This window comes from Pseudonocardia sp. Ae505_Ps2, from assembly GCF_001932425.1.
Taxonomy (GTDB): domain Bacteria; phylum Actinomycetota; class Actinomycetes; order Mycobacteriales; family Pseudonocardiaceae; genus Pseudonocardia.
The window spans coordinates 1,379,200-1,436,210 of record NZ_MCIP01000001.1; the positions used below are offsets into that span (position 1 = coordinate 1,379,200).

The following is a 57,011-nucleotide window of genomic DNA, read 5'->3' on the forward strand; positions in this document are numbered from 1 at the left end:
CAACAGGAGAGATGTCTGCCTCGATCTTTAGAGAATCCATCAGCGGACGCCAGCTTTCTCGCCTGGAGTCCTGCCTTGCCGGGAGCGCTTCAAGTCTCACGACACTGTACTTCCGAAAAGCGCTATCAGATTCCAGGTCCCGAAAGTTGATTGGATACAATCGAACCCAGCCAGTTGCATCCGGATCGATGCGCAGGCCCGCAACACAGACCGTCTCCCCATACTTCTCAGAGGGATTCGGCGCGGCTTTAACAGTGAGGTGTTCTCAGTAGCGGGTTGATCATGTCGTGCGGTCGTACTCGGTGTGGAGTAGTACGAGCGCAGCTGCGGTGATCGCGCCGGTGCGCCAGGGACATAGCGTGACTCGCCGCAACGCGGCGAAGGTGGTCTTGAGCAGGGCGTTTCCGCGTTCGGCCAGAGCACGAAGGGCTGAGTGCAGGGTGTTGACGGTGCGCTGGTTGACCGTCTGCCCGCGGCCGGGGGCGAGTTTGATGGGCACGGTGAGCCGGTCGGCTTCGCCTTCGTAGCCCAGATCGCCCAGCGCGGCGTGGGTGTCGTCGGTGAACGCGGCCAGGCCCTCGAGCAGCCCGGGGTGGGTACGGGCGCAGCGGGTGTCGTGCTCGCGGCCCGGCCGCACGTCGCTGGTCCATAGCGGCCATCCATCAGGTGCGGTGAGGACCTGGATGTTCCCGCCGTGGCGGCGGTGCTTGCCCGACCACCACAGGTCGACCCCGGGGGTGAGGCCGAGCGCGCGGCACCGGTCGGTGGCGATCAGGGTGCCGTCGAGATTCACGTGGGTGTGCCCGGCTGTGCGGGCGGCGAGCAGGGCTCCGTGCAGGCCGGGTGCGGCCGCGGCGAGGACGTCGATGCCTTCGTGCAGGTAACGGCAGGCCGTTGCAGTGCTGATCGCGTTGTCACCGGCCGAACATCGGACCCGGGTAGCATCACAGAACCAGCGGATCACCAGCACTGCCTGGGCGAACGGGGTCAACGCCCGCCGCCGGGTGCCACGTCGACGGCGTTGAAGGACCAGGAGCCGCGCCAGATAGGCCACGGTGCGCTCCCCGATCGGGAGGACAGCGGTGTAGGTGACAGGATCAGACATGCAGGACCTCGGTGACGGTGTCGATCTGTGCTGGACCGAACCGATCTACCGGGGTCCTGCCCCGTTCCCGCTCATCTCACCACCCTCGGCGTGTCGCCACGACCTGCCACCCCGCTACTGAGAACACCTCAGTGACCAGAACCCGCATCTTTACAGGACGGTCGCCAGCTGGCTTAGAAGGTGGCTCCCGATCTTCCGGGGTGAACAAGTCCAGCTGATCGTTCAAATCACGGCCCCCGCGTTCGCTGGACGTCCGAGTCTGCTGCCTATAGCAATACCAGATCACTGCGCCGAGGCACAGAGCGCCGCCAACAAGCGGAGCGATTCAGCGAGCCGATCGGGGCCGACGAGGGGAACACCGAACCTGCGGATGGTGGCAGCGGGTGCGTCGGACCAGTCGTAGGTCAGACGCACCTGCGTCCCATCACCGGTCGGCGCGAGGTCGTATCGCCACGTCCAGCCGAGCGGCGAGCCACCGTGAACGGCCGTGGTCCACGCGATGGTTCGATTCAGGTCGAACATCGTCAGGATGTTGTCGGACAGATAGTGCTCAACGGTGTCGCCGTCGATGTAGGTCATGTTCATTGTGAAGACCTGACCGACGCCGGACAGGATCTCGGCGGTGGTCGGCTCTCCGACCATCGCCGACCCGTCGAAGTGCCGATGCATCGCCGGGTCGCGCAACAGCTCGAATGCTGCCGATGCCGGCGCGTCCATGACGGTGGCGGCGGCGTGGGCTGTGGACACCACCGTGATACTGCCGCATCTGCACCTTTCGGTGCCCTCCCTCCGCTCCCCCTGGACGGGGACGACGGGGTCAGAGCGCGGGCGGCACGTCGCGGCGGGCGACCCACCAGGTCACCATCCCGGCCCCGGTGAGCAGCGGGACGAGCACGAGCACCGCGGGACCCGCGAACACCGCGACCACACCCAGGGTGATCGCCGCGATCCCGGCGCCGAGGCCGCTGGCCACGGCCAGCACCGTGGCCCGCTCGCCGATCGGCTCCCCGGCCACCCAGGACAGGGTGCGGGCCACCCCTGCGACCACCACCGCCAGCACGATCCCCGCGACCACCGCGGCCAGTGGCAGCGCGGCACCCGCCGCGAGCGCGACCGGGATCGCGAGCGCAGTGAGAACGGCAAACAGCAGGGCGCGCAGGGACCGCCGCAGCGGCGGGACGGGGGGTGTCACGTCTCCCCATTGTGCAGGGGTTGACCTGGGGTTTCGATGTAACCTGCGCGACCCTCAGTAGAGTCGGGCCGCGTAGCCGGCGCCGTAGTACTCCTCGATCTTCTCCAGCGGCTCGTCGGGGCGGGCAAGCCGCTTGGCGAGCTGCGCGGTGGAGGGCAGCGCGTCCGGCGCGGGCCAGCTCTCCGTCGCCCACAGCTCGGAGCGCAGGAACGCCTTGGGGCAGTGGAAGTAGATCTGCTCGATCGCGACCTCGCAGGCGAGCAGCGGCCGTCGGCCCTTCACGGCGAGCTCGTCGAAGTAGGGCGCGTCGCGGACGAGGCGGGCCCGGCCGTTGATGCGCAACGTGTCGTTGCGCCCCGGCACCAGCAGGATGACGCCGACGTGCGGGTTCTCCAGGACGTTGCGCCAGCCGTCGACACGACCGTTGCCGGGACGCTCGGGGATCGCGACCGTGCGGTCGTCGACGACGTGCACGAACCCGGCCGGGTCGCCCTTCGGCGAGACGTCGCAGGTGCCGTCCCGGCCCGACGTCGCCAGCAGCAGGAACCGGGACGCCGCCAGCCAGGCGCGGTGCACGTCCACGAGGTGGTCGCGTTCCTTCGCCAGGGCGGGTGCGATCGGCTGCCCGGTGATCTGCTGCAGCTCGGCGAGGGTGCGGATCTCGGTTCCGTGCGCGTCGGACGTCATGGGTCGACGGTAGGCGCGGACGGGCGCGGGGCCGAGAGAATTCCCGGTCACGGGCGTGGGGACGACCGGCATCACCTGCTAGCCCAGGACGGGCGTCATGCCCGGCTCCCGCCCGGTGGCGGCCAGCGCGAGCGCCGGGTCGTCCTCCCACCCCGCGACGGCGGCGTCCCCGGCCAGGCGCAGCACCGTCTCCCGCACCACCGCGAGCCCGGACGCCGGCGGCGTGGGCGCGTCCGGCAGCACGACGGTCATGTCGAGGTGGTGCACCACGACCTCCACCACCCAGGTCGCGACGAAGTCGCCGACGTCGAGGACGACCCCCTGGAACTCCAGCCGGTAGGGCCGCTCGAGGTCGGCGACGAGCCGGCGCAGCCCGCGCACGGTCGTCGCGACGTGGGCGACCTGACCGGTCGGGCGGGCGTAGGCCGCGGCGACGGCGCGGGCGAAGCGCTCGTGCGCCCAGCCCGGCTGCTCGGACCCGGGCGGCGGTGCGGTCCAGTAGGTCGCGAGGTCGGCGTCGGCGGGACGGTCGGTGCGGGCGGGGAACCCGGCGAGCATCTCGACCAGGCCCAGGTGCAGGTGCGCGAGGACGTCGGCGGCGAGCCAGCCGTGACAGCGGCTGCGAGCGTGCAGGTCGGTGTCGTCGACGTGGTCGAGCAGCGCGGACAGCCCGTCGAGCGTGTCGAGGAACGCGGGCCGCGCCACGTCGAGCGGATAGGCCGTCACAGCAGATCGGCCCCGGACCGCGAGGCCGGCTGCTCCCCGGCCGCGGCCATCTCCTCGGCCACCCGCATCAGCTCGGTGTTGACCGGGGTCGCGATCCGGTGCGCCGCGCCCAGGGCCACGATCTCGCCGTTGAGGTACCGGGCCTCGATGGAACCGGAACCGCGCCGGAGGCTCTGCCACGACGACGAGCCCCGCCGCGTCGCACCCGCGACCGGCCGCTCGGTGATGATGCCCTCCCGGCGGACGCGGTCGTCGTCGCCGGTCCTGGCGGTGATCCCGGCCGCGGCGAGCACGGCGTGGCCCTCCGCGGTCGCGGCCTCGACGAGGCGGGGGGCGTCCGGGTCGTCGAGCCCGCAGATCGCGTCGACCGCGTTGGCCAGGTTCGTGAGCAGCTTGCCGTACTTCGCGGCCATCACGTCCGGGTCGGCGCGGGAGGAGAACCCGGCCGCGGTGAGGTCGGCGACGATCGCTTCGGTGGTGGCGTCGACCCCGGAGGGGAACCGGCCGACGTCGAGCACACCCGGGACTGGCGACGACGACGCGACGACGACACCCGGTTCGTAGTGCTCGGCGGGCAGGATCACCAGCATCGCCTGCACCCGGTCGGTGCGACGCGCGGCGAGGCGCTCGTTGGCGACGCCGTTCTGCGCGCACGCCACGGTGATCCCGGGGGCCGCCTTGAGCAGCGCGGCCAGCGGCGGCGGGGTGTCCTGCGACTTGACGGCGAGGATCGCGACGTCGTCGGGGGTGGGGCGGGCCTCGGCGACCGTGCTCACGGCCTCCACCGGATGGGTGGTCGACCCGTCCGGGGTGTCCAGGCGCAGCCCGTGCTCGCGGATCGCGTCGAGGTGCGCGCCCCGGGCGACGGCGACGACCTCCCGCCCCGCCGCGTGCAGCCGCGCCGCGATCGTCCCGCCGACCGCCCCTGCCCCGATCACCACGTAACGCACGACGACGATCCTGACTCAACCGTCGTGCCGGCGCACCACCGACGGCGGGGCAGTGGGTGCCCGCCGTCGTGGAGGAATCAGACCAGGTGGGTGGCGAGGAACCGGTCGACGGCGGCGCGGCCGTCGGCGACGTGCGGCTCGACCTTCCACTGCTCCACCAGCTCCGCGCCCGGTGCGAGCTCGGCGAGCCGGCGCGACACCGGCTCCGGGTGGAAGGCGTCGGTCCCCATGAGCACCAGCCACGGCGTCGTGACGTGGGCGAGCGCCTCGTCGGGAACGGAGTACAGCATCCCGCCGCCGCCCCACATGTTCGTGCGGAACGCGGCCCAGTCGTCGTCGGGGACCCCGGGGTGGTCGGCCTCGATCCCGGCGCGCCAGCTCTCGAAGCTCTTCTCGAACAGGTGCTGGTTGTCGGCACGGCCGATGGGCTGCAGCGCGACCGCGGCCCGGATCCGCTGCGGCTCGGTGACCAGCAGGTTCGCGATGTAGGCGCCGCCGATGCACATGCCGAGCACCGCGCACTCGGAGACGCCGAGGTGGTCCAGCAGGGCCAGCTGGTCGGCGGTGTAGGTGTCCCAGCCGTCGTCGCCGTGGATGTCGGCGACCGAGGACCCGGCGTTGCGCTGGTCCATCGCGATGACGCGGTACCGCTGGGCGAGGTGGGTGACCGGGTTCCAGGGAGCGTTGTCCCAGGCCGCGATCGTCGAGTTCATGCCGCCCGGGGCGAGCAGCAGGACCGGGAAGCCCGTGCCGTGCTCCTCGTAGTGCAGTGTCACGCCGGGGCGCTCGAAGGAGGGCATGAGCCGAAACTAGGCCACCCGCGGAGGAGTCCGCTTCTCCGGACGGCGTCGCGCCAGGATCGAGGTGCCGTAGACGACGAGCGCCAGCCCGAGCAGCAGCAGCCACCACAGACCGGGGCGGACGGTGTCGTCGAGCAGCGTGATGCCGACCAGACCGGGCACGACGACCTGGGTGACCATGTAGAGCGCGGTCACCGTGGAGACGTCGCCGAGCTGCAGCGCGCGGGCGTAGTTGTACAGGCCGGTCAGCGCCATGCCGACCAGGATGTAGACCAGCGGCTCGCGCAGCAGACCGGCCAGGTCGACCCCCTCGGACACGTGCATCGCGCGGATGCAGACCGAGCCGCCGCCCAGCCCGAGCCCGGCGAGCACCGCCGACGGCCACGGCTTGGTCGAGTTGGTGACCGCCAGCGTCGCCCCCATGAACACCACGAGCGCCGCGATCAGGACGGCCACGGTCGTGCCGTGGCCGGTCAGTGCCTGCTTGCGCTCGGTCCCCGCGCTGCCGGCGACGAACGCGAGCCCGAGGATGCTGGCGCCGATCGCCAGCCGGTGCACCGGCCGCAGCCACTCGCCGCGGAAGTAGCGGGCGTACAGGGCCGTCATCGCGATGGCCCCGGCGAGCGTGGCCTGCACCGCGAAGATGGGGATGTACTGCAGCGCCACGACCATGCAGAGCCAGGTCACGAGGTCCATCCCGATCCCGCCGACGAACCGGGGCCGGGCCAGGACCGCGCTGGTGCGCCCGCCCTGGTTGGCCGCGTCGGCCTGGAGGATGGCGGCGACGGTGCTGCAGAGCATCGCGAGCACCGCGAAGAACATCCCGATCAGCACGGGCGGGCCCGGGTCAGGTCACGGGCGGCACGCGGGAAGATCGGCACCGGCCGATTGTGACGTACTGCTACCGGGTGCCGGCCGGGCGGGCGTCCGACGGGGCGGGCCGCTGCTCGGGCAGCGCCGCGGGCATCTCGAAGAAGCCGCTCATCAGCCCGCGGCCGGGCTGCTCGTCACGCGTGTCGGCGGCGGCCTGCCAGGGAGACGTGCCTGCCTGGACGGCCCGGCGCTGCGCCAGCACGGCCCGCGGGCGCTCGGTGAGGACCAGGACGCCGACCATCAGGGCCACCCCCACCAGCAGCGGCCCGCCGACCACCAGGATCGGCCAGCCCACCACGACATAGGCGAGCACCAACGCACCCGCTGCCATGCCGATGACCGCCCCCGCCAACCGCGTCACCACGCGCCCCTCTCACCCGTGCCCCCGAACCGTGACGACCACGGTTTTACCACGTCGGAGGGGGTGGAGACGGGCGGCGCGACGCGGTCGCGCTCACACCTTCGGGCGCGGCCGTATCGCATTCCCGCATGGGGCCGAGCCGGCGTGGGGGCTCCCGTGTCCACGCCGGCCCGGCGGTCCGAATCATCCCGCCCCGGGGTCCGGGCGGGACGGGGTGGGGGTCACTCCGCGCTGTCGTCGCAGCGCACAGCGTGATCGGTGATCGATTTCCTTGTCCCCCAGGATGATCACGCGGCTGCCGGAGCGACGCTCGACGACGGCGCGGGAGCCGTCGTGGTCGGGCCCGGGGCCGGGGTGGTCGGGGCGGTGGCGGGCGGGGTGGTGACCGGCGGGGTGGCCGGATCGGACGTGCCCTCCGCCGGCGTGTTCGGGCTCGTGCTGGTCGCCGGCGGCGACGTGGCCGGCGGGGGCGACACCACTGGGGCGGACGGCACGGCCGGAGCCGGAGCAGCCGGGGCAGGCGCGGCCGGAGCCGGGGCGCCGGGCGCGGCCGGCGCAGCGGCACCCGCGGCGGGGCGGGCCGCGACGCCCCCGGTGGCCGCGCCACCCGAGGCGCCGGCGCGCGTCCCACCCACGGGGGCGCCCGCGACCGGGCCGGACGCGGCGCCGGGCGCCGGGGCGGCCCCCGGAGCGACCGGAGCCGGTGCGACGGCCGGTGAGCTCAGCACGGGGGCCGCGCTCAGCTCACCGATCCCCGGGCTCGTCGTGGGCCAGAACAGCAGCGCACCCGCGATGGCGGCGGCACCGGCGAGGCCACCGGCACCGACCATCAGGCGCTGCCGGGTGACCACGCCGCGGCGGGCCGCGCCGGCGGGGGCGTCCCGGGTGACCAGGGTGTCCGGCGCGGGACGCTCCGGGCGGGCGATGGCCGGGGCGGTCACCCGTCCGGCCCCGAGGACCGACGGCCGTGCGGGGGCGGGGGGCTGGGCCGTACGGGTGCGGGGGACCGCGGTCAGCGGGCCGGTCGGCGGCTCCGGGTCGAGCAGGGCGACGGCCGTGCGGTCCGCGGCGGGCGCCTCGGTCCGTGCGGTCCGCTCCCGCTCACCGCGGGTCGGCCACGCCGGGGTGGTCCGGTCGGTGCGGTCGGTGCTGCCGGCGCGATCGACGGTGTCCGGCCCGGGCCGGTCCCAGGGGCTGCGCCCGGCCGGGTCGACGGGCTCGCGGGGAGTGGGGACACCGGCCAGCGGCACCATCCGCACACCGGGCCAAGAGGTCCCGGCGCCCGGCGCGACGGCCAGCGCGGCGCCCCGGGCGGCGTCGGCCACCGGGTCCGCGACGACGGCGACCGGGCGGCCCAGTGCCGCCGAGACCGCCTGCACCACGACCGGCATCCGTGCGGCGCCGCCGGCGAGCAGCACCTCGGCGTCCGGGGCGGCGGCCACGACGTCCTGCACCAGGTCGGTGACCGGCTCGAGCAGCGGGCGGGTGAGCTCGTCGAGGTCGGAGCGGTGGATGCGGACCGCGGTTCGCAGGCCGGGCAGCTCCACCGGGACGGTCGCGACCGTGTCCCGGGACAGCAGCTGCTTGGCGGCGCGGCACTCGTCGCGCAGGGAGGTCAGAGCGGCCACGGTCCGCGGGTCGTCGGGGTCGAGCGCGTCGAACGCGGCGGCCGTGGCCGGGGAGGAGGACTGGACGAAGGCGAACACCGCGTCGTCGACGTCGGCGCCACCGGTCCGGCAGGTCAGCGTGCGGCCGACGGCGTCGGGCAGCACCCCGGGTGCGGCCGCGGCCAGCACGGTCGCGGTGGTCCCGTTGCCCCCCAGGTCGACGACGGCGAGCGGCCCCCCGGCCGGCACGACGGTGCGGTGGGCGAGCGCGACGGCCTGCGGCGCGGTCACCAGCGAGACGGTCAGCCCGCGGCGGCGCAGGGCGGCGGCCAGCAGGTCCCGCTTGTGCCGGCCCCAGCCCACCGGGCAGGTGACGCCGATCCGGGACGGCGGGCCACCGTGCCGGGTGGACACCTCGTCGACCAGGACGCGCACCAGCCGGGCGCACAGGTCCTCGGCCGCGTAGGCGAAGCCGCCCAGCGACAGCGGTGTCGGGTCCCCGACCCGGTCGAGGAAGCCGCGTGCGACACGGTCCGGCTCGGCCGGGGCCCGGCGACGGGCGGGCTCACCACAGAGCAGGTCGCCCCCGGGCGTCGCGACGAGCACCGCGGGGAGCACGTCGCTCCCGTCGCGGCCGCCCAGCCGGACGGACTCCGCGGCACCACCCGTGCGCAGCACGGCCGCGGTCACCGAGGTGGCCCCCAGACCGATCCCGAGCAGGTACGACACCACTGCTCCCCCCTCGTCGAACCGGCACGCCGGCGTGGTCCTCTCCCCGACCCATCGGCGGGGGCCGCTCCGGCGTTAGCCGGTGCCGCGCAGCGGAACGAAGTGGGGGACCGATCCCCTAACGGCCCCCCGACGGACCCGGAGCGATCCCCGATGGCCGGGCGGCCCGGCACCCCTAGCTTTCGTCGTCAACACCGGTCGTCGCCGACGGACCGGTCACCCCCCCCCCGAGCGACTCCGGAGGCCGACATGGCTGCACACGACATCTCGCTGATCGACTTCATCAAGCTCCTGCTCGGCAGCGGCTCCGAGAGCATCCAGGTCCGCGACTGGTTCAACGACAACCCGAACGCGGTCCTGCAGCACTACGGCCTCGCCGACCTGTCCCCGGAGGACGTCCGCGACGCGCTGGTCATCGCGCAGGACAACGACACCGTGTCCTTCGACCGCCACTACGACACCGGCTTCAACTGGGGCGGCGACAAGGGCGGCTGGAGCGAGGGCAAGGGCGACCACGGCCACAAGGCCGCCGCCTCCCACGAGAACGTGCACGTCAAGGACGTCTGGCACACCGAGAACATCGACGACCGCGACACCATCGTCGACAACTCCGTGAACCAGCACATCAACACCCACGGCGGCGACTTCGACCAGGACATCGACATCCGGTCGACCACCGCCTCCGGTGACGGCGCGGTGGCCGCCGGCGGTGACATCGACGGCTCCACCATCACGACCGGCAACGGCAACGTCGTGGGCGACGGCAACAACGTGGTCAAGGGCGACGGCAACACCTCCGCCTTCGGTTCCGGCTCGGCCACCAAGACCGGCGACATCTCCGCCGACAAGGGCGGCGCGGTCTCCATCGGCGGCAACGCGACCGGCTCGCACGACGCGACCGACTCGTTCAACAAGACCTGGACCGAGACCCACGAGAACACCGAGATCCACGACTCCGGGAACCTCGACGCCAGCACCGAGACCCACACGTCGATCGACGACCACAGCCACACCGACATCGCGTCGCACAACGGCATCGACCTCGCCGTCGGCTGACCCACCGCACCGCCCGGTGACCGGGCCGGGACGCCCCCGACCCCGGCCCGGTCACCACCTCCCTCACCACCCGAACCCTCCGCCGAGCGCGCGAGCCCGGCGGCACCCGCAGAGGAGATCGCCATGTCCGTCGAGAAGTCGCTGATCCAGTTCATCCTGGACCTGCTGAAGGACCCCAAGGCCCTGGCCGAGTTCAAGGAGGACCCGCACGGTGTCCTCGCCCAGTGCGGCCTCTCCGAGGTCTCCGCCGACGACGTCCGCGACGCGCTGGTCCTGGCCCAGGACAACGACGACGTGTCCTTCGACCGCGACTACAACACCGGCGGCGGCCACGGCGGCCACCACCACACCCCGCCCCCGCCGCCCGTGCACCACGGCGAGGACCCGGTCAAGTACATCGACAAGTACGTGACCAACAACCACTACACCTACAACGTCGACGACCGCGACACCATCGTCGACAACTCGGTGAACCAGAACATCGACACCGGCGGCGGCGACTTCAAGCAGTCGATCGACACCAAGTCGGTCGTCGCGTCCGGCGACGGCTCGGTGGCCGCCGGCGACGACATCCGCGACTCGACCGTCACCACCGGCCACGACAACATCGTGGGCGACGACAACAACGTGGTGAAGGGCGACGACAACACCTCCGCCTTCGGTTCCGGCTCGGCCACCAAGACCGGCGACATCTCCGCCGACCACGGTGGCGCCGCGGCCGTCGGTGGCACCGCCACGGGCTCGAACGACGCGACCGACTCGTTCAGCAAGACCCACACCGAGACGCACACCTCGACCGACATCGACGACTCGTTCAACACCGACGCGAGCCAGCACACCGACACCGATGTGGACAACCACAGCCACACCGACGTGCTGTCGCACAACGACGTCTCCACCGACGTCCACGTGGGCCTCTGACCCACCGCTGACCCACCGCACTGCTCCGGGCGGAGGAGCAGGTTCGACCGCCCGGACCGACGGCCCCGGCCACCCACCCCGTGGGTGACCGGGGCCGTCACCGTTCGTGTATCCATGACGAGGACGTGACGGATGCCGCCGGGCACCGTCCGCGACGTATCTGGGGGGAGCGGTCGTGGCAGTGCCGGAGGCGGTCGCGCTCGTCGACCTCGCCCTCAAGGCGGTCACTGCCTACGACCGCCCCGACCTGGCGCCGCGGCTGCGGCAGACGAAGGCGCGGCTGACCGACCCGGTCGTGCGGGTGCTGGTCGTCGGCGAGTTCAAGCAGGGCAAGAGCCAGCTGGTGAACGCGCTGGTCAACGCCACCGTGTGCCCCGTCGACGACGACATCGCCACCGCCGTGCCGACGCTCGTGCGCTTCGGCGAGGAGACGTCGGTGACCCTCGTGCGCGAGGCCCCCGGGCCCGACGGCGTGGCGACCGAGAAGGCCGAGCGGACCGTCGTCGGGCTCGACCAGCTCGCCGAGCACGTCTCCGAGGCCGGCAACCCCGGCAACCGGGCCCGGCTCACCCGCGCCGAGGTCACGCTGCCCCGCAAGCTCCTGCAGAGCGGGCTGGCCCTGGTCGACACCCCCGGCGTCGGCGGGCTCGGGTCCGCGCACGGCGCCGCGACGATGTCGGCGCGGCCCACCGCGGACGCGGTGCTGCTGGTCTCCGACGCCAGCCAGGAGTACACCGCCCCCGAGCTGGAGTTCCTGCAGGCCGCGCGCAAGCTGTGCCCGAACGTCGCCTGCATCGTCACCAAGACCGACCTGTACCCGCACTGGCGGCGGATCGTCGAGCTCGACGAGCGTCACCTGCGCACCGCCCGGATCGATGCCGAGCTGCTGCCGGTCTCCTCCGCGCTGCGGCTGCACGCGGCCCGCACCCAGGACCTCGACCTCATCGCCGAGTCCGGCTTCCAGGCGCTCACCAGCTTCCTGCTGCGCAAGGTCGTCGGTGCCGCGGACGACCTGGACCGCCGCTCCACCAGCCAGGACGTCCTCGTCACCTGCCAGGCCCTGGAAGCCACGATGCGGGCCGAGCTGATGTCGCAGAACGACCCGGAGAAGGCCGGTCAGCTCGCCCGCGAGCTGGAGGCCGCGCGGTCGCGCGTCGACGGGCTGCGCCAGCGCTCCGCGCGCTGGCAGACCACGCTGACCGACGGCGTCGCCGACCTCATCGCCGACATCGAGTACGACCTGCGCGACCGGCTGCGCGCGGTCTCCCGCGACGCCGAGCAGCTCCTGGAGGACGCCGACCCGGCCGACATCTGGGACCAGTTCGCCGAGTGGTTCCACAAGCAGGTGGCCCACGCCGTCGCACAGAACTTCGTGTGGACGACCGAGCGGGCACGCTGGCTGGCCGAGCAGGTGGCCGAGCACTTCGCCGAGGCCGTCGACGTGACCCTGCCCGAGCTGCGGGTCGCGGGCGGCTCGGTGGCCGGGCTCGTCGACCCGCTGGAGATGCCCGCGGACGAGAAGTTCGGCATCGGGCAGAAGCTGTTCGTCGGCGCCCGCGGCGGTTACGGCGGCATGCTGATGTTCGGTCTCGCCTCCACCTTCGCCGGGATCGCCCTGCTCAACCCGCTCTCGGTCGGTGCGGGTCTGCTGTTCGGCGCCAAGACCGTGCGCGACGAGAAGAAGCGCTTGAAGCAGCGCCGCCAGGCCGAGTCGAAGAACGCCGTGCGCCGGCACATCGACGAGGTCACCTTCCAGGTCGGCAAGGACTCCCGGGACAACCTGCGCCGCATCCAGCGCGACCTGCGCGACCACTTCACCACCGTCGCCGACGAGCTGTCCGAGGCGCTGAAGGAGTCGGTCGCGGCCGCGCAGACCGCCCTGAAGGACGACGCCGAGCGTCAGCAGCGCGTCGCGGACCTGGAGGCCGAGCTGGAGCGGGTGACCGGCCTCGCCGAGCGGGCCAGGGCGCTGGCCGCGGCCGTGGGCTCCGGTGGTCCGGCGTGAGCGCGCTGACCGAGCAGACCCGCGCGCTGCTGCGCCGGACCCTGGACGCCTACGGCGACTCCCCGCAGGCCGCGGGCTGGCTGCGCCACCACCTGGACCGGTTCGACGAGCCGCTGCGCGTCGCGATCGCCGGGAAGGTCAAGGCCGGCAAGTCCACCCTGCTCAACGCCCTGGTCGGCGAGCGGATCGCACCCACCGACGCGGGCGAGTGCACCCGCATCGTCACCTGGTACGCCGACGCCCCCGCCCCGGGCGTGCGGATGCACCTGCGCTCCGGCGCCGACCGTCCGCTCACCCTGGCCCGCCGCGACGGCGCACTGCAGATCGATCTGCAGGGCGCCCGGGTGGAGGACGTCGACCGGCTGCACGTCGACTGGCCGTCGCAGCACCTGCGCCGCACCAACCTGATCGACACCCCCGGCATCGGGTCGCTGACCGCCGACGCGGCCGGCCGGGCCGGGGAGTTCCTCACGCCGGAGGACACCCCGTCGCCCGCCGACGCCGTCGTCTACCTGATGCGTCACCTGCACGCCGGTGACGTGCGGTTCCTGGAGGCCTTCCACGACCGCGGCGTCGCCCGCGCGACCCCGGTGAACACCATCGCGGTGCTCTCGCGCGCCGACGAGATCGGCGTCGGCCGGCTCGACGCGCTGATCTCGGCGCGCCGGATCGCGCGGCGCTACCGCGGCGACGACAAGCTGCGGGGGCTGTGCCAGACCGTCGTCGCCGTCGCCGGGCTGCTCGCCGAGACCGCCCGCACCATGCGGCAGGACGAGTACGTCGCGCTCACCGAGCTCGCCGCGCTCCCGCGTGGCGACGTGGAGGCGCTGCTGCTGTCGGCCGACCGGTTCGGACGCACCGACCTCGACCGGCCCGACGCCGCCACTCGGATCGCGCTACTGGAGCGGTTCGGCCTGTTCGGCGTCCGGCTCGGGACCACGCTGATCCGCCAGGGCGTGAAGGACCCGACCGCGCTGGCCGACGACCTGGTACGCCGCTCCGGACTCGACGAGCTGCGCTCGGTGCTCGACACCCAGTTCTCCGAGCGCCGCGACCTGCTCAAGGCCCGCTCCGCGCTGCTCGCCGTCGACCTCGTGCTGACCCGTGAGCCCCGCCCGGCGACGGCCGCGCTGCGTGCCGAGGTGGAGCGGATCCTGGCCGGGGCGCACGAGTTCGTGGAGCTGCGGGCCCTGGCCGACCTGCGCGCCGGGAAGATCGTGTTCCCGCCGGAGGCGCTCGCCGACGCCGAACGGCTGCTCGGCGGCGAGGGCGGCTCGGCGTCGGCCCGGCTGGGGCTCGACGGCGCCGCGGGCCCGCGCGAGGTCCACGACGCCGCCTCCGAGGCGCTGCGCCGCTGGCGGCGACGGGCGGAGAGCCCGCTGACCGGGCGGGCCTCTGCGGAGGCCGCGCGGATCGTGGTGCGCTCCTGCGAGGGGCTGCTCGCCGAGGCGTCCCGCCCGCACGCACACCAGTAGGCAGCGGTCAGGGCGTCGCGTCCAGGGCGTGCAACGCCGCGACCAGCGGCGCCAGCTCGGGTCGCGTCGCCGCGTCGGCCAGTGCCCGTTCCAGCGCCCGGTCGTGGCCCGGGCGGGCGCTCTCCAGGAGCAGACGCCCCTGTTCGGTGAGCTCGGTGTAGATGCCGCGCCGGTCGGTGGGGCACAGGTACCGCTGCAGCAGCCCCCGGTCCTCCAGCCTGCCGACCAGCCGGGTCGTCGCCGACTGGCTCAGCGCCACCACCGACGACAGCTGGGCCATCCGCAGGTGGTACCCGTCCTGGCGGGCCAGCGCGTCGAGCACGGTGTACTCCACCACCGACAGCCCGTACGAGCGCTGCAGCGCCCGCTCCAGGTCGTCCTCCAGCCGGGCGTGCAGGGCGGCCAGGGTGCGCCACCCCCGCGCCCGCGTCTCGACCGCGTCGTCGTCGAGCGACATGGCGTGCCTCCCCTTCGGGTGTCGGTGCTACCTTGGCGGCGTCAGCAATAACCAGCGTGTGCAACTACCGGCGTACGCCGACTGTTGCACGTGCCGTCCCCACGATACGAGACGGCCGCCCCGACTCCTGGAGAGACAGCCATGCACCTCGACCTGACCGGCCGGACCGCCCTCGTGACGGGCTCCACCCAGGGCATCGGACTCGCCATCGCCGTCGGCCTGGCCCGCGCGGGCGCCCGGGTCGCGGTCAACGGCCGTACCGCGGACCGGGTCGACGCGGCCGTCGCCCGGGTCCGGGACGAGTCCGACGGAGAGGTCGTCGGTGTGGCGGCCGACGTCACCACCGACGACGGCACCGCGACCCTGGTGGCGGCGCTGCCCGACGTCGACGTCCTGGTCAACAACCTGGGCGTCTTCGGCGCCCAGGAGGCCCTCACCATCACCGACGACGACTGGCGTCGCTACTTCGAGGTCAACGTCCTGACCGCCGCCCGGCTGATCCGGACCTACCTGCCCGGCATGCGGGATCGCGGCTGGGGCCGCGTCCAGAACATCGCCAGCGACTCCGCGATCGTCATCCCGGCCGAGATGATCCACTACGGCGTGTCCAAGACGGCGCTGCTGGCGCTGTCCCGGGGGTTCGCCAAGGAGGCGGCCGGCAGTGGGGTCACCGTCAACTCGGTGATCGCCGGGCCGACGCACACCGCGGGCGTCGAGGACTTCGTGTACCAGCTGGTCGATCCGGCCCTGCCCTGGGACGAGGCCCAGCGCGAGTTCATGCGCACCCACCGGCCGCAGTCGCTGATCCAGCGGCTGATCGAGCCCGAGGAGATCGCCCACATGGTGACCTACCTGGCCTCCCCGCAGGCCTCGGCCACGACCGGGGCCGCGGTCCGGGTGGACGGCGGTTACGTCGACTCGATCCTGCCCTGACCGGGCGGGGTCAGCCGCGGTCGCCCAGGATCCGGCGGAGCTCGTCGAGCAGCTCGCTGCGGCTGCCCACCCCGAGGCGCTGGCGCATCCGGGCCACGTGGTGTTCGACGGTCTTCGCCGAGATGAACAGCGCCTCACCGATCTCACGCTGGGTGCGCCCTTGCACGACGAGCTCGGCGACCTCCAGCTCACGCTCGGACAGCAGTCCCGACGCGGCCGGCTCCGGGGCGGCCTCGACGGGCTCCGGAGCCGCGACGGTGGGCTCCTCGGCCACCGGGCGGGGCTCCTCCGCCGGCGGTGGGACGGTCCCCTGACGCAGGTCCGTGCCCGCGGCCTGCAGGGCCCGCGCGCAGGCCAGCAACGCCGACACCGCGCGCCGGTCCCCGGTCCGCAACGCCGCCTGCCCGGCGAGGCGGCCGCCGTCGAAGGACAGGCCGACGGCGTGCAGCCCGCGGGCGGCGGCCTCGACCTCGGCCGCGTCGACCCGGTCCTCCAGCACCCCCACCCAGTGCGGGGCCGCCGTCGCCATGGCGTGGGCGAAGCGGCTGCCGCAGGCCGCGCGCTGGAGCTCGTCGGAGCGGGCGCGGGCGGCCTCGACGTCGTCGGTGAGGACCGCGGCCTGCAGCCGTGCCCAGTGCAGCGGGGCGGCCCACAGCGCGGGCCGGCCGAGCCGGTCGAGCAGCGCGTCGGCCTCGGCGAGGTGCGGGGCCACCCAGCTCTCCTCCCGCAGCCGCGACGCCGCGGTCACCAGCTCCCCGAGCGGCTGCAGCACGTAGAGGTCGACCGGGTGGCGGACGATCGCCTGCCGGGCCCGCGTCCAGGACCGCATCAGGGCGCCGAGGTCGGACTGGCGGCGGGCGATCGCCACCTGTAGTGCCGCGGCGAGGAACTCGTCGCGCGGTTCGAGGGGGTCGTCGCCCTCGTCGACGGCGGCGAGCCGCTCCGACGCCGGGCCGGTCGCGCCGCGCAGCAGCGCGATCCAGCCGAGCAGCAGCCGGTGCCGGGCCCGGGCGGGTGCCCCGCCGAGCCCGGTCCGCAGGGCACGGTCCAGTACGGACGCGGCGACGTCGAACTCCCCGGTGTGCACGGCCACCAGCGCGGCCAGCGCGGCCGGGGTGTCGGGCAGCAGCGCGGCGCCGTGCGCGGCCTCCAGGAGCCCGGCGGCGCGGGCCAGGCCGGACAGTGCTGCCGTCGGGGAGCCCTCGACCGAGTCGAGCATGCCGCGGGCGGTCAGATCGTCGGCGCCGTCGACCAGGGTGGGCGCACGGCCGGCGACGAACCCGGAACCGCCGCCGTCGCCCCCGACGACGGCGCGGGCCTCCTCCAGTGCCCCGGTCCCGATCAGGACGGGCACGGCCGCAGCGGGCAGGTGCTCCCCGGACACCGCGGCGGTCCACCGGTACAGCTCGGCACTGCGCGCCAGCAGACCCCGCCGGGCGAGGACGGCGGCCGCGACCGACCCGGCCCGGACGGCGTCGGTGGCCTCGACGGCGTCGGTCGCCGACAGCACCGAGTCGGCGTGCCCGAGCGCACCGTCGAGGTCCCCCGCTACGAGGTGGGCCTGCGCGCGGTGCGCGGCGACGGTCAGCGGGGGTGTCCCCGCGGCGACGGCCTCGGCGTAGAACCGGACCGCGTCCGGGCTCTCCGCGCGGGCCGCCTCGGCCGCGGCGGCCCGGAACACCGTGGCGGCACGCTCCCCGGAGGCCCCGGACCCGCGCAGGGTGCGGGCGACGGCGAGCACGCTCCCGCCGCGGTCGAGCTCGATCTCGGCGAGGTGGCGGCGCAGCTCGGCCCGCCGGGCGGGCGCGACCCTGGCTCGGATCGACTCGGCGACCAGCGGGACGACCCGCCCGTCGGGGGTGCAGAGCCCCGCGGCGACGGCCCGTCCGGACAGCTCGTCGAGCTCGGCGATCTCGGCGCCGACGCCGATGCCGGCCGCGTCGGAGATCCCGAGCAGCGGGACGAGCACCTCGCCGTCGACGGGGGCACCGAGCGCGAGCGCGGTGACCAGCTCGACCACCCGTGGGTCCTCGGCGTCGACGGCGTAGCCGATCTGCTCGGCGAGCTGCGGCGGCACCGGCCCGCCGACCCGCCCGTGGGCGAGCAGCCGGTCGACCAGCATCGGGGCCCCGGCGGTGCGCTCGGCGACGACCCGGACGGCCTCGTCGGAGATCCGGACCCCGGCGACGCGGGCGGCCCGCGCGGCGATCCCGGCCGCGTCCAGGGAGCCCAGGACCAGCGGCGGCGCGGCGGCGGCCAGCGTCGCGCCGAGCCGGGCCAGCGCACGGCTGCGCGGCCACGGTCGGAACGCGACGACCAGGCGGGCGTCCGGGCGGCACGCGTACCCGCGCAGGTCGGCGAGCGCGTCGTCGCCGAGCTCGTGGGCGTCGTCGACGACCGTCACGTCCTGCTCGGCACCGGCCTCGGTCCACACCCGGACGAGCTCGCGCAGCAGGGTCGACTTGCCCGCACCGGCCGGACCGGTGACGGCCACCAGGCGCGGCGCGGCCGGGTCCTCGGCGACCTCCCGGACCAGCGCGATCGACGCGGGGGACCCGGCGAGCGGGCCGGTCGACGGCGCGGCAGGGGTGGGAGACGTCGTCGGTGCCGCCATCCTCGTCCGCCCTCCGGGTCACCCGATCGGGTCGCCCGATCGGGGACGACCGAGGCTATCGGGTGCGGTGTCCGGTTCCCCCGGCGGTCCCGGCAGGATCACCGGAGTGCGGGACCACGTGTGGGCGATCGTGCTGGCGGGCGGCCGGGGGCTGCGCTACGGCCGGTTGAAACAGCTCGACGAGCTGGCAGGGCACCGGCTGGTCGACCACACCGTCGCCGCCGCCCGGCGCACCTGCGACCGGGTCGCGCTGGTGCTGCCGTCCGGTGTGGACTGGGACGGCGAGCCGGTCGACGCGCTCGCCGTCGGCGGCGACCACCAGTCCGAGTCACTGCGTGCCGGGCTCGCGGTCGTGCCCGGCGACGCCGGGATCCTGGTGCTCGCCGACCCGGCACACCCGCTCGCCGCGGACCGGATCTTCACCGACGTCGTCGACGCCGTGCGTGCCGGAGCGGACGGGGCGGTGCCGGTCGTCCCGCTGCTGGAGGTGGTGCAGCGGGTGGTCGACGGCGTCGTCGTCGAGACCCTCCCGAAGCAGGACGCGGTGATCACCCAGTCACCGCAGGCGTTCCGGGCGGACGTGCTGCGGGCCGCGCACGCCGACGCGCCCCGGCCGGTGGAGAACTCCGGGATGCTCGCCGCGCTGGGCCACCGCGTGGTGACGGTGCCGGGGGACCCGGCGAACCTGCACGTGGCGAGCCCGGAGGACCTGGCCGTCGTCCGGCGGCTGGTCAGATGAGCGTGCCGACGTCCTGGGCGATCAGGTCGTCGGTGGCGCGCTCGACGACGGCCGCGATCGTCATCGACGGGTTGCAGGCCGCCGTGGTGCCCGGCATCAGCGACCCGTCGAGCACGTAGAGCCCGCGCTGGCCCTGCACCCGGCCCGCGACGTCGCAGACCGTGCCGATGCACGCACCGCCGAGCGGGTGCCAGGTCGTCGGCACGGCGTAGGTGGTGTCGACGAAGGTGCCGCGCACGCCGGTGATGCGGGCCATCCGCTCGTGGATGCGCGAGGTGAGGGGCGCGTCGCCGTCGAGCGGCCACTGCACGACGCCCTCCTGGCGCACCGGGTCCCAGGTGACGCGGCCGCGGCCGGCGCTGACGCCGTAGCCGACGATCATCGTGATGGTGCGGCCGAGCCCGAGCGGCAGCGGCGGCAGCGACGCCTGGATGACCGTGTTCGCCGATGCCGGGTCCGCCCAGTCCTTCGTCCCGAACACCACCGGCCCGCCCTGCACCGGGCCGAAGTCCTCGACGGGGGAGACCCAGGTGCAGATCCGGTCGCCGTTGGTGCCCCAGTTCTCGCCGAGGGCGTCGGGCAGGTCCGGGATCGTGTCGTGCGCGCGGGCGCGCAGCAGCAGCCGGTTGGTGTTCTGCGTCCCCGCGGCGAGCACCAGCGCCGGAGTCGTGATGATCTTCTTCTCCTGGATGGTGCCGGTCTCGTCGATCCGGTCGACGTGCACCTCCCAGCGCCCGTCGGCCGCCCGGATGACGTCGGTGACCTGGTGCAGCGTCGCGACGGTGACCCGGCCGGTCGCCTCGGCCTCGGCGAGGTAGGTGACGTCGACGGTGTGCTTGCCGCCGTTGTTGACGCCGAACGACGCGTCGCCGTTGGTGTAGGCGGGCTTCATCTCCCCGCGCAGCTCGGCAAGCGCGTAGTCCCAGTCGATCGGCATCGGGATCTTCTCGACCTCGTAGCCGGCGGCCTCGGCGCGGTCCCGGAACACCCGCGACGAGCGGTAGGTGGGGGAGTTGATCAGCTCATCGGGTGCGGTTTCCAGGCGCAGCATCCGGGCGACCCGCGGGTAGTGCTCGCGGGCGAGCACGTCGTAGTCGAGCTCACGCGGCATGGTCGCGGCGAACACCTCGGCGGTCGGCTGCAGCGTCATGCCCTGGTAGAGCAACGACCCGCCACCGACGCCCGCCGCGCAGAACACGTCCATGCCGTTGCCGCCGACCCGCTCCAGCAGACCGGTGTAGCGGCCGGGGGACAGCGGGACCGCGCCCGGGGTGCTCCGGGTCGGCCGCCCGAGCAGCACCGACAGCGGGTTCGGCGGCCCGTCCAGCGGGTCGACGACGGTGTCGAGCCAGAACAGCCTGCGGTCGGGATTGGTCAGGACCCGCGGGAAGGTCTCCGCGTTCGGGCCGGTGACCCAGCGCCGACCGCGCTCCAGCACGAGCACCGGCACCCCGGCCTGCGCCAGGCGCAGCGCGGTGACCCCGCCGCCGAAGCCGGACCCGACGACGACCACCCGGTGCTCCTCGCGGGTGACCGCGATCCGGCCGGGCGCCGCGGCGGCGACCCCGCTGCCCAGCAGCCCGAGTCCTGCGGCACCTGCCGCGCCGGCGAGGACGGTCCTGCGGCTGATCGTGCGCACGTGAGCCTCCCGTGGGCCGGATGGACACCTGTCCATCGGGTGCGGTGACCGTAGCGCAGTTCCCGCGACCCTCGGTACCGGGTTCGGTACGTCGGGGCGCGCACTACCCTGGAGCCGGTGGACGAGGCGATCCTCCGGCCCAGCGAGGTCGCACCGGCGACGCGTGCCCGGCTGCTCGACGCGGGTGGCGCGGAGCTCGCCGAGCACGGTGCCGACGTGCTCACCGTGCGCCGGGTGGCCCGCCGGGCCGGGGTCTCCCCGGCGACCGCGTACAAGGTGTTCGGTTCGAAGGAGCACCTGCTCGCCGCGGTGTTCGTGACCCACCTGCGCGCCGCGCCCGGTGAGGAGCCGGACGACCGGCTGCCGGTGGAGGAGCGTGTCGCCGGCTACGTCGACGGTCTGGTCGCCGCCCTGGCCGGGAACAGCGCACTGGACAGCGCACTGCGCGTGGTGTTCTTCGGGCACGACCCGGCAGCCCGCCGGATCCGGGACTCGGTGATCGACGACTTCCAGGACCGGTTCGACCGCGTCTGCGGTGACGACCTGTCCGGCCCGGCCCGGCGCACCGCGCGGCTGCTGCTCGCCGGGGCGTTGGTGCTCACCGGGATCGGCCTCGACGACCCCGCCGACGCCCGCGCCGAGCTCGCCCGCGCGGTGCGCGAGCTGCGCGACGCGGACCGGTGAGCGGGGCTCAGACCGCGAGCAGCTCCGTCGACCCGAGCCCCAGCTCGTCGAGCGTGGCCCGCACCTCGCCGGTGTAGACCGGGTTCATCAGCAGCACCGACCGCGGCGGGGAGTCCAGCAGGTCCTTCGGCGCGCGGATCGGCAGCCCGAGCCCGCCCATGAAGCGGCCCTGCAGGCCGGGGTTGATGTCGACGACCGCGCCGACCGCGCCGGTCCCCTCCGCCCTGCCCTCGACGACGTTGAGGAAGGTCAGCCCCTTCGCCCCGCCGCCCCAGACGACCACCTCGTCGCCGGTCGCGGCCCGGCCGCCCAGCCACTCCCGCCAGCGTCCGACCTGGTCCGACACCCGGGTCGCGAAGTCCAGGCAGGCGCCGCGCAGCGCGTCGCGCAGGTGCGGCTCCAGCGCGGGCGCGCCCGGGGTCCCGTCCGGCCCCGCCTCGGCGACGACGTACTGGTCGGCATAGGTCAGCCGCACCTGCGGGTCGGAGAAGCCGACCCCGGCCAGGAACGTCCGCATGGTCGCCGGCGTGAAGTAGGAGCAGTGCTCGTACTGCAGGTCCCAGAAGGCGCCCTCGTCGAGGATCCGGCCCAGGTCGGGCACCTCGGCGAGCAGCGCCCGACCACCGCCGCGACGCAGCCCGGCGGACAGCTCCGCGCCGAAGACGGCGAGGTCGGGGATGTGCTCCAGGGTGTGCCGGCAGACCAGGGCCGCGGTGTCCGGCTCGACCTGGTCACGGGCGAACTCCGCGGGGACGGCGGTGAGCCGGTCCGCGAGCTCGGGCCGGACCCGCTGCGGCACGAAGTGCGGGTCGATCCCGGTGACCCGGCCGACGCCGGCGCCGAGCAGCTCGGCGGCGAAGTCACCCGACCCGCAGCCCACCTCGACGACGTGCCGTCCGGCCAGGCCGAACCGCGCCACCCAGTCCGCGGTGATCTCCGCGGCGTAGGCGGCGAAGCGGGGGGAGTGGTGCTGGGACTCCTCGTGGTCGCCGGTGTAGTCGAGCAGCCCCGGGTCGAAGTCGCGGTTGAACACCAGCCCGCAGCGCTCGCAGAGCACGAGCACCTGGTCACCGGTGGCCACCGACCGCGCCGAGACCGGGTCGGGGAGCACCGCGGTGCCGTGCACCGGCAGCCCGGTCACCGAGAAGAACGGATCGCTCGCGGGCGCGTCGCACGCGGGGCAGCGGTTCAGCACCGGGCGAGACTAGCGGCAGTCCGTCACCCGTCCGTGCGGGTGCTCTCCGCCCGCACGGGGCCCGCGCGTGGCCCTCAGCGGTTCAGCACGCCCTGCGGGTCGTGCGCGTCCGGGACGGGACTGCCGGAGGTCCCGAGCAGCTTCTGCCACTGCGGGTGGTCGACGACGTCGGGCACGCTCTCCACCCGTCGCGCCGCCGCGAGCACCTCGACCGCACGGGCGGCGTCGCCCTCGGCGCCCGCGCGCACCGTGCGGGCCAGCTCCGGCCAGGTCTCCCCGCCGAGCAGGCCGTTGACGTCGTCGGCGCGGTGCGCGCGCTGGAACTCGCTCACCGCGGCCGCGGTGCGGTCGTCGAACCGTCCGTCGGGCTTCCCGGTCAGCGACCCGGCGTCGCGCAGCAGGTACTGGGCCGCCTCGACGATCGGTCCGCGGTCGCCGGTGCGCAGCAGCGGCCAGCTCGCCTTGGTCGCCTCGGTGCGGGAGAGCCGCCTGCCCAGCAGCCCCGCCACCTCACGACGCAGCCGGGGCAGCGCGGCGTAGAGACGGTCGCCGGGGCAGAGGGTGTTGCGGTAGTCGCGGTGGCCGTAGAGCTCGGTCGGGGCGATGCCGTAGCGCAGGCAGATGTAGGCGCAGGTGATGCGCAGCGAGTTCCACAGTGCCGGCGTCGGGTCGACGCCCATGTAGGTGCCCTCGTTCTCGATGCCGATCGCGATGACGTTCTGGCCCGGCGAGTGCGCCCCCTCGACGACGCGGCGGCCCCCGTTGAGCTCACCGAGGCTCCAGAGCCTGCCCTCCAGCACGTGCCCGCCGCGCGAGATGGTGAAGTGCTGCCCGGAGTCGAGCCAGCCGTTCCGGTCCATGTGGTAGTTCTGGATCGCCCTCGCCATCCGGTGCGCGGCGCCGACGCTGTAGTCGGTCGTGTTCGCCCCGGCCGTGTGGTGGACCAGGATCCGGATCGGACGCCGGTCCCAGATCTTCGGCGCGGACTTGGGCTTGCGCGCACCCCACTCGAAGCAGCGCGCGATGAACGGGATCGGCACGCCCTCCACGAGGGGGCCGGCACCGGCCGGTCCGGGCATGCCGTCCGGCCCCGGGACCGCCGACGGACCGGGCACCGGGTCGGTGGCGGGCGGGGCGGGGTCGGTGGCCGGCGGCGGCCCGGCGAACGCCCGGCCGGGCAGGACCAGGCCCGCGCCGACGACCGCGCCACCGACCAGCAGCCCGCGGCGACTCCAGCTCTGCCCCGGCTCGCCCATCGCTGCTGCCCCCCATCGGCCGCACCGAGCCGGTACCGCCTTCGTCACACACGCCACATCCGTCCCGTGCGACTCCGCATTCTCTCGGTTCACGGGAGAAGTACGGCGCGGGCGCGCCGGTCGAGCGCGTCACACGGGTGAGCGGTCCCGACCCGCACCTGCGCCCTTGCCTGGGTTACCCGTCGGTAATACTCTGGAGTCAGTTACCGGCCGGTAAGTCGATCGGCCCTGGCACGAACGGCGGTGAAGGACGGATGGGCCACTACAAGAGCAACGTGCGCGACCTCGAGTTCAACCTCTTCGAGGTGTTCGAGGTACAGAACCACCTCGGGACGGGGCCGTTCACCGACGTCGACGTCGACACCGCCAAGGGCGTGCTGTCGGAGCTGTCGACCGTCTGCACCGGACCGCTCGCGGAGCACTACGCCACGATCGACCGCAACCCGCCGGTCTTCCACCCCGAGGACCACACGGTCACCACCCCGCAGGAGCTCAAGGACGCCTACAAGGTCCTCTGGGACGGCGAGTGGTGGCGCCTCGGCCTGCCGAACGAGCTGGGCGGCATGGGCATCCCGCCGTCGGTGCAGTGGGCCGCCGCCGAGCTGATGTGCGGCTCCAACCCGGCCATCTTCATGTACATGGCCGGCCCGAACTTCGCCTCGATCCTCCACAAGAACGGGAACGAGGAGCAGAAGCGCTGGGCCCAGCTGATGATCGACCGGGGCTGGGGCGCCACGATGGTGCTGACCGAGCCGGACGCGGGCTCGGACGTCGGAGCCGGCCGGACCAAGGCGATCCAGCAGGACGACGGCACCTGGCACATCGAGGGTGTGAAGCGCTTCATCACCTCGGCCGAGCAGGACTTCACCGAGAACATCATGCACCTGGTGCTGGCTCGCCCCGAGGGCGCGAAGCCGGGCACCAAGGGCCTGTCGCTGTTCCTCGTTCCGAAGTTCCACTTCGACACCGAGACCGGTGAGCCGGGCGAGCGCAACGGTGCCTTCGTGACCAACGTCGAGCACAAGATGGGCCTCAAGGCCTCCACGACCTGCGAGCTGACCTTCGGGGCGCACGGCACCCCGGCCGTCGGCTGGCTGCTCGGTGACGTGCACGACGGCATCGCCCAGATGTTCCAGGTCATCGAGTACGCCCGGATGATGGTCGGCACCAAGGCCATCGGCACCCTGTCGACGGGTTACCTCAACGCGCTCGAGTTCGCCAAGGAGCGCGTGCAGGGCGCCGACCTGACGAAGATGACGGACAAGACCGCGCCGCGCGTCACGATCACCCACCACCCGGACGTCCGCCGCAGCCTGATGCTGCAGAAGGCGTACGCCGAGGGCCTGCGCTCGGTCTACATCTACACCTCGACCTTCCAGGACAGGGTGCGCCTCGGCGACGAGGGCAGCGGGATCAGCACCGAGCTGGCGGAGAAGGTCAACGACCTGCTGCTGCCGATCGTCAAGGGTGTCGGCTCCGAGCGCGCCACCGAGCAGCTCGTGCAGTCGCTGCAGACCCTCGGCGGGTCCGGCTTCCTCCAGGACTACCCGATCGAGCAGTACATCCGGGACGCCAAGATCGACTCCCTCTACGAGGGCACCACCGCGATCCAGTCCCAGGACTTCCTGTTCCGCAAGATCGTCCGGGACAACGGCCAGGCGCTCGCGCACGTCGCGGGCGAGATCCAGGCGTTCATCGACTCCGAGGCGGGCAACGGCCGGCTCAAGGAGGAGCGCGAGCTCCTGCGCACCGCGCTCACCGACGTGCAGGGGATGCTCGGCACGCTGACCGGCTACCTCTACGCCTCCACCAAGGACGCCACCGAGCTGTACAAGGTCGGCCAGCACACCGTGCGGCTGCTCATGGCGGTCGGCGACCTGCTCGTCGGCTGGCTGCTGCTGCGTCAGGCGACCGTCGCGCTCGCCGCACTGGGCACCGACGGCGTCCCGGCGAAGGACCGGGCCTTCTACGAGGGCAAGGTCGGCGTCGCGACGTTCTTCGCGAAGTCCGTGCTGCCCCGTCTGACCTCGGAGAAGGCGATCATCGCGAACGCCGACAACGCGCTCATGGAGCTCGACGAGGCCTCGTTCTGATCTGGTTCCCATGACGAAGGGCCCCGGGTGCGGACTCCCCGCCCGGGGCCCTTCCTCGTCGCGCCGCTACTGCGCGATGTAGCTCTCCAGCTGCTCGCGCTCCTGCTCGAGCATGTCCATCCGGGCCTTGACCAGGTCGCCGATGGACACGATCCCGGCCAGCGCCCCGTCGACGACGACCGGCAGGTGCCGCACCCGGCGGTCGGTCATGACCCGGGCGAGGTCACCGACGCCGTCGCCGGGCGAGCAGGTGACCACCTCGGTGGTCATCACCTCGGCCACCCGCGCGTCGAGCAGCGCGGCGCCGTGGCTGTGCAACCGGCGCACCACGTCCCGCTCCGAGACGATGCCGACCAGCCGGTCGCCGTCGACGACCGGCAGTGCGCCGAGGTTCCGCTCGGCGATCGCCCGGAGCACCTCGACCACCGGGGCGTCCGGTGCCACGGTGCTCACCGCGCTGCCCTTGCTCCTCAGAACGTCCGCGATGCGCATTGGGGGTACCCCGATCCCTCGCTGTCCGACGGCTGGAGGGATCAGGGTACGAATGTGACGTGGGTTACGTCATCCCCCGGACTGGACCATCACCGGATCAGCCGCCGCACTGCACGATCGGCTGCGGGTTGTACTTGACCGTGCGGGTCTTGCTCGTCGTCTCCCCGGTCTGGACGTTGCGCATGGTCCGGGTGTCGGTCGCGGTGAAGCCGGGCGAGCCCTTGCTGGGGCTGCACGGCTGACCGGCCGGGATGTTGACGACCTGCGGCTGGGTCGGGTTGGTCCGCGGCCCGGTCGTCGAGGTGACGTCGTACATCTTCTGGCCGACGAACGAGACGGTGACGTTGCTGGGCGTCCACGCCGTGCGGATCAGCACCGGAGTGGGGCCGTCGTTGCGGAACTTGACGTCGATGAGGTCGTCGAAGACCGTCGCCTCACGGGCCACCGGGTAGCGGCTGATGTAGTAGCTGTGTTCCTTGTGCTCGATGTCGGTCATGCCGGCGAAGTACGACGCGTTGTACAGCGTCGTCGCGAGCTGGGAGACACCGCCGCCGACGCCGCGCGCCGGGTGGCCGTCCTCGATGATGCCGGCCTCGACGTAGCCGTTGGCGGCGTTGCGGGGGTTGCTGACGGCGTTGAGGCTGAACGTCTCGCCGGGCTGCACGATCTGGCCGTTGATGGCCTCGGCGGCACGCTTGATGTTCTGCCCCGAGTCGGCGGCGAACCCGCCGGTGGTGAACGTCGAGATCTCGGTCGCGTTGCCCAGCGACTGCAGGTCGGCGGTGGTGATCTCGGCCGGCTTGTTCGCGTAGACCGCGGCGACGGTGCGCTCGCCCTGGCCGGTGAGGATCGGCAGCACGTTCGCGAAGGTCGCGTCGTAGTCGATGCCGCGCCCGTCCTGCGACGGGACGACCCGCGGCGGGGTCGCGGCGAAGTCGAGCTGGGCGTCGACGCCGGGCTTCTCGGTGCTCGCCAGCTGCGGCGCCGCGATGTCCTCGAGGGTCTTGTTCGCGATCACCGGCTTCAGCTTCACCGGGCCCTGCGGGTCCGCGGTGAAGCTGAGCGCGGTGGTGATGTCCTCGGGGGTGATGGTCGCGTTCGCGCCCTCACCGGTGATCGTCAGCGGACCGGCGACGGCGGGCTTGGCGACCTCGTCGATGGCCTTCTGCACGTCGGCCGGGGTGGTGATCGCCTGCTCGACGATCAGCGGCAGCTGCACCGGCTCGCCGGAGGCCCACTGCTCCTCGACGACGCCGACGGCCGCGTCGACGTCGAGCTGCTGGCCCGGCTCCGGCGCGACCGGCATCGGGGTGACGCCCTGCCACTGGACCGAGCCCTCCTTGGGCTCCTTCATGACCAGCGGGGCCATCTGTTCGAGCGCGGTGCGCACGGCGCGGTCGTCGGCGGAGTTGACCACCCCGACCTCGCGGGTGGTGAAGAACGAGGAGATCCGGGTGATCGGGTTCAGCGGCTGCTCGCCCGCCTCGTCGAGGGTGCGCGCGTAGTCGACCTGCAGGCCCGCGGCCTTCGGATCGATCTCCGAGCGGACCTCACCGGCCTGGACCGGCACCGGCGCGCCGGCACGCGGCTCGATCGCCGCCTGCAGCGTCTCGGTGGCCTGGGCCCGCGACATGCCCCCGATCTGCTGACCGGCGACGACGACGCCGCGCGGCACGCTGCCGGAGCTGAGCACGAGGTCGCCGACGTAACCGAGGGCGAGCACACCGAGCGCTGCGGCCGCGACGATCAGGCCGACCGGGCGCTTGCGCTGCGGGCCGTCACCGCTCTCGCCGTCACCACCCTCGTCGCCGCCGCCGGGACCACCGGGGCCGCCCGGCCCACCCGGACCGGTCGCGGCCGCGGGGCCCGCGGCACCGAACGCGCCGGCGCCGAGGACCGCGGTGCCCGCGCCAGGGCCGCCGGTGTGGATGCGGGCGGTCTGCTCGCCAGCGCCGCCCGCGGGCGCCGCCGCGGACGCGGCGGGGGTGACCCGGGGCAGGACCTGGGTGCGCTGCTCGCTGAGCGGGGGGACGCGGACGGTGTCCTGATCCCGGCCATCGGGGGCGGCGGGGACCGGGCGGGTCGGGTCCTGTCCACCGGAGGTCCGGGGGCCGGGCTCCGACGCGGCGGGCGCCGGGGCACCACCGGCCTGCGGTGCGGTCGTACCGGGATCCTGCCGCGGCGCCGGGCCGGGCTGCGGGGCACCGGTGCCCGGGCGCTGCGGGGACGGCTGGTGCCCGGCGGGCGACGGCGCGGCCGGGTCCTCGGCGGTGGTGGCCTGCCCGACGACGGTGCGGGCCGCGGGGGACTCCGGCGGCGCCTGCTCGGCGGCCTCGGCCGGATCGGCGGGCCCGGACGCGTCGGCAGCCGGAGTCTCGGCGCTCCGGGTCTCAGCGGCCCGGGTCTCGGCGGCCGGGGCCTCGGCGGCGCCCTGCGGCGCGTTGGTCCCCTGCGCGGCGGCGGAGGCGGCTGTGGCGGGGGCGGCTGTGGCGGGAGCGGCTGCCGCGGGACCGGGCGAGGGACGGCGGGCGGGCATCACGGGGCGACCGGCACCGGCGGCGTCGCCGTTCGGCTGGTCTCCCGGCTCCGGCGCGGCCGTCACCGGCTGCTCGTCCGCGTCGTCGGACGAGGGAGGGCGCTCGGGCATGACGTGGGACTTCCTTTCCGCACTGCCATCGACTCTGTCATCGAGGCCGACGTCGCCGCCTGCGTCGACACCGCCGTCGAACCGGGTGGGCCGCGGGTCCGTGCGGACCGGCGCGACCCGGGGGGGGGGATCAGAGGTAGAGACCGGTCCCGTGCTGGGTGGCCTCGGAGGCCACCGCGTGCAGATCCCGCTCGCGCATGACCAGGTGCCCGACGCCGGCGATCTCGACCTCGTACTGGTCCTCCGGGGCGAGCAGGACGCGGTCGCCGGCCTTCACCGTGCGCACGTGCTGTCCCACCCCTACCACCTCTCCCCAGACCAGACGCTTGGCGACCTGTGCGGTTGCCGGGATCACGATTCCGGCCGAGCTCCGTCGCTCGCCGGAACCCTCGACCCTCTTGATCATGACTCGGTCATGGAGCATCTGGATCTCGAGTTTGGGCTCGGCCACCGGGCCGATGCTACGGGTGGCCCCTGACGCCCCCGGCAGCGCCCGGGGCGGGCGACAGCCTGCCCCGAACGTGGAACGCCCCGCGGCGCTACCGAGTCGGGGGTCGGGTGGCGCCGCGGGGCTCAGCAGGGGTTTCGCACTGCCACGACGACCCGTTACACCGCAAACAGTTTTCACTCGTCCGGAGCAGCGGGGCTCAGGTGTTGGCGAGCAGGTACCGCCCGAAGTGCGGCACGGTGAAGGCGATCTGCCCGCGCTGGGCCGAGAACACCAGGCCCTTCTTGAGCAGGCTGTCGCGCGCGGGGGACAGCGACGACGCCCGCCGGTCCAGGTGCTTGGCGACCAGCGACGTCTCGACGGGGTGGTCCTCCCCGTCGGTCAGCTCGGCCATCGCCCGCAGGTACTCCCGCTCGGCGGGCGTCGCCCGCTCGAAGCGGGAGCCGAAGAAGCCGACCGCGAGCTCGGCATCGGCCTCGGGGGCGGCCATCTCGACGTCCTTCGCACCGATCGGGCTGGTCGGCGCGGCGTCCCAGGCGGCCTTGCCGTAGGCCTGCACGAAGTACGGGTAGCCGCCCGAGCGGACGTAGAGGTCGTCGAGGGCCTCCTGGTCGAAGGTCGCGTCCTCCCGCTCGGCGGGGGCGATCAGCGCGAAGTCGGCGTCCTTACGGTCCAGCCGGTCGATCCGCGAGTACTTGAACAGCCGTTCCGAGTAGGACTTCGACGCCGACAGCACCGCGGGCAGGTGCGGCAGCCCCGCCCCGACGACGACGAGGGGCACCCGGGCCTGGGACAGCTCGTGGCAGGCGGCGCAGAGCGCCGAGACGTCCTCGGGCCGCAGGTCCTGCATCTCGTCGATCAGCAGGGCGATGCCGGATCCGACGTCCTGGGCGAGCTCGGCGACCTCGGTGAACAGCTCGACCAGGTCGATCTCGATGTCGCCCGAGTCCGCGCGCCCGTTCTTCACCGGCACGTCGATGCCGGGCTGCCAGCGCTCCCGCAGCTTCGTCCCCTCCGGCGACGACCGGAGCGCGAACGCCTTGAGCACCCCCAGCACCTCGTCGATGCGCTCGGGGGCACGGTGCCGGACGGCGAGGTCGCGGATCGCGCGGTGCAGCGCCGCGGACAGCGGACGTCGCAGGTCGGCGTCCGGCCGGGCCTCGATCTTCCCGGCGCCCCAGCCGGCGTGCATCGCCATCGAGCGCAGCTCGCCGAGCAGGACCGTCTTGCCGACGCCGCGCAGCCCGGTGAGCACCAGGCTCCGCTCCGGGCGACCGCGGGCGACCCGTTCCAGGACGATCTCGAAGGCGTCCACCTCGCGGTCCCGACCGGCCAGCTCGGGCGGGCGCTGACCCGCGCCGGGGGCGAACGGGTTGCGCACCGGATCCATGCGACGACGGTATCCGCCGATCTTCGGAATTCCGTAGACGACGGCGGCGTGTCGCCTGCCCGCCACCCGGGCGGCCCAGCGACGCCGATAATCACTCAGCGTGGTCACACTGCCCGTCCGGGCCGGTTCCGACATCGCCCGTGGGGTCCGTCGCGAACGCACCGTGCGAGTGCGGCCGGTGAATGCCCGCGTCGTCGTCACGATCCGGTGGCCCATACCCCGCGACCTTCCGCGACCGCTGCTGACCAGCAACACTCTGCTGTGTGCACCACCCTGTCGCACGTGACTACGCCCGGGAGGAGAGCGCCGTGGGTCGACACCGAGGACGGCACCGCGCCGACCGGATGCATCACTCCACGCTGCGGATGAAGCCGATCACGCTGCGTCGCCGGAGGCTGGAGAGCCTGCGCACTCTGCTCGCAGGAGCGCGCCCCGGCTGGTGAGAGGGACGGCGGGGACGCCCCCGAACGTCCCCGCCGTCCACCACCCCGGCCCGAGGCGTGCCGCGCCCGGCCGTCGCACCCCTGGTGCCGCCGTCGCACCCGCCGCACGGGGTGCGGAGACCGCGTGCGGGGTGCGCCGGGCGACCACGGGCCCGGTGACGGGTCAGGTGCGGTCGGGACCGTCCACGACCTCGCCCTCGACGACCGGGCCGGCGCCCGCGGCGGGACCCGCGATGCGCGGGTACACGGTCGCCGTGCGCGGCTCGGTGACGGTCTCCCCCTCCACCACGGTGGCGCCGTAGCGGATCCGCGCGGTGCGCAGACCCGGTGCGGCCCGCTCGGCGGCGCTCACCATGCGACGCCGGACCAGGGCCCGGGTCGGGGGGAACACCAGGGCGAGGCCGAGCACGTCGGTGATCAGGCCCGGCAGGAAGATGAGGATGCCGCCGACGGCGACGAGCAGCCCGTCGGTCGCCTCCTCGTGCGCCAGCTTCCCGCGCTGCACCGCGGTGGCGAGCGCGCGGGCGGCGCGGACGCCCTCCCGACGGGCGAGCAGGAGCCCGAGCACGGACCCGGCGAGCAGGACCAGCAGGGTCCAGCCCAGCCCGATCCACGCGATCAGCCCGGCGAGCGCGACGATCTCGAGCACGACGTAGAGCAGCACGAACGGCATGCCCGTACAACGCACGGGCACGCCGTTCTGCTCCCGGATCGCCCGAATTCCCCGGATCGATCTCCGGGGGCACTCGGATGATCTCCCCAGGTCACCAGGTGAGGGCGACCCCGGGGTCGTGCAGCAGCGCGCCGACGTCGGCGAGGAACCGCGAGCCCTCGGCCCCGTCGACGAGGCGGTGGTCGAACGACAACGCCAGCCGGCACACGGTACGCACGACCAGCTCGCCGTCGACGACCCACGGGGCGGGCTTGATCGACCCGACGGCGAGGATCGCGGCCTCGCCGGGGTTGATGATCGGCGTCCCGATGTCGACGCCGAGCACGCCGACGTTGGTGATGGTGAACGTGCCCCCGACCAGGTCGGCCGGGGCGGTCCGGCCCGCCCGTGCGGTGTCGGTGAGCGTCGTGAGCGCGTCGGCCATGCCGCGCAGGGTGAGGGTGTCCGCGTCGCGGATCTTGGGGACGACGAGCCCGCGCGGCGTCGCGGCGGCGATGCCGAGCTGGACGCGGGCGTAGTAGACGATCTCGCCGGCCCGCTCGTCCCAGCTGGCGTTGATCGCCGGGGTCCGCGCGGCGGCCAGGCAGGCGGCCTTCGCGACGAACGCCAGCGGGGTCAGCTTGACCCCGGCGAACTCGCGCGAGGCCCGCAGCCGGTCGCGCAGGGCCATCGTCTCGGTGACGTCGACGTCGAGGAACTCGGTGACGTGCGGCGCCGTGAACGCGCTCGCGACCATCGCCGCGGCGGTGGCCTTGCGGACGCCGCGGATGGGCTCGCGGCGGTCCTCGGTGGGTCGGGTGGTGGTGGCGCTCGCGCCCGGCCCGGCCGGAGCCCCCGCCGACTCCCCGGCGCCCTGGCCGGCGACCCCACCCTGGGCGGCGGCAGTCTGACCGGCAGCGGTCCGGCCGGCGGCACCCGGGGCAGCGGCGCCCGCGACAGCGGCTCCGGTGACACCTCCGGCGGCCCCCGCCGCGACGGGGCCCCCGGCGACCGACGCCCCGGCAGCGGACGTCCCGGCAGCGAATGCCCCGTCCTCGGATGCCCCGACATCGGATGTCCCGGCGGCGGATGTCCCGGCGGCGCGGCCGTCGACCGCAGCGTCGTTCCCGGCGTCCGTGAGCCCGGCACCCGTCGCGGCGGCGTGCACGTCCTCACGGGTGATCCGGTCGTCGCGCCCGGTCCCCGTCACGGTCCGCAGGTCGACGCCCAGCTCTCGCGCGAGCAGGCGGACCGGTGGTGGGGCGAGGGGGACCTGCGCGGCCTGCGGCCCGACGGCGTCACCCCCGGCCCCCGTGTCGCTGCCCTCCGGCAGACCGGTGGACGTCACGGGAGCGGCCTGCTCGGGCGACCCGAGCGACTGCTGGGGCGACGGGACCGGGGACGCGCCCGACCCCGATCCACCCGGCCCCGATCCACCCGGGCGCCCGGAGCCACCGGAGTCTGCCCCGACGGAGCCGTTCGCCGCGACGGACCCGGCGGACGGCTCGGCGGAGGCTGTGGGCGCGACGGGTGCAGCGGAACCGGTGGACGCGGCCGAGGCGGCGGGATCGCGCCGGGGCCGTCGCCGCGCGGAGCCCTGCCGCGGCCCGTACCCGACGAGCGTCGCGATCCGCCCGTCCTTGCCCGCCTCGCCGATCTTGGCGCCGGCATCGGCGTCGGGGTCGGAGTCGTGCGCGGACCCAGCGGTGTCGATCGCGATGATCGGCGTCCCCACCGCGACGGTCGCGCCCGGCTCGACCAGCAGCTCACCGACCGTCCCGGCCCACGGCGAGGGCAGCTCCACGGCCGCCTTCGCCGTCTCGATCTCCACGATGACGTCGTTGACCGCGACCGTGTCCCCGGGCGCCACCCGCCAGGTGACGATCTCGGCCTCGGTCAGCCCCTCGCCGACGTCGGGCAGCTTGAAGTGCTCACGCATGTGCTCGTCCTCACCAGGCCAGGGAACGGTCGACGGCGTCGAGGACCCGGTCCAGGTCCGGCAGGTACTCCTCCTCCAGCCGCGACGGCGGGTAGGGCGTGTCGAAGCCGGTCACGCGCAGCACCGGCGCCTCCAGCGAGAAGAAGCACTCCTGCTGGATCCGGGCGGCGACCTCCGAGGTCACCGACGCCTCCGGGGGCGCCTCGGACACCACGACCAGCCGTCCGGTGCGCCGCACCGACTCCGCGACCGGGCCGAGGTCGAGCGGGGACAGCGACCGCAGGTCGATCACCTCGAGGTCGCGGCCCTCCTCGGCGGCCGCCCCGGCGGCGTCGAGGCAGGTCCGCACCATCGGCCCGTAGGTGGCCACGGTCAGCGTCGAGCCCGGCCGCACCACGCGCGAGGCGTGCAGTGGGAAGGCCGAGCCCAGGTCGGTGGCGGCGTCGAGCTCGCCCTTCTCCCAGTACCGGCGCTTCGGCTCGAAGAAGATCACCGGGTCGTCGGAGACGATCGCCTGCTGGATCATCCAGTGCGCGTCGGCCGGGTTCGAGCAGGTGACCACCTTGAGGCCCGCGACGTGCGCGAACAGCGACTCGGGCGACTCGGAGTGGTGCTCGACGGCACCGATCCCGCCGCCGTAGGGGATCCGGACGACGACCGGCACCGGCACCCGGCCCTGCGTCCGGTACCGCAGCTTCGCCAGCTGGGACACGATCTGGTCGTAGCCGGGGAAGACGAACCCGTCGAACTGGATCTCGCAGACCGGGCGGAACCCGCGCACCGCGAGTCCGATCGCGGCGCCGATGATCCCGGACTCCGACAGCGGGGTGTCGAGCACGCGCTGCTCGCCGAAGTCCTTCTGCAGACCGTCGGTGATGCGGAAGACGCCGCCGAGCCGGCCGACGTCCTCGCCCATGACGAGCACCTTGGGGTCGCGCTCCATCGCGGCACGCAGCCCGTCGTTCAGTGCCTTGGCCATCGTGGTCGGCACGGATCAGCCCTCCTGGTCGGCGAACGACGCGTGGTAGGCCAGGAACTCCTCGCGCTGGCGCTCCACCGTCGGCGACGGCTCGGCGTAGACCTGGGAGAACATCCGCTCCGGGCCGGGTTGGGGCATCGCCCGGCAGAAGGCCCGCATCCGCTCGCCCAGCGCGTCGGCCTCGGCATCGACGGCGTCGAAGAAGTCGGCGCCGACGCCGTGCCGCCGGGCCAGGTGCACCCGCACCCGCTCGATCGGGTCCTTGAGCTTCCACAGCTCGACCTCGTCGGCGAGCCGGTAGCGGGTCGCGTCGTCGGAGGTGGTGTGGGAGTCCATCCGGTAGGTGAACGCCTCGATCAGCACCGGGCCGTTGCCGGTGCGGCACTCGTCGAGCGCCCAGCGGGTGACGGCGAGGCAAGCCAGCACGTCGTTGCCGTCCACCCGGACTCCGGGGAAGCCGTAGCCGCGGGCGCGCTGGTAGAGCGGCACCCGGGTCTGGCGCTCCGCGGGCACCGAGATCGCCCACTGGTTGTTCTGGCAGAAGAAGACCAGTGGCGCGTCGTAGGCGGCGGCCCAGACGAAGCCCTCGTGCACGTCGCCCTGGCTGGTGGCGCCGTCGCCGAAGTAGCAGATGGTGGCCTCACCCGTATCACCGTCGGCGGTGCCGACACCAGCGACACCGTCGGCGGTGCCGACACCAGCGACACTGCCGCCCACCTTGGACTCGAAGCGCTGGCCCATCGCGTAGCCGGCGGCGTTGAGGCACTGGTTGCCGATGACGATCGTGTACGGGTGGAACCGGGTCGCGACCGGGTCCCAGGTGCCGTGGTCGGTCCCCCGGAAGATGCCGAGCAGCTCGGTCGGGTCGACCCCGCGGCACCAGGCGACGCCGTGCTCGCGGTAGCTGGGGAAGCACATGTCCTCGGGCGCGAGCGCGCGGCCGGACCCGACCTGCGCGGCCTCCTGGCCGAGCAGCGGCACCCAGAGGCCGAGCTCTCCCTGACGCTGCAGGGAGTTGCCCTCGCGGTCGGCGCGCCGTACCAGGACGAGGTCGCGGTAGAGCGACCGCAGGTCCTCGGCGGTGATGTCGGCGGCGTAGCGGTCGAACCGCTCGTCCGGCACCCGCTCACCCTCGGGGGTGAGCAGCTGGACGAGCTCGGGCCCGCCCTCGTCGACGCCCTTCAGCCCCGCGACGACCTGGTCGTGGCTGGGCCGCGACCGCGGATCGGTCGGTATCCACGCCTGGGGTTCGTCCACGGCAGACCTCCTCGGTCGCACCGGGCGGGGTCGCGCCCGGGAGCGTCGGCTCCGGGCCCGCGCGGGTGGTGCGGCCCCGGGACGCGCAGGCGCGTCACCGCCGATCCTGGCACGTCACCGGCCCCGAGGAGAACCGGTGCCCCGCAGGTCGACGCCTGGACGACGGACCGTCGGACGTCCACATACGACGGTCCCGGCGCCCGGCCGGGACCGTCGTGGAAGGAGGTCAGGCGCCGTGCGGACGCTCCGGGTTCGGCGGCGGGAACGCCGGGGGCTGCTGCGGGGTGCGCTGCGTCGGAGCGTCGGCACCGCCCGCCGGGTACGGCGGGTTCCCGGCGGCCGCGCGGGGCGGGGCGGGCGGGGTGGTGCCCGGCGAGCCGAAGCCGTAGCCGGGCTGCGGGATGCCCGCGGCGTCCTTCGCCTTGCGGGCGGCGCCGGCGATCTGGTTCGTGTACTTGCCCTTGGTCTGCTTGTCGACGAACTGGGCGGCGGAGTCGAGGGCCTTGCCCGCCTGGTCCGGGTGGGAGCGGGCGTAGCGGCGGGCGGCCTCCACCGCGCCGGCCAGGACGGTGAGCCTGCGGAACAACGACATCGTCGAGGACCTCCGTGACGGTGGGGCGCCGCGTCGGTGCCGCGACGCCCGGTCGTCGCACCAACAGTAGGCGAACGTGCGCGGACCGGCGCGGGCTCGCGGCGTCATGGGACGAGCACGTAACGGATCGGCCGCCAGGCGGCGGGAACCACTCCCCAAGTGGCAGGATCCCCGCCGTTCGACCCGGCATCATCTGGAAGGCAACCGCATGACGACCGCGAGGACCCGCAGTGTCCGCTCCCTGACCGGGATCGCACTGATCGCACTGACCGCATTGGTCCTGGCCGGCTGTGGTGCCGGCGGCGACGGCAGCGGGGGAGGCGGCTCCGCCGGAGCAACCGGTACCGACGCCCCGATCCCGGCCGTCGCCAAGGACGACCGGCTCGCCGCCCTCGTCCCCGACGAGGTCAAGCGGGACGGCACGTGGGTCGTCGGCACCGACCCGACCTACCCGCCGAACGAGTTCACCGCGCCCGACGGCACGACGATCATCGGCATGGACGTCGACCTGGGCACCGCGGTCGCCCAGAAGCTCGGCCTGACCGCGAGGTTCGAGCAGAGCCAGTTCTCCGGGATCATCCCGGGCATCACCGGCGGCCGCTACGAGGCGGGCATCTCCTCGTTCACCGTCAACTCCGAGCGCACCCAGGTCCTCGACATGGTCAGCTACTTCTCCGCGGGCACCAGCCTGGCGACCCGCAAGGGCAACCCGGACGGGATCGACCCGAACGACCTCTGCGGCAAGGCGATCGGCGTCCAGCAGGGCACCGTGCAGGTCGAGGACGTGCAGGCCCGCACCAAGAAGTGCACCGACGAGGGCAAGCCGGCCATCCAGATCACCGAGCTGCAGGCACAGACCGACGTGACGCTCGCGCTGAACTCGAACCGGATCGTCGCGATGCTCGCCGACTCCCCGGTCGCCGCCTACGCGCAGACCACCACCAACGGTGCGGTCGAGGTCGTCGGGCAGCCCTACGACACCGCGCCGTACGGCATCGCGCTGAAGAAGAACGACGGCCAGTACGCCCAGGCCGTGCAGGGCGCGGTCCAGTCGCTGATCGACGACGGCACCTACAAGCGGATCCTCGACAAGTGGAACGTCGGCAACGGCGCGATCCCCACGTCCTCGGTGAACGGTGGCTGAGCCGGCGACCACCGGCGCCCGACCCGAGCCCCGCGACGCGATCGGGGTCCGGCACCCCGGACGGTGGATCGCGATCGCGGTGCTCGCGGTCCTGGGCGCGATGCTGGTCAACTCGCTGCTGACCAACGAGAACTTCGGCTGGCCGGTGGTCGCGCAGTACCTGTTCGCCGGCCCGGTGCTGAACGGACTCGCGAACACCCTGGTCCTGACCGTGCTGTCGATGCTGATCGGCATCGTCGGCGGGATCGGGCTGGCGGTCATGCGGCTGTCGCCGAACCCGGTGCTGTCCGGGGTGTCCGGGGTCTACCTGTGGCTGTTCCGCGGCACCCCGCTGATCGCCCAGCTGCTGTTCTGGAGCTTCCTGTCCTCGCTCTACCCGAACCTGTCGCTCGGCATCCCGTTCGGCCCCGAGTTCGTCGTGTTCGACACGAACTCGCTGATCACGCCGTTCCTGGCGTGTCTGCTGGGCCTCGGGCTGAACGAGGCCGCCTACATGGCCGAGATCGTGCGCGGTGGCATCCAGTCGGTCGACCAGGGCCAGAGCGAGGCCGCCGGAGCACTCGGCATGACCCGCGCGCAGACCCTGCGCCGGGTCGTCCTCCCGCAGGCGATGCGGGTGATCATCCCGCCGACCGGCAACGAGACGATCGGCATGCTGAAGACGACGTCGCTGGTCGTCGTCATCGGCTACACCGACCTGCTCACCTCGGTGCAGCGGATCTACTCGACGAACTTCCAGACCATCCCGCTGCTCATCGTGGCCGCGGCCTGGTACCTGCTGCTGACCTCGCTGCTCACCGCCGGTCAGCGCGTCGTCGAACGCCGCTACGGCCGCGGTGTGGCCGGTGCGGTCACCGAGGCGACCCCGCTGGTGCGGCTGTTCTCGTTCCGGACCGGAGGGAAGACCTCGTGACCCCGATGGTGCGAGCCGAGTCGGTCGGCAAGAGCTTCGGCGACGTCGAGGTGCTGCGCGGGGTCGACCTCGTCGTCGAGCCGGGGCAGGTGTGCTGCGTGATCGGGCCGTCCGGCTCGGGCAAGTCGACCCTGCTGCGGTGCATCAACCACCTGGAGACCATCGACACCGGACGGCTGTGGGTCGACGGCGAGCTGATGGGGCTGCGCGAGGAGAACGGGAAGCTCTACCGGCTCCGCGACTCCGCGCTCGGCCGCCAGCGCCGCGAGGTCGGCATGGTGTTCCAGCGGTTCAACCTGTTCCCGCACCGCACCGCGGCGGAGAACGTGATGGAGGCGCCGGTCGTCGTGCGCCGCGAGTCCCGGGCGGCCGCGCGCGAGCGGGCGGTCGAGCTGCTCACCCGGGTCGGGCTCGGCGACCGCGCCGACGCCTACCCCGCGCAGCTGTCCGGCGGGCAGCAACAGCGGGTGGCGATCGCCAGGGCGCTGGCGATGCGGCCGAAGCTGATGCTGTTCGACGAGCCGACCTCGGCACTGGACCCGGAGCTGGTCGGTGAGGTGCTCGACGTGATGCGCGAGCTGGCCCGGGAGGGCATGACGATGGTCGTCGTGACCCACGAGATGGGCTTCGCCCGCGAGGTCGGCGACGCGCTGGTCTTCATGGACGACGGCCGGATCGTCGAGTCCGGTGACCCGCGCGCGGTGCTGTCGGACCCGAAGGAGGAGCGCACCCGCGCGTTCCTGTCGAAGGTGCTCTAACCGCGGGGGATGCGTCCCATCAGGAAGAACTCCGGGTTGGGGCGCAGCGCGGTCAGGTGCGCGAGCCGGTTCGACATCGCGAACAGGGCGGTGATCGCGCCGACGTCCCAGATCTCGTCGGAGGTCAGGCCGGCGGCGCGGGCGTCGTCGAGATCGGCCTCGGTCAGCGACTCCGAGCTCCGTGCGACCAGCAGGGCCAGGTCGACGATCGCGCGCTCGCGCTCCGACAGCTCGACCGCGTAGGGGTTGGTCGCGACGCGGTCGGCGATCTCCGGGTCCTTGTACCGGATCCGGAGGATCGCCCCGTGCGCGACGACGCAGTAGGTGCAGTTGTTGGCCCCCGAGGTGGCGACGACGACCAGCTCGCGTTCGGCCTTGGACAGTCCGTCGTCGGAGTCCATCAACGCGTCGTGGTAGTCCAGGAACGCCCGCAGCTCCCGCGGGCGCCGGCCCAGAGCGCAGAACACGTTGGGGACGAACCCGGAGCGCTCGGCGATCGCGCCGATCCGCTCCGCCAGGTCCGGCGGGAGCCCGTCGAGGTCGACGTGCCCGAACCTGCTCACCTCGTGCTGTGCCATGTCCCGGACGCTAGTCGGGATCGGGCGCCGCGACCCCCGTCCGATAGGCCCACACGACGGTCTGCAGCCGGTCCCGGGTGCCGATCTTCGCCATCGCCCGGCCCAGGTGCGACTTCACCGTCGACGTCTCGACGACCAGCTCCTCGGCGATCTCGGCGTTGGAGAGCCCGCGGGCCAGCATCCGCACGATCTCGGTCTCCCGCGGCGTCAGCGGGGCGACCCCGCCGTCGGGCGCGGTGTCCGGGGCGGGGCGGCGCCGCGCGAACTCGGCGATCACCCGGCGGGTGACGGCCCGGTCGATCAGCCCGTCGCCGCGGGCGAGACGGCGGACGGAGTCGACGAGGTCGTCGGGGTGGGTGTCCTTGAGGACGAACCCGCTCGCGCCCGCCTCCAGCGCGCCGAACACGTAGTCGTCGAGGTCGAAGGTGGTGACGACGAGGACCGCGGGGACCGGGTCGTCGAGGCCGGTGATCTCCCGGGTCGCGACGAGCCCGTTCCCGCCGGGCATCCGGACGTCCATGCAGACCACGTCGGGCCGGTGCGCGCGCGCCAGCGCGACCGCCTCCGGCCCGCTCGCCGCCTCGCCGACGACCTCGACGTCGCCGGCCAGCTCCAGGAACATCCGGAACCCGGCCCGGACGACGGCCTGGTCGTCGGCCAGCAGCACCCTGATCACGCGCGTCCTCCTCCGGTCTCCGGGCCGGGGTCGTGCGGGACGACCAGGCGGACCTGCCAGCCGCCGTCGTCGGTCCGGACCGCGGAGAACGTCCCGCCGACCAGCTGCGCGCGCTCGCGCATCCCGGCCAGCCCGAACCCGCGGGTGCCCGGGGCGTCGGCGGAGGGCGCCGGGGTGCCGCGCGCCGGCCCGTTCACGACCTCGACCGCGACCCGGTCGTCGGCGTGGGTCACCGTCACCCGGACCGGGGCGCCGGGGGCGTGCTCACGGGCGTTTGCCAGCGCCTCCTGCACCACCCGGTAGCAGGTGACGTCGGCGACCGGGGACGGCTCGCCCGGGTCCCCGCGCCGGACCAGCTCCACCGGACCGCCCAGCTCACGGGCCTGCTCCACGAGCCCGTCGAGCTCGGCGAGGCCGGGCACCGGGGTGTCGGCCTCGGCACCGCCCGCCCCCGGCTCCCGCAGCGCCCCGACGACCAGACGCAGGTCGTGCAGGGTGCGGCGACCCTGCTCCCGCAGCCGGGACGCCGTCCGCCGCGCCTCGTCCGGGTCCCGGTCCACCAGCCGCTCGACCACCGCGGCCTGCACCACCATCGCCGACAGGTGGTGCGCGGCGACGTCGTGCAGCTCGCGTGCCATCCGGGCCCGCTCCCGGGCGACGGCGGCGTCCGCCCGTTCCCGGTACGCCGCGACGACACCGGCGGTGTGCACCCGGTCCAGCTCGGCGTAGCGCCGCCGGGTCCGCAGGTACACACCGAGCAGCAGCGGGCCGCCGTAGACCAGGACCGCCGACAGCACCTGCGAGGCGGCCAGTCCGCCCGCGCCGAGCAGCGCGTCGCCGGACGGGCGTACCGCGATCCCGGTGAGCACCACGGCCGTCTCGACGACCGCCGCTGCGCCGACCAGGGCCCCGGCCCGGCGCGCCGGGAGCCGCGACCCGCAGGTGCCGGCCGCGATCGCCGTCGCCGGGCCGCGCAGCGCAGCACCCACCGGCATCAGGACGACGTTCACCAGCCCCAGCCCGACCGTCAGCGCCAGACAGAGCGCGGGGGCGGTGCGGCGCAGCGTCAGCAGCAGGTTCTGCACGGTCACCACCCCGAGTGCCAGCGCCACCGTGCCCGGCGCGAGACCCAGCTCCGCGGCCGGGCCCGGTGCCAGCACCACCGGGGTGACCACCGCGAGCGTCCCGGCCGCGACGAGCACCGCCAGCGCGGCGTCGCGGCGTCGCGGTCCGGCCAGGCCGAGCGCGGTGAGCCGGGCGTCGAGCCGTTCCGCGACCGTGCGGGGTGGCGGTTCGGGGTGCGGGTGCATGGGGTCTCCGGCCTCGGGTGGGGTGATCGTAGGGCTCAGTAGGTGAGGCTCGGCAGCAGCAGGCCCGCCACGACCGCCACCACCGCGATGCCGGCCAGGGCGAGCAGCAGCACCACCCGGCCGGTCACCGACCATGCGCCGGCCCTGGCGCGCAGTGCGGTGACCACCCCGGCCGCCGCGACGGGCACGCCCAGCACCCCGATCCACTGGAGCACCTGGAGCCCGCGCAGCACAGGGAGCGGCACCTCGCCCAGCGACGCGATCGTGAGCACCGAGACCACCCAGCCCGTGAGCGCGACGAGCGCCGCGAGCGCCGCGGCCCGGGTGAGACCGTGGGCGACCCGGTCGGCCCGCGGCCGGGTCGCGACGACCACGCCGTACCGGCGGCGCCACAGGGCCCCCGCCGGCCGGGCGACGAGCGCACCGAGGAGCACCGCGACCGAGCCGGCCAGCACCGTGCCGAGCAGCGTCGCGTCACGCAGCGGGCCGACCGGCAGCTCGGTGAACGCCGCATCGTGGCCCAGCGCGGTGACCCGGCCGTCGGCGTCGGTGCGCACGGTCAGCAGCCGCTGCCCGCCCACCTCCCGCCACAGCCCGGGCCGGACCTCGGCGTAGGCGGCGGGGCGGACGTCGTTCGGGGCGGGCGAGACCAGCAGCGTGCCGTCCGGCCGAGCCGCCACGCGCATCTGGGCCAGCAGGTTCATCGCCCCCATGAAGGTGCTCTCCGACCGCCGGGCCGACTCGTAGGTCCCCGCGATCGCGGCGGCCCTGGCCGGGGTGCCCGCGTCCGGAGCCGGTGCCGGGCCCGCCGGACCGGGGAGGTAGCGGTCGGTGAACCCCTCGGTCACCGCCCGCCGCAGATCCAGGGTGTCCGCGCCGCCGCGACCGCTGCTGTTCGTCGTGACGAACACGCCGATCCGCTCGGCCGGGTACAGCTGCAGGTGCGAGTGGAACCACTGGGTGTCGCCGCCGTGGCCGAGGACGAGGTGGCCGTTGCGGCTCTCGTCGAACAGCCCGAGTGCCATCCGCGGGCCGTCGGCGAGCGCGCCGAGGGTGTCCGGGCCCAGCGCCGGGCGCTGCATGAGTGCCCACGCGGCGGGGGAGAGCAGCGGGGTCGAACCGGGTGCGCCGAGCAGGGCCGAGGCGAACCGGCCCATGTCGGCGGCCGACGCGCTCAGCGACCCCGCCGGGGCCGGGCTGACGAACTCGAACGGCATCGGCGGGGCGTCGACGCTGGTGTGGCCGTCCGACATCGTCGCGGCGGCGGCCGCGGGCAGCGGCTGGTCGAAGGTCGCGGTCGTCATCCCGGCGCGGTCGAGCACCTCGCGCTGCACGTACCGTTCGAAGGGCTCGCCGGTGACCTGCTCGACGACGTGCCCGGCCAGGCCGTAGCCGTAGTTGGAGTACGACGGCACGGTGCCGGGGGTGCTGACCTGCTCGGGCGGGTCGGTGGCGAGGAACTCCCGCAGCGACGGGCCACCCGGCCCGGTGCGGATGAGCCCGCGGATCTGCTCCTCGAAGCCCGCGGTGTGGCTCAGTAGGTTCCGCAGGGTCACCGGGCCGCGGGGCATCGGCACGTCGATGTCGAGATGGCGGCGGACGTCGGCGTCGAGGTCGACGAGGCCGCGGTCGGCGAGCTGCAGCACGGCGACCGCGGTGGCCACCTTCGACACCGACCCGACCCGGAACAGCGTCCGGCCGGGATCGACCGGCGTGCCCGGTCCGGCCGAGCCGTAGCCGCGGGCGGCGAGCACATGCCCGTCCCGTACGACGGTGACCGCGGCCCCGGCGATCCCGCTCCGGTCGAGCGCGGCGGGGACGAGGCCGTCCAGCCAGGCGCCGACGTCGGCGGCGGTGAGCGGGGCGGTCGGGACGGCCGTCCGCGGAGCCGGGTCGGGGGCCGGTGCGGCCGGGGCCGCACAGCCACCGACCAGGGCCGAGACCAGGAGGACGAGCAGGGCGACGGTGGCGGCGCTGCGGCGGGGCGGGCCGCCGGTCCGGCGTGCGGTGATCATGTCGTCGAGCCTCGCCGGAACGGGCCCCCGGCACATCGGGCGCAGGTCGGCACTGCGGCCTACGACCTCCGACGGAGACGGCTCTTCCGCACCCGCGGCCCGATCCGGGACCATGTCGCGCCATGGGAGTCCCGGAGCAGGTCCGCACGCAGCTCGCGACCTGGTGCACCGAGCAGGTACCCGACGGCGAGAGCGACCGGCGCCGGATCGCCTACACCACCGCCGGCAACACCGTCACGATCCTCGACCGGCGGCCGCCCGCGTTCCCGGAGCTGGGTGCGGCATGGTCGTCGACGACACTGGCGCAGCTGCGGGTCGACGACCCCGGGCCGGGCAGCTGGACGCTGTACCGCGTCGCCGACCCCGGCTCGGGGCAGCGCTGGCAGCCGGCGGGGCCGCCGGACACCGACCCGTTCGTGCTGCTCGCGCGGGTCGCCGAGACGCTCCGCGCGAGCAGCTGACGCTCAGTCGTCCCGGCCGCCCGTGACCGCCGGGCGCGGGCCCGGTGCCATGGCCGACGGCGTCGACGGGCGGGACGGCTCGTCGTCGTGCGGGGTCGTGTCCGACCCGCGCGGGGCCGGGCGCGGCGCGGGCACCGACGGGTCGACGGTCTCGTGGGCGCCTGCCTGTCCGGCCTGCACCGGGACGGTGACCGGGACCTCCGGTGCCTCCGCGGCCGTCCGGGCGGCGGGGACCGACGGCAGCGGCGGCACGACCGGGGCCCCGGGGCCCGGCCGCGCGGCGGCGGTGCGGTCCCCGGTGCCGCGCAGGAACCGCGCCGAGGCCTGGTTCAGCACCTCGAGCAGGGTCGTCCCGGACGAGGCGGCCCGCGGCTCGTCCCCGACGACGGCGAGCATCCGCGGCGCCGCCGCGGTCAGCAGCAGCCCGTCGGCCTGCATCGCGCCCGCACCCAGCACGACCACCAGGTCGGCGGTGTCCGCCGGGGGCAGCGCGCCGAGGACGTCGTCGAGGGGCTCGCAGACGACCAGGCCGAAGCCGGGGACGCCACGGCCGGCGTCGGCCGCCCAGGTCTCGGCGAGCTGCGGGTGGGTCCGGGCGAGCTCGCCGAGCAGCCGGTCCAGCTCGTCGCGGTCGGCGACCTCGCGCCGGGCACGGTCGAGCTCTTCGAGCGCGTCGGCGTAGGCCTGCGGGTCGTGTGCCCGCAGCGCGTCCACGACGGCGTCGTGCTCCGGCGCCCGTGCCCCGTAGGGCACCCGGTCGGCGCAGGTGGCGGCCAGGCGTTCCAGCTCGTCGGCGGCCTCGGCGGGGTCGCCGTGCTCGTCGTAGTCGACGATCGCGCGGGCGACCCGCTCGGCGGCGGCCAGGTCCGGCACCGAGACCGGGGAGTCCTGCTGCAGGAACAGCACGTCGTGGCGCAGCGCGCCGACCGACCGGGCGGTCGCCGCCACCCGGTCCAGGGTGTCGGTGAGCGCGGGCAGCTCGGAGGGGTCCCGCGGGATCGGCAGGCCCAGCACCGCGCACAGCCGCGCGATCTCGTCGTCGCGGCGCGCCAGGTCGAGGTGCCGGACGATCGCGACCACGTGGTCGTAGGTCTGCGGGGCCTCCCCGCCGACACGGAAGCGGCGCAGGTGCGGCTCGGCGTCCTTCTGCTCCTGCGGGCGGAAGTAGGACCGGGTCCGGCCGCCGGAGTCGAGGAAGTCCAGGTAGCGGCGGACGACGTCGGCGCCGCCCTGGGGCAGCGGCTCCACGATCTCGACCGTGGGACCGGCGGCGTGCCGGGCGCGGTCGTCGCGCTGGCGGGCCGCGTGCCCCTGCAGCGCCTCGAACTCGGCGCGCAGTCCCTGGTGGACCAGCCGACCGACGACCTCGCGCAGCCGGTCGGCGTCCGGGGCCGCGGCGATGGCCTCCAGCGAGCCCAGGACGCACCGGGAGACCTGGGTGACGGCCCCGCGCCGGGCGGCGTCGAGGTCGCGCAGCAGACCGGGAACGATCCGGGCCTCGCCGGTCTCGGCGCCGGCCACGACCCGTGCGGCCCGCTCGCAGCAGCCCGCTACGTCGGCCGGGTCGGGCATGCCGTCGGAGTCGGGGAGGCGCTGGCCGCGCCGGGCGGTGCGGTCCGCGCCGACCCGGGCCAGCAGGCGGCGCAGCCGCTGCAGCTCGCGGACCGGCAGCTCCGGGAACGAGGTGGCGACCCGGCCCTCCACGCTCACCGGCAGCGAGTCGTGCACCGCGGCGACCCGCTCGGCGGACGCACCGGTCAGCAGGACGCGCATGCCGTAGCCGGTCAGCTCGGCCAGCGCCCTGGCGAGCTCGCCGGGGCTGCTGTCGGAGAGCACGACGAGCGGCTCCTCGGCCACCACGCCGAGCAGTGTCGACGGGTGGGCGGGGTCCTCCTCGGAGCGCGGCGGGGCCGCGGCCCCCAGCGCGGTCGACAGGGTCCGCAGACCGGCCGGCACCCGGCCGGCGCGCAGTTCGGCGGTGATCCGCGCCGCCGCCGCCCGCGGTGCCCCTCCGCCGCGGCCGGCCGACGCCAGCCCTTCGACGAACGCGACGAGCGCGTCGATGTCCGTGTCCTCGGACACCCGGACGTCCAGCATCTCGTCTCACACCTCCGCCGTACCCGTGTCGTCGCCCCGGGGACGACGTTCACGGTGTGTATCGCCGTGGACGGCCCGGTGTTCCGCCTCCGCCGTGATCGTCCGGCCGGGACCGGCCGGCCGCCGTCACGAGGAGCGACGGAGCCGTGTCCCGTTCGGGGTACACGGCGGGTGCGGGATCGCCGTTCGGACGTCCCCGATTTCCCGCGAAAGGCTACCGGTCAGGGCTCTACGCTGGGCCGATCTCGTCGAGACCGGGCAACGTCGCCCCTTTCGGCGTCCTTCGCTGTCCACACTGAGCGACCGAGGCAGTTCAAACACTGCCCCATCGGAGTGAATTTACCCGATCAGCAACAGCGGGCGGAGGGAACACGGTCCTGGCGGTCGGTCCGCTCCCGCCAGAACTCGCGCTCGCCCAGCACCGGCGCACCGGGGTGGTGGGCCGCCCGATGGGCCAGGTACCGCTCGTAGTCGCGCTCCCCGGCGAGCTCGCGCACGAACGTCCAGAACGCCCGGAGCCGGCTCATCCGGAGTCCCCGGCCCTGGCGAGCGCGCGTTCGGAGCGGGTGGGGATCAGCCCGGCAGGGGCCTGGATCCGGGACTCGACGTACGGGTCCTCGGAGCCGCCGGGCAGCGGGCGTCCGCGCAGCGCGGCGACCCACACCCGGACCGAGTCGGCCAGGACGATCACGATGAGCAGCGCGAACAGGGCGGTGAGCACGGTGTCGACGGTCGTGTTCGCCACCACCTTCTGCATGGCCTCGACGGTCCTGGCGGTGCCCAGGCTCGTCTTCCCGGCGTCGAGCGCGGCCTGGTACTGGTCGCGCTGGGCCCAGAACCCGAGCTTGGGGTTGTCGGAGAAGATCTTCTGGTAGCTCGCGGTCAGGGTGACGACGGCGTCGAACACCAGCGGGACCAGCGTGATCGGTGCGTAGCGGGCACGGCCGGAGCGGATCAGCAGCGTGGTGCAGACGGCCAGTGCGACGGCGGCGAGCAGCTGGTTGGCGATGCCGAACAGCGGGAAGAGCTGGTAGATGCCGCCCAGCGGGTCGTTGACGCCGGCGTAGAGCAGGTAGCCCCAGGCCCCGACGATGACGGCGCTGCAGATCCAGGCGCCCGGCCGCCAGCTGGTGTCGCGGAAGCGCGGCACCACGTTGCCGATCGTGTCCTGCAGGATGAAACGTCCGACGCGGGTGCCTGCGTCCACCGTGGTGAGGATGAACAGCGCCTCGAACATGATCGCGAAGTGGTACCAGAAGGCGCGCATCGCGTCGCCGCCGAGCACCTGGGAGAACACCGTCGACAGCCCGACGGCCAGGGTCGGCGCCCCGCCGGAGCGGCCGACCAGTGTGTGCTCCTCCACGGCCTGCGCGGCCGCGGTGAGGTCGGCCGGGGAGATGGTGAACCCGATCTGCGCCACCGCGGCGGAGGCGGTCTCGACGGTCGGCCCGAGCACCGTCGCGGGCATGTTCATCGCGAAGTAGAGGCCGGGGTCGAGGATGCAGGCCGCGGCCAGCGCCATGATCGCGACGAAGGACTCGGTGAGCATCGCGCCGTAGCCGATGACCCGGATCTGGGACTCCTTCTGGATCAGCTTCGGCGTCGTGCCCGAGGCCACCAGGGCGTGGAACCCGGACAGGGCACCACAGGCGATGGTGATGAAGACGAACGGGAACAGCGAGCCCGCCGCGACCGGGCCCTGCCCGTCGGAGGCGAACCGGGTCAGCGCGTCCATCTGCAGCGACGGCCAGGCCAGCAGGATCGAGGCGGCGAGCAGCACGACCACGCCGACCTTCATGAACGACGACAGGTAGTCGCGCGGCGCGAGCAGCATCCAGACCGGCAGCACCGAGGCGGCGAAGCCGTAGACCACCAGCGCGAGGGTCAGCTGGTTCGCGGTCAGGTGGAAGACCTCGCCCCAGGACGAGTTCTGCACCCAGCCGCCGCCGACGATGGCCAGCAGCATCAGCGCGACGCCGAGCACCGAGACCTCGATGATCTTCCCCGGGCGCAGGTAGCGCAGGTAGAAGCCCATGAACAGGGCGATCGGGATCGTCATCGCGAGCGAGAACGTGCCCCACGGCGAGTCGGCCAGGGCCTGGACGACGACCAGCGCCAGCACCGCCAGCAGGATCACCATGATGGCGAGGACGGCGACGATGGCCGCCGTCCCGCCGACCGGCCCGATCTCCTCGCGGGCCATCTGGCCGAGGCTGCGCCCGCTGCGGCGGGTGGAGAAGAACAGCGTGACCATGTCCTGGACCGCGCCCGCGAACACGACCCCGACGATGATCCAGATCGTGCCGGGCAGGTAGCCCATCTGTGCCGCGAGCACCGGGCCGACCAGCGGGCCCGCGCCGGCGATGGCCGCGAAGTGGTGACCGAACAGCACCCGCCGGTCGGTGGGCTGGAAGTCCTGCCCGTCGTCGAGTCGTTCGGCCGGTGTGGCGCGGGTGTCGTCCACGCGCAACGCGCGGTGGGCGATGAAGCGGGAGTAGAAGCGGTAGGCGATCGCGTAGGACGCGACGGCGGCGAACACCAGCCAGGCCGCGGAGATCTCCTCGCCGCGGGCGAACGCGACGATCGACCAGGCGATCGCGCCCACCACCGCCACCGCGACCCAGATCGCGATCTGCCTCGGGTCGCGACGACGGGTCGTGCCCGTCCCCCCGGTCCCCGGTTCTCCCGGTCGCTCCGTCGTGACCATGCCGTCCCCCGCTCGTGCACCGTGCGCGACCGACGCCGTCGTGGGGCCGGCCCGATCGGGAACGTTACGTCGGGCAACGTTGCCTGTCACCGGTCCGGGGACGCCGTTACCGAGTCTCGACCGGCCGCGTCCTCCCCGATCCGGGGACACCCACCTCACGTACCCGCGCAGGGACAGCACGGAGCCCCCGCACACGACGGTGTGCGGGGGCTCCGTGGGTCTCGCGCGGCCGGGGCCGCGGTGGGTCAGGCGCCGAGGCGCTGCTTCAGGGCCTCGAACTCGTCGCGGATCGAGGTCGGGAGGTTGTCGTCGCCGATCTTGGCGAACCACTCCTCGATCAGCGGGATCTCGGCCTTCCACTCCTCGACGTCGACCGCCAGGGCCTCCTCGACGTCGGCGCGCTCGGCGTCGACACCCTCGAGGTCGATCTGGTCCACGGTGGGCACGAAGCCGATGGGGGTGTCGACGGCGGCCGCCGCGCCCTCCATGCGCTGGATGCACCACTTGAGGACGCGGCTGTTCTCACCGAAGCCGGGCCACAGGAAGCGACCGTCCTCGCCGCGGCGGAACCAGTTGACGTAGAAGATCTTCGGGAGCTTCTCGGCGTCGGCGCTCTTGCCGAGGTTCACCCAGTGCGCGAAGTAGTCGCCGACGTTGTAGCCGAGGAACGGCAGCATCGCCATCGGGTCGCGGCGGACCTGGCCGAGGCCGCCGGCCGCGGCCGCGGTCTTCTCCGAGGACATGGTGGCGCCCATGAAGGTGCCGTGCTGCCAGCTGCGGGCCTCGGTGACCAGCGGGATCGTGGTCTTGCGGCGGCCGCCGAACAGGATGGCCGAGATCGGCACGCCGTTCGGGTCCTGCCACTCCGGCGCGACGACCGGGCACTGTGCGATCGGCACGGTGTAGCGCGAGTTCGGGTGCGCGGCGTCGGTGCCGGACTCGGGGGTCCAGTCGTTGCCCTTCCAGTCGGTGAGGTGCTGGGGGTCGCCCTCCAGGCCCTCCCACCAGACGTCGCCGTCGTCGATCAGCGCGACGTTGGTGAAGAGCGCGTTGCCCTCCTCGATGGTGCGCATCGCGTTGGGGTTGGTCTTCCAGTTGGTGCCCGGCGCGACACCGAAGAAGCCGAACTCCGGGTTGATGGCGTAGAGCCGGCCGTCCTCACCGAAGCGCATCCAGGCGATGTCGTCACCGACGGTCTCGGCGCGCCAGCCGGGGATGGTCGGCTGCAGCATCGCCAGGTTGGTCTTGCCGCAGGCGCTCGGGAAGGCCGCCGCGACGTAGTAGGCCTTCTCCTCCGGGCTGATGAGCTTGAGGATCAGCATGTGCTCGGCGAGCCAGCCCTCGTCGTGGGCCATCGCCGAGGCGATGCGCAGCGCGTAGCACTTCTTGCCGAGCAGGGCGTTGCCGCCGTAGCCGGAGCCGTAGCTCCAGATCTCCCAGGTCTCGGGGAAGTGGCTGATGTACTTGGTCTCGTTGCACGGCCACGGCACGTCGGCCTGTCCATCGGCGAGCGGGGCGCCGATCGAGTGCAGCGCCTTGACCCACCGGTCACCCGCGACGTCGAGCAGCGGGACGACCTGCGCACCCATCCGGGTCATGATCTTCATGGAGATCACGACGTACTCGGAGTCGGTGATCTCGATGCCGATCTTCGGGTCGTCCGAGTCGGTCGGCCCCATGCAGAACGGGACGACGTACATCGTCCGGCCCTTCATCGAGCCGCGGTACAGCTCGGTCATGGTCCGCTTCATCTCGGCCGGGTCGGCCCAGTTGTTGGTCGGGCCCGCGCCGCGCTCGGTCTCGGTACAGATGAAGGTCCGCTCCTCGACCCGCGCGACGTCGTCGGGGTCGGAGGCGGCGTAGAAGGAGTTGGGTTTCTTCTCCAGGCGCGTGAGGGTCCCCGCCTCGACCAGCTGGTCGGTGAGCCGGGTCCACTCCTCGTCCGAACCGTCGCACCACACGACGCGATCCGGGGTGGCCAGCTCGGCGATCTCCTGGACCCAGGCCGCGACGCCCTGGTTGGTGGTCGGTGCCTTGTCGGTGCCCGGAACGGTCGCTGCAGTCATGTCGTCCTGTTCTCCTCGCCGGCCCCGGCCCGCCACCGGGGGAACTACGACGAGCCCGCGACCGGAGTCGGTGACGGGCCCAGACGGGAAAAGGTGGTTTCCGAGGCTACCTGCGAAATAGTGCGCCACCCACGGGTGGAGTTGAGAGGTCAGGCACAGCACCGATCATGTAAATCGATCCAGTACGCGCTGGACGACGGCGATGTCCGCCCAGGTGACAGCCATGTCACACGAACGCAACCTGTTCCCGGTGACAGATTCGCCGACGGTCCGTGACATCGGCACGCACATTCTCGGAGAAACGTCGCCGAAATTCACCCGCAGACCGGAAGCGACCGCTTCAACGCGTTCTCGGAACGCACTTAGGGCTTTCGAGAACGGAAGGGGTCAGCGCACGGTTGCGACGGAGCGCGAGCTCCGGGACCATGATCGGCAGCCGGTGGGCGGTCACCTGCCAGTACCGGGCGCCGGGGTCACCGGCCCGCCAGGCGTCGGCGAGCCGCACGACGGCGTCCGGGTCGATCACCCGGCGCGGCCGGGGCCGCATCCCGCAGCGCTCGCGGACGCCGGCGTCGAGCGCGCGCCAGGCGTCCTCGGCGGTGGTGTGGATCGAGACCTCCGGACGACCCGCGACGGCACCCCCGGCATCCGGGTCCCCGGGGTCGGGTTCCACGACGTCGCCGGGGTGTTCCCCGAGCACCAGGGTGTAGGCGCTGACCACCTCGTACGGCACGGCTGTCTCCCGTGTGGAGTCGGCACCGACGACCGGCACCGATCGTCGGTGCCGGTCGTCGCGGACGAGCCGTAGTGAACCAGCCGGTGCACACCGGATCCGCCGAACGAGCGTCCGACGGGGCCGCGCGTCGCCGGAACCACCCGTCCGGGCGGCCGGACGGTCACCCGTGACCGTCACGGGTGGTCACTCGTCGCTCACACCCCGCGACGAGCGGTCAGTGGCGGGCGCCCGCGGGCTCGGCGTCGGCGTCCACCGCGGAGGCACCGGCCGCCAGGACGTCCCGGTGCGCGCGGCGCAGGCCGAGCCCGGCCGTCACCAGCACCACGGCGACGACGACCGCCGCCGTCCCGGACGCGACGTCCACCCCGTGCACGAACGCCTCCCGTGCGGAGGCCAGCAGGGCCGCGGCGGCGTCGGCGGGCATCGTCGTGGCGACGTCCGCCGCCCCGCCGAGGGTCTCCCCGGCCGAGGACGGAGTCCCGTCGGGGAGCACGACGCCCGCCCGGTACACCGCGGACAGCACCCCGCCGATCAGTGCGGTGCCGAGCACCGCACCGACCTCGTAGGCGGTCTCGGAGACCGCGGCCGCGGCACCGGCCTTCTCCGGCGGGGCGGCCGCCAGGATCGCGTCGTTGGTGACGGTCTCGGACAGCCCGATCCCCGCGCCGATCAGCACCGCGGCCGACATCAGCAGCACGACGGCCGAGTCCACCTGCAGGAACAGGCAGGCCACGTAGCCGGTCAGGACGAGCGCGAGCCCGGTCGCGACGAGCTGGTGCAGCGCGAACCGGCGGGCCAGCCGCGCGGCGGCGAGCCCGGCCACGACCGTCACCACGAAGCCCGGCAGCAGGAGCAGGCCCGCCTGCAGCGGCGAGTACCCGACGACCAGCTGGAGGTACTGGGCGGAGAAGAACAGCAGCCCGGTGAGGCCGAACATGGTGGTGGCGTTGGCCAGCGCGCTGTGCCGCAGCACCGGGCGGGCGAACAGCTCCAGGTCGATCAGCGGGTCCAGGCCGCGCCGCACGCGCCGCCGGTAGTGGGCGAGGAACGCGGTGCCCGCGCCGACACCCACCAGCACCGACGCGACGACGGCGGGGGTCACCCCGCCCGCGGACCCGGCCAGCTTCAGCGCCAGGACCAGCGGTCCCATCGTCAGCAGCGACAGCACCACGCCGACCAGGTCCAGCCGGCCCGGCTCGGTCTCCCGCGACTCCGGCACCACCAGCGGCGCGACGACGAGCAGCAGCGCCATCGGCGGCACGCTCATCACGAAGATCGAGCCCCACCAGAAGTGCTCGAGCAGCAGCCCGCCGACGATCGGGCCGAGCGCCGCGCCCGCGGCGAACCCGGTCGCCCAGATCGCCAGCGCGAGCCTGCGGTGGGTCCGGTCGAGGAACACCGACCGCAGTAGCGCCAGCGTGGAGGGCATCAGCATCGCGCCGAACACGCCGAGCAGGGCGCGCGCCGCGACGAGCTGGGCGGCCGAGGTCGCGAACGCGGCGAGCAGCGAGACCACGCCGAAGCCGGCGACGCCGATCATCAGCAGCCGGCGGCGGCCGATCCGGTCACCGAGGGTTCCCATCGTGACCAGCAGCCCGGCCAGCACCAGCGGGTAGACGTCGACGACCCACAGCAGCGTCGCCGCGTCCGGGCGGAGCGCGGCGGAGAGCTCCGGCAGTGCCACGCCGAGCACCGTGTTGTCGATCGACACCAGCAGCGTGGGGATGGCGAGCACCGCGAGTGCGAGCCAGGCGCGCAGCCCGGGCAGCGGCACCACGTCCGGCCCGCCCCTGTCCCTCGCCGCGCCCCGTGCGCCGACCTCCGGCCGTGACATCGCCGTTCTCCCTTGCACTCGTCGTTCCGTCGGGCCCTGATCCGGACGCGTCTTTACCGTCCAGACGGTACATCTTTATACCGTCCAGACGGTACAGTCCATTCCCGGCCGGGACTGTGAGGCGGGGCACTGGCACTAGGCTTCGCCCATGGCGTCCCAGTCCGAACGACGGAACGCGGGGACACGGGGACCGGGCTCGACCCGCGACCGGGTCCTCGACGCGTACGAGACGCTGCTGATCGAGCAGGGCCCCGGCGGCGCGACCCTCGACGCGGTGGCGGCGGCGGCCGAGGTGTCCAAGGGCGGGCTGCTCTACCACTTCAGCTCCAAGGAGGCGCTGGTCAGCGGCCTGCTGGCGCGACTGCGCGAACGCAGCGCCCGCGACGCGGAGCTCATGCGGTCCGACGCCGCCGGCACCGTGGCCTACTACCTGCGCACCTCGGTGCCGGGCCACGAGTCGCCGGTCGGACTGACCCGCACCTACCTCGCGACCCTGCGCGTCGCCGACGGCAGCACCTCAGGGGAGGCCGCCCGGACCGCACTGGCCGACGTCGACGCCGACGGGCTCGCCGCGCTGTCCGAGGAGATCGACGACCCGGTCCTGGCCTGGCTGGTACAGCTCGTCGGGGACGGCCTCTACCTGCGCACCCTGACCGGCGCGCCGCTCACCGGCGGGGTCTCGACCGAGGAGCTCCTCGACACCCTGCGGACGCTGCTGGCAGCCCGTTCCCGGCCCGGGTGATCCCGTCGTGCACAGAACGCGTGGAACCGGTCGCGCGGGGTAGTCTCCTGTCCTGTACTCGCACGGGGAGGGGCCCACTGTGGAGGGAACCGGCGGCTATCTCGCGCTGGTCGTGGTCGGTGTCGCGATCACGGTCGGGGTCGGTCAGATCCTGCTGCGCACCGGGCAGCCGTTCCTGGAGGACGTCTTCCAGAGCAAGGAGACGTCGCACTCCATCAACCGGCTGCTCGTGGTGCTGTTCCATCTGCTGACTCTCGGCGTGCTGGGGATGATCTCGGTCATCGACATCGACAGCATCACCGGCGTCCAGCAGATCGTGTTCAAGATCGGCGTCGTGCTGCTGGTCGTCGGGATCGCCTACGGCATCTCGATGCTCGTCCTGCTCCGCATCCGCGAGCGGCGGCGCCAGCAGAAGGTGTCGGCCGACATCGACCGCTCGATCGCCGAGCAGCGCCGCGGCGTCGGCCGGTTCCGGCGCGACGCGAACACCGACAGCGAGGGCCGCACCCCGGCCGAGCAGCCCGAGGACTGACCTCGGGCCCCCGGGACTCAACCGGGGGAGCCGGGCAGACCGGTCACCACGTCGGCGAGACCGTCGCCGTCGAGGTCGGTCCAGAACTCCGGGCCCCGCTCCGTCTCGACGACGAGGGTCTCCGCGACGCCGTCGCCGTCGCCGTCCCGGGCGGCCGGCCCGGACACCGGGACCGACCCCGCGACACCGGACCGGGCCCGGGGCACCCGCACCCACCAGGGGACGGGCAGCGATGCCGCGACAACCGCGCCCGCCAGCACCGTGCTCCCGACCGGCGTCCTGCTCCCGACCGGCGCCGTACTCCCGACCCGCGCCGTACTCCCGACCCGCGCCGTGTTCCCGACCGGCACCGGCAGCTCAGTGCGCACGGGCCGGCTCCCCGGGGCGGCACGACGCCCGCCGCGACACGGCCGGGCCCGTCGACGCCCACTCCGCGGCCGCGATCCACGCCGCCAGCTCGCGGTCCGCGGCGGTCAGCACCGCGTCGCGCACCCGCCGGGCCAGCGCGCGGTCGCGGGCCGAGCGCACCGCCCGCACCCGGGCCGCGACGAGTGCTTCCGCCAGCAGGACGAACCCGGCCAGGGCGAGCGGCGCGCCGGGGCCCGCGACCGGGAGCAGGCGCCCGACCGCCAGGAGGATCGAGAGCACCGACACCGCCGACCCGGACAGGACCGCCCCGGACCATGCCCCGCGCTCCCGGCCCGGTGCGACGGCGAGCGCCCGGGCCGCCGCGGCGGTGAGAGCCCGACCACCCGACAGTGACGCACCGTGAGTGATGTGAATCACTCCAACGCCCTGATGTCGTAGCGCGGTTGCGACTGCACGGCGGCGCAGGACCGGTCCGCTGCGGCGCGCCCAGGCGTCGTCGAGGGTGCGGGCAGGACCGTCGAGCGCGACCGTCCACCACCGGAGGTCGCCGGCCCGGCCCGCGCGCCGGACCGCGTGCGCCGCCAGGCCGTCGACCTGCACCGACAGTGTCGCGAGAAGATCGACACGGGCCTGGTCGAGCGCGGTGCGCAGCGGCGGCCCGATGCTGCCCGAGGGTGGTTCCCGGTCCATGCCCGCCAGTGTCGGGTGGACCGCTCCGGGGCGGATCCGTAGGACTGCGCAGCGGACCCGGGTGATCGCCGTCCCCTTTCATGGGCAAGGGTGAACCGCAGCGTGGACACGGACGAATCAGCCGACCGGGGCAACCCCACGGGCCCGAGGGACGTCCACTGATCGGGCAATACCCAAGACGCCCGACACCAGAACCGCAACCGGACCGTGATCGCGTCGTTGGACGAGTAAGCGGACCTGTATGGAGGAAGTGTGAGCGCCGTTACGCCCGCCCGCCAGACCGTCACGCCCGATGCGAGCGCCCCCGCGCGCCCCGGGCGTCAGAACGGTGCCGGTGCCGGACAGTCGCCGTTCCCGGCGAGCCCTGCCCGACCCGGCGGGCGCGCTCCGCTGGCGTCGCAGCCGGAGGGACCCGAGGGCTTCCGTCGCCCGCGGCCCCGCCCGGCT

51 protein-coding genes (1 of these 51 running past the window's edge) are annotated in these 57,011 nt (G+C 73.9%); 15 read left to right on the forward strand and 36 right to left on the reverse strand.

Annotated elements, in window-relative coordinates; genetic code table 11:
* Window positions 1–280: 280 nt before the first annotated feature.
* The 10 genes from Ae505Ps2_RS06490 to Ae505Ps2_RS06535 form a co-directional block, all read right to left on the reverse strand.
* Window positions 281–1,105 carry a transposase family protein gene (locus tag Ae505Ps2_RS06490; protein ID WP_075553479.1) on the reverse strand — a complete coding sequence of 275 codons (825 nt, stop codon included), beginning with the start codon at window positions 1,103–1,105 and terminating at the stop codon, window positions 281–283.
* Window positions 1,106–1,387: 282 nt separating this feature from the next.
* Window positions 1,388–1,852, reverse strand: coding sequence for an SRPBCC domain-containing protein (locus tag Ae505Ps2_RS06495; protein WP_083748384.1), 465 nt, complete (start codon window positions 1,850–1,852; stop codon window positions 1,388–1,390).
* A 70-nt stretch (window positions 1,853–1,922) separates the two neighbouring features.
* Window positions 1,923–2,297 carry a hypothetical protein gene (locus Ae505Ps2_RS06500; RefSeq protein WP_075334013.1) on the reverse strand — a complete coding sequence of 125 codons (375 nt, stop codon included), beginning with the start codon at window positions 2,295–2,297 and terminating at the stop codon, window positions 1,923–1,925.
* Between the two features lie 54 nt (window positions 2,298–2,351).
* On the reverse strand, window positions 2,352–2,984 hold the full coding sequence (locus Ae505Ps2_RS06505) for a pyridoxamine 5'-phosphate oxidase family protein (RefSeq protein ID WP_075309397.1): 633 nt from the start codon (window positions 2,982–2,984) through the stop codon (window positions 2,352–2,354).
* Between the two features lie 78 nt (window positions 2,985–3,062).
* Window positions 3,063–3,710, reverse strand: coding sequence for a maleylpyruvate isomerase N-terminal domain-containing protein (locus tag Ae505Ps2_RS06510; protein ID WP_075553485.1), 648 nt, complete (start codon window positions 3,708–3,710; stop codon window positions 3,063–3,065).
* A complete protein-coding gene (locus Ae505Ps2_RS06515) occupies window positions 3,707–4,660 on the reverse strand; it encodes a 2-dehydropantoate 2-reductase (RefSeq protein ID WP_075309393.1) in 954 nt (317 codons plus the stop codon). The genes Ae505Ps2_RS06510 and Ae505Ps2_RS06515 overlap by 4 nt, the downstream gene beginning before the upstream one ends.
* A gap of 77 nt (window positions 4,661–4,737) precedes the next feature.
* Window positions 4,738–5,460 carry an alpha/beta hydrolase gene (locus Ae505Ps2_RS06520; protein ID WP_075309391.1) on the reverse strand — a complete coding sequence of 241 codons (723 nt, stop codon included), beginning with the start codon at window positions 5,458–5,460 and terminating at the stop codon, window positions 4,738–4,740.
* Between the two features lie 9 nt (window positions 5,461–5,469).
* Window positions 5,470–6,294, reverse strand: coding sequence for a DMT family transporter (locus Ae505Ps2_RS06525; protein WP_020623642.1), 825 nt, complete (start codon window positions 6,292–6,294; stop codon window positions 5,470–5,472).
* Window positions 6,295–6,361: 67 nt separating this feature from the next.
* Complete coding sequence (locus tag Ae505Ps2_RS06530) at window positions 6,362–6,694, reverse strand: hypothetical protein (protein ID WP_139319220.1); 333 nt, start codon at window positions 6,692–6,694, stop codon at window positions 6,362–6,364.
* A 287-nt stretch (window positions 6,695–6,981) separates the two neighbouring features.
* A complete protein-coding gene (locus Ae505Ps2_RS06535) occupies window positions 6,982–9,030 on the reverse strand; it encodes an Hsp70 family protein (RefSeq protein ID WP_139320140.1) in 2,049 nt (682 codons plus the stop codon).
* Window positions 9,031–9,279: 249 nt separating this feature from the next.
* On the opposite strand from Ae505Ps2_RS06535, the gene Ae505Ps2_RS06540 reads away from it, so the two are divergent.
* From Ae505Ps2_RS06540 to Ae505Ps2_RS06555, 4 genes are all read left to right on the forward strand, one after another.
* Window positions 9,280–10,086: a hypothetical protein gene (locus tag Ae505Ps2_RS06540; RefSeq protein ID WP_075309387.1), complete on the forward strand. Its 807-nt coding sequence runs from the start codon at window positions 9,280–9,282 to the stop codon at window positions 10,084–10,086.
* Window positions 10,087–10,209: 123 nt separating this feature from the next.
* Complete coding sequence (locus Ae505Ps2_RS06545; RefSeq protein WP_075553487.1) at window positions 10,210–11,007, forward strand: IniB N-terminal domain-containing protein; 798 nt, start codon at window positions 10,210–10,212, stop codon at window positions 11,005–11,007.
* 175 nt (window positions 11,008–11,182) lie between these two features.
* Window positions 11,183–13,012 carry a dynamin family protein gene (locus Ae505Ps2_RS06550; RefSeq protein ID WP_075553488.1) on the forward strand — a complete coding sequence of 610 codons (1,830 nt, stop codon included), beginning with the start codon at window positions 11,183–11,185 and terminating at the stop codon, window positions 13,010–13,012.
* Entirely contained in the window at window positions 13,009–14,487 is a 1,479-nt protein-coding gene (locus Ae505Ps2_RS06555; protein WP_075309381.1) for a dynamin family protein, read from the forward strand. Before Ae505Ps2_RS06550 ends, Ae505Ps2_RS06555 begins: the two co-directional genes overlap by 4 nt.
* 7 nt (window positions 14,488–14,494) lie before the next feature.
* On the opposite strand, the gene Ae505Ps2_RS06560 is transcribed toward Ae505Ps2_RS06555, so the two are convergent.
* Window positions 14,495–14,944, reverse strand: coding sequence for a MarR family transcriptional regulator (locus tag Ae505Ps2_RS06560; RefSeq protein ID WP_075309379.1), 450 nt, complete (start codon window positions 14,942–14,944; stop codon window positions 14,495–14,497).
* A gap of 141 nt (window positions 14,945–15,085) precedes the next feature.
* Between Ae505Ps2_RS06560 and Ae505Ps2_RS06565 the strand changes: the two genes are divergently transcribed.
* A complete protein-coding gene (locus tag Ae505Ps2_RS06565) occupies window positions 15,086–15,877 on the forward strand; it encodes an SDR family oxidoreductase (protein WP_075309377.1) in 792 nt (263 codons plus the stop codon).
* A 10-nt stretch (window positions 15,878–15,887) separates the two neighbouring features.
* Here Ae505Ps2_RS06565 and Ae505Ps2_RS06570 read toward each other — a convergent pair whose 3' ends face one another.
* Window positions 15,888–18,491, reverse strand: a complete 2,604-nt coding sequence (locus Ae505Ps2_RS06570; RefSeq protein ID WP_084786214.1) for a helix-turn-helix transcriptional regulator — start codon at window positions 18,489–18,491, stop codon at window positions 15,888–15,890.
* Between the two features lie 106 nt (window positions 18,492–18,597).
* Between Ae505Ps2_RS06570 and Ae505Ps2_RS06575 the strand changes: the two genes are divergently transcribed.
* Window positions 18,598–19,230, forward strand: coding sequence for a 2-C-methyl-D-erythritol 4-phosphate cytidylyltransferase (locus tag Ae505Ps2_RS06575; RefSeq protein WP_198932236.1), 633 nt, complete (start codon window positions 18,598–18,600; stop codon window positions 19,228–19,230).
* On the opposite strand, the gene Ae505Ps2_RS06580 is transcribed toward Ae505Ps2_RS06575, so the two are convergent.
* Window positions 19,223–20,869, reverse strand: coding sequence for a GMC oxidoreductase (locus Ae505Ps2_RS06580; RefSeq protein WP_139318884.1), 1,647 nt, complete (start codon window positions 20,867–20,869; stop codon window positions 19,223–19,225). The genes Ae505Ps2_RS06575 and Ae505Ps2_RS06580 overlap by 8 nt on opposite strands.
* Before the next feature lie 117 nt (window positions 20,870–20,986).
* Between Ae505Ps2_RS06580 and Ae505Ps2_RS32490 the strand changes: the two genes are divergently transcribed.
* Entirely contained in the window at window positions 20,987–21,553 is a 567-nt protein-coding gene (locus tag Ae505Ps2_RS32490; protein ID WP_175581819.1) for a TetR/AcrR family transcriptional regulator, read from the forward strand.
* Window positions 21,554–21,560: 7 nt separating this feature from the next.
* On the opposite strand, the gene Ae505Ps2_RS06590 is transcribed toward Ae505Ps2_RS32490, so the two are convergent.
* Window positions 21,561–22,748, reverse strand: a complete 1,188-nt coding sequence (locus Ae505Ps2_RS06590; protein ID WP_075553489.1) for a class I SAM-dependent methyltransferase — start codon at window positions 22,746–22,748, stop codon at window positions 21,561–21,563.
* 74 nt (window positions 22,749–22,822) lie between these two features.
* The gene (locus tag Ae505Ps2_RS06595) at window positions 22,823–24,004 is read right to left on the reverse strand and encodes an N-acetylmuramoyl-L-alanine amidase (protein WP_075334016.1); all 1,182 of its coding nucleotides are present in this window, start codon (window positions 24,002–24,004) and stop codon (window positions 22,823–22,825) included.
* Window positions 24,005–24,258: 254 nt separating this feature from the next.
* Here Ae505Ps2_RS06595 and Ae505Ps2_RS06600 point away from each other — a divergent pair, with 254 nt between their 5' ends.
* Entirely contained in the window at window positions 24,259–26,097 is a 1,839-nt protein-coding gene (locus Ae505Ps2_RS06600; protein WP_075309367.1) for an acyl-CoA dehydrogenase, read from the forward strand.
* Between the two features lie 66 nt (window positions 26,098–26,163).
* Here Ae505Ps2_RS06600 and Ae505Ps2_RS06605 read toward each other — a convergent pair whose 3' ends face one another.
* The 9 genes from Ae505Ps2_RS06605 to Ae505Ps2_RS34190 all read right to left on the reverse strand — a co-directional run bounded on the left by Ae505Ps2_RS06605 (window position 26,164) and on the right by Ae505Ps2_RS34190 (window position 36,936).
* Window positions 26,164–26,589: a CBS domain-containing protein gene (locus Ae505Ps2_RS06605; RefSeq protein ID WP_075309365.1), complete on the reverse strand. Its 426-nt coding sequence runs from the start codon at window positions 26,587–26,589 to the stop codon at window positions 26,164–26,166.
* 97 nt (window positions 26,590–26,686) lie between these two features.
* Window positions 26,687–29,236, reverse strand: coding sequence for a VanW family protein (locus tag Ae505Ps2_RS32495; protein ID WP_075309363.1), 2,550 nt, complete (start codon window positions 29,234–29,236; stop codon window positions 26,687–26,689).
* A gap of 130 nt (window positions 29,237–29,366) precedes the next feature.
* Complete coding sequence (locus tag Ae505Ps2_RS06615; RefSeq protein WP_043276256.1) at window positions 29,367–29,687, reverse strand: co-chaperone GroES; 321 nt, start codon at window positions 29,685–29,687, stop codon at window positions 29,367–29,369.
* 196 nt (window positions 29,688–29,883) lie between these two features.
* Window positions 29,884–31,074, reverse strand: coding sequence for an ATP-binding protein (locus Ae505Ps2_RS06620; protein ID WP_020621976.1), 1,191 nt, complete (start codon window positions 31,072–31,074; stop codon window positions 29,884–29,886).
* Window positions 31,075–31,680: 606 nt separating this feature from the next.
* Window positions 31,681–32,190: an FxsA family protein gene (locus Ae505Ps2_RS06625; RefSeq protein WP_075309359.1), complete on the reverse strand. Its 510-nt coding sequence runs from the start codon at window positions 32,188–32,190 to the stop codon at window positions 31,681–31,683.
* Between the two features lie 91 nt (window positions 32,191–32,281).
* On the reverse strand, window positions 32,282–34,108 hold the full coding sequence (locus tag Ae505Ps2_RS33165; RefSeq protein WP_075334018.1) for a dihydrolipoamide acetyltransferase family protein: 1,827 nt from the start codon (window positions 34,106–34,108) through the stop codon (window positions 32,282–32,284).
* A 10-nt stretch (window positions 34,109–34,118) separates the two neighbouring features.
* Window positions 34,119–35,087: an alpha-ketoacid dehydrogenase subunit beta gene (locus Ae505Ps2_RS06635; RefSeq protein ID WP_051050475.1), complete on the reverse strand. Its 969-nt coding sequence runs from the start codon at window positions 35,085–35,087 to the stop codon at window positions 34,119–34,121.
* A gap of 15 nt (window positions 35,088–35,102) precedes the next feature.
* Window positions 35,103–36,344: a pyruvate dehydrogenase (acetyl-transferring) E1 component subunit alpha gene (gene pdhA / locus Ae505Ps2_RS06640; RefSeq protein ID WP_075553490.1), complete on the reverse strand. Its 1,242-nt coding sequence runs from the start codon at window positions 36,342–36,344 to the stop codon at window positions 35,103–35,105.
* A gap of 226 nt (window positions 36,345–36,570) precedes the next feature.
* The gene (locus Ae505Ps2_RS34190) at window positions 36,571–36,936 is read right to left on the reverse strand and encodes an antitoxin (protein WP_064485518.1); all 366 of its coding nucleotides are present in this window, start codon (window positions 36,934–36,936) and stop codon (window positions 36,571–36,573) included.
* A gap of 208 nt (window positions 36,937–37,144) precedes the next feature.
* Here Ae505Ps2_RS34190 and Ae505Ps2_RS06650 point away from each other — a divergent pair, with 208 nt between their 5' ends.
* The 3 genes from Ae505Ps2_RS06650 to Ae505Ps2_RS06660 are packed head-to-tail and all read left to right on the forward strand — an operon-like array spanning window position 37,145 to window position 39,751.
* The gene (locus tag Ae505Ps2_RS06650) at window positions 37,145–38,080 is read left to right on the forward strand and encodes an ABC transporter substrate-binding protein (protein WP_075309353.1); all 936 of its coding nucleotides are present in this window, start codon (window positions 37,145–37,147) and stop codon (window positions 38,078–38,080) included.
* Window positions 38,073–38,993: an amino acid ABC transporter permease gene (locus Ae505Ps2_RS06655; protein WP_075309351.1), complete on the forward strand. Its 921-nt coding sequence runs from the start codon at window positions 38,073–38,075 to the stop codon at window positions 38,991–38,993. The genes Ae505Ps2_RS06650 and Ae505Ps2_RS06655 overlap by 8 nt, the downstream gene beginning before the upstream one ends.
* Window positions 38,994–38,998: 5 nt before the next feature.
* Window positions 38,999–39,751 (forward strand): amino acid ABC transporter ATP-binding protein, encoded by a 753-nt coding sequence (locus Ae505Ps2_RS06660; RefSeq protein ID WP_043282125.1) that lies wholly within the window; start codon window positions 38,999–39,001, stop codon window positions 39,749–39,751.
* On the opposite strand, the gene Ae505Ps2_RS06665 is transcribed toward Ae505Ps2_RS06660, so the two are convergent.
* From Ae505Ps2_RS06665 to Ae505Ps2_RS06680, 4 genes are read right to left on the reverse strand one after another with little or no spacing between them, the layout of a single operon-like run.
* Complete coding sequence (locus Ae505Ps2_RS06665) at window positions 39,748–40,329, reverse strand: peroxidase-related enzyme (protein WP_075309349.1); 582 nt, start codon at window positions 40,327–40,329, stop codon at window positions 39,748–39,750. The genes Ae505Ps2_RS06660 and Ae505Ps2_RS06665 overlap by 4 nt on opposite strands.
* Before the next feature lie 10 nt (window positions 40,330–40,339).
* The gene (locus Ae505Ps2_RS06670; protein ID WP_075309347.1) at window positions 40,340–41,005 is read right to left on the reverse strand and encodes a response regulator transcription factor; all 666 of its coding nucleotides are present in this window, start codon (window positions 41,003–41,005) and stop codon (window positions 40,340–40,342) included.
* On the reverse strand, window positions 41,002–42,315 hold the full coding sequence (locus Ae505Ps2_RS06675; RefSeq protein WP_075309345.1) for a histidine kinase: 1,314 nt from the start codon (window positions 42,313–42,315) through the stop codon (window positions 41,002–41,004). The genes Ae505Ps2_RS06670 and Ae505Ps2_RS06675 overlap by 4 nt, the downstream gene beginning before the upstream one ends.
* A 35-nt stretch (window positions 42,316–42,350) precedes the next feature.
* Entirely contained in the window at window positions 42,351–44,330 is a 1,980-nt protein-coding gene (locus tag Ae505Ps2_RS06680; RefSeq protein ID WP_075553491.1) for a serine hydrolase domain-containing protein, read from the reverse strand.
* A 122-nt stretch (window positions 44,331–44,452) separates the two neighbouring features.
* On the opposite strand from Ae505Ps2_RS06680, the gene Ae505Ps2_RS06685 reads away from it, so the two are divergent.
* Window positions 44,453–44,791 carry a hypothetical protein gene (locus tag Ae505Ps2_RS06685; protein WP_075553492.1) on the forward strand — a complete coding sequence of 113 codons (339 nt, stop codon included), beginning with the start codon at window positions 44,453–44,455 and terminating at the stop codon, window positions 44,789–44,791.
* A 3-nt stretch (window positions 44,792–44,794) separates the two neighbouring features.
* Here the strand turns inward: Ae505Ps2_RS06685 and Ae505Ps2_RS06690 are convergent, their stop codons facing one another.
* From Ae505Ps2_RS06690 to Ae505Ps2_RS06715, 6 genes are all read right to left on the reverse strand, one after another.
* Window positions 44,795–46,888 carry a hypothetical protein gene (locus Ae505Ps2_RS06690; RefSeq protein ID WP_075309340.1) on the reverse strand — a complete coding sequence of 698 codons (2,094 nt, stop codon included), beginning with the start codon at window positions 46,886–46,888 and terminating at the stop codon, window positions 44,795–44,797.
* A 347-nt stretch (window positions 46,889–47,235) separates the two neighbouring features.
* Window positions 47,236–47,415 (reverse strand): YbdD/YjiX family protein, encoded by a 180-nt coding sequence (locus tag Ae505Ps2_RS06695; RefSeq protein ID WP_060714194.1) that lies wholly within the window; start codon window positions 47,413–47,415, stop codon window positions 47,236–47,238.
* The gene (locus Ae505Ps2_RS06700) at window positions 47,412–49,595 is read right to left on the reverse strand and encodes a carbon starvation CstA family protein (RefSeq protein ID WP_084786216.1); all 2,184 of its coding nucleotides are present in this window, start codon (window positions 49,593–49,595) and stop codon (window positions 47,412–47,414) included. Before Ae505Ps2_RS06700 ends, Ae505Ps2_RS06695 begins: the two co-directional genes overlap by 4 nt.
* Before the next feature lie 245 nt (window positions 49,596–49,840).
* Window positions 49,841–51,661, reverse strand: coding sequence for a phosphoenolpyruvate carboxykinase (GTP) (locus Ae505Ps2_RS06705; protein WP_075553493.1), 1,821 nt, complete (start codon window positions 51,659–51,661; stop codon window positions 49,841–49,843).
* A 340-nt stretch (window positions 51,662–52,001) separates the two neighbouring features.
* Window positions 52,002–52,394, reverse strand: coding sequence for a hypothetical protein (locus tag Ae505Ps2_RS06710; protein ID WP_075312614.1), 393 nt, complete (start codon window positions 52,392–52,394; stop codon window positions 52,002–52,004).
* A 217-nt stretch (window positions 52,395–52,611) separates the two neighbouring features.
* On the reverse strand, window positions 52,612–54,231 hold the full coding sequence (locus Ae505Ps2_RS06715; RefSeq protein WP_075309338.1) for an MFS transporter: 1,620 nt from the start codon (window positions 54,229–54,231) through the stop codon (window positions 52,612–52,614).
* A gap of 148 nt (window positions 54,232–54,379) precedes the next feature.
* On the opposite strand from Ae505Ps2_RS06715, the gene Ae505Ps2_RS06720 reads away from it, so the two are divergent.
* Together Ae505Ps2_RS06720 and Ae505Ps2_RS06725 are read left to right on the forward strand one after the other, a co-directional pair.
* Window positions 54,380–54,973, forward strand: coding sequence for a TetR/AcrR family transcriptional regulator (locus tag Ae505Ps2_RS06720; RefSeq protein WP_020622343.1), 594 nt, complete (start codon window positions 54,380–54,382; stop codon window positions 54,971–54,973).
* Window positions 54,974–55,052: 79 nt separating this feature from the next.
* On the forward strand, window positions 55,053–55,505 hold the full coding sequence (locus Ae505Ps2_RS06725; protein ID WP_075309337.1) for a hypothetical protein: 453 nt from the start codon (window positions 55,053–55,055) through the stop codon (window positions 55,503–55,505).
* A gap of 17 nt (window positions 55,506–55,522) precedes the next feature.
* Here Ae505Ps2_RS06725 and Ae505Ps2_RS06730 read toward each other — a convergent pair whose 3' ends face one another.
* Window positions 55,523–55,873, reverse strand: a complete 351-nt coding sequence (locus Ae505Ps2_RS06730; RefSeq protein WP_075334022.1) for a DUF6802 family protein — start codon at window positions 55,871–55,873, stop codon at window positions 55,523–55,525.
* A complete protein-coding gene (locus tag Ae505Ps2_RS30985; protein ID WP_075553494.1) occupies window positions 55,863–56,564 on the reverse strand; it encodes a hypothetical protein in 702 nt (233 codons plus the stop codon). The genes Ae505Ps2_RS06730 and Ae505Ps2_RS30985 overlap by 11 nt, the downstream gene beginning before the upstream one ends.
* A gap of 252 nt (window positions 56,565–56,816) precedes the next feature.
* Here Ae505Ps2_RS30985 and Ae505Ps2_RS06740 point away from each other — a divergent pair, with 252 nt between their 5' ends.
* Window positions 56,817–57,011: the start of a glycosyltransferase family 2 protein gene (locus Ae505Ps2_RS06740; protein WP_226361483.1), read on the forward strand. The gene runs 771 nt beyond the window's last position; 195 of the gene's 966 nt are visible here — the first part of the coding sequence; its start codon is at window positions 56,817–56,819; its stop codon lies beyond the right edge, outside the window.

Coding starts and splice junctions, on each gene's coding strand:
- Ae505Ps2_RS06620 (WP_020621976.1), bottom strand. CDS start 31,074: ATGGATCCGGTGCGCAACCCGTTCGCCCCCGGCGCGGGTCAGCGCCCG.
- Ae505Ps2_RS06625 (WP_075309359.1), bottom strand. CDS start 32,190: ATGCCGTTCGTGCTGCTCTACGTCGTGCTCGAGATCGTCGCGCTCGCC.
- Ae505Ps2_RS06545 (WP_075553487.1), top strand. CDS start 10,210: ATGTCCGTCGAGAAGTCGCTGATCCAGTTCATCCTGGACCTGCTGAAG.
- Ae505Ps2_RS06605 (WP_075309365.1), bottom strand. CDS start 26,589: ATGCGCATCGCGGACGTTCTGAGGAGCAAGGGCAGCGCGGTGAGCACC.
- Ae505Ps2_RS34190 (WP_064485518.1), bottom strand. CDS start 36,936: ATGTCGTTGTTCCGCAGGCTCACCGTCCTGGCCGGCGCGGTGGAGGCC.
- Ae505Ps2_RS06650 (WP_075309353.1), top strand. CDS start 37,145: ATGACGACCGCGAGGACCCGCAGTGTCCGCTCCCTGACCGGGATCGCA.
- Ae505Ps2_RS06690 (WP_075309340.1), bottom strand. CDS start 46,888: ATGCTGGACGTCCGGGTGTCCGAGGACACGGACATCGACGCGCTCGTC.
- Ae505Ps2_RS06665 (WP_075309349.1), bottom strand. CDS start 40,329: ATGGCACAGCACGAGGTGAGCAGGTTCGGGCACGTCGACCTCGACGGG.
- Ae505Ps2_RS06520 (WP_075309391.1), bottom strand. CDS start 5,460: ATGCCCTCCTTCGAGCGCCCCGGCGTGACACTGCACTACGAGGAGCAC.
- Ae505Ps2_RS33165 (WP_075334018.1), bottom strand. CDS start 34,108: ATGCGTGAGCACTTCAAGCTGCCCGACGTCGGCGAGGGGCTGACCGAG.
- Ae505Ps2_RS06685 (WP_075553492.1), top strand. CDS start 44,453: ATGGGAGTCCCGGAGCAGGTCCGCACGCAGCTCGCGACCTGGTGCACC.
- Ae505Ps2_RS06595 (WP_075334016.1), bottom strand. CDS start 24,004: ATGGGCGAGCCGGGGCAGAGCTGGAGTCGCCGCGGGCTGCTGGTCGGT.
- Ae505Ps2_RS06600 (WP_075309367.1), top strand. CDS start 24,259: ATGGGCCACTACAAGAGCAACGTGCGCGACCTCGAGTTCAACCTCTTC.
- Ae505Ps2_RS06720 (WP_020622343.1), top strand. CDS start 54,380: ATGGCGTCCCAGTCCGAACGACGGAACGCGGGGACACGGGGACCGGGC.
- Ae505Ps2_RS06490 (WP_075553479.1), bottom strand. CDS start 1,105: ATGTCTGATCCTGTCACCTACACCGCTGTCCTCCCGATCGGGGAGCGC.
- Ae505Ps2_RS06570 (WP_084786214.1), bottom strand. CDS start 18,491: ATGGCGGCACCGACGACGTCTCCCACCCCTGCCGCGCCGTCGACCGGC.
- Ae505Ps2_RS06540 (WP_075309387.1), top strand. CDS start 9,280: ATGGCTGCACACGACATCTCGCTGATCGACTTCATCAAGCTCCTGCTC.
- Ae505Ps2_RS06635 (WP_051050475.1), bottom strand. CDS start 35,087: ATGGCCAAGGCACTGAACGACGGGCTGCGTGCCGCGATGGAGCGCGAC.
- Ae505Ps2_RS06680 (WP_075553491.1), bottom strand. CDS start 44,330: ATGATCACCGCACGCCGGACCGGCGGCCCGCCCCGCCGCAGCGCCGCC.
- Ae505Ps2_RS32495 (WP_075309363.1), bottom strand. CDS start 29,236: ATGCCCGAGCGCCCTCCCTCGTCCGACGACGCGGACGAGCAGCCGGTG.
- Ae505Ps2_RS06505 (WP_075309397.1), bottom strand. CDS start 2,984: ATGACGTCCGACGCGCACGGAACCGAGATCCGCACCCTCGCCGAGCTG.
- Ae505Ps2_RS06675 (WP_075309345.1), bottom strand. CDS start 42,315: ATGCACCCGCACCCCGAACCGCCACCCCGCACGGTCGCGGAACGGCTC.
- Ae505Ps2_RS06700 (WP_084786216.1), bottom strand. CDS start 49,595: ATGGTCACGACGGAGCGACCGGGAGAACCGGGGACCGGGGGGACGGGC.
- Ae505Ps2_RS06695 (WP_060714194.1), bottom strand. CDS start 47,415: ATGAGCCGGCTCCGGGCGTTCTGGACGTTCGTGCGCGAGCTCGCCGGG.
- Ae505Ps2_RS06705 (WP_075553493.1), bottom strand. CDS start 51,661: ATGACTGCAGCGACCGTTCCGGGCACCGACAAGGCACCGACCACCAAC.
- Ae505Ps2_RS06660 (WP_043282125.1), top strand. CDS start 38,999: ATGGTGCGAGCCGAGTCGGTCGGCAAGAGCTTCGGCGACGTCGAGGTG.
- Ae505Ps2_RS06565 (WP_075309377.1), top strand. CDS start 15,086: ATGCACCTCGACCTGACCGGCCGGACCGCCCTCGTGACGGGCTCCACC.
- Ae505Ps2_RS06715 (WP_075309338.1), bottom strand. CDS start 54,231: ATGTCACGGCCGGAGGTCGGCGCACGGGGCGCGGCGAGGGACAGGGGC.
- Ae505Ps2_RS30985 (WP_075553494.1), bottom strand. CDS start 56,564: ATGGACCGGGAACCACCCTCGGGCAGCATCGGGCCGCCGCTGCGCACC.
- Ae505Ps2_RS06560 (WP_075309379.1), bottom strand. CDS start 14,944: ATGTCGCTCGACGACGACGCGGTCGAGACGCGGGCGCGGGGGTGGCGC.